Source organism: Butyrivibrio sp. AE2032, from assembly GCF_000702965.1.
Genome location: NZ_JNLF01000004.1, coordinates 519,042 through 576,712 on the forward strand (window position 1 = coordinate 519,042; position 57,671 = coordinate 576,712).

The following is a 57,671-nucleotide window of genomic DNA, read 5'->3' on the forward strand; positions in this document are numbered from 1 at the left end:
AGATGCGAGCATTCCGATATTCGGCAGGATCGGCGCATCGTTCTCGCCGTGGCAGTCGCAGTTCGGAGAGACATCCGTTATCAGACTGATGTGGAAATTCGGTCTGCCGCTGATTACGGCTGCCGTATATTCCGCCATCTTGCACCCGAGGAGCGAAGCCGCATTCCAGTTGTCGTTCTCTATGGCATCGAAAGCACAGGCTCCGATACAGCGTCCGCAGCCCTTGCACTTATCAGGATCTATCCACGCCTTGCCGTCATCATAACTGATGGCTGCAGAACCGCATTCCTTAGCGCATCTCCTGCAGCCTCTGCACATATCCGTAATGACATGGGGATGTCCGCTCTGGTGCTGCTGCATCTTTCCGGCACGGCTGCCGCATCCCATGCCGATGTTCTTGATCGTGCCTCCGAATCCGGCCTGCTCATGTCCTTTGAAATGTGTGAGTGAGATGAAGATATCCGCATCCATTACGGCACGTCCGATATATGCTTCCTTGCAGTATTCACCGTTTGGCACGGGAACTATGATGTCATCCGTTCCCCTGAGTCCGTCGCCGATGATTATCTGACATCCTGTTGTGACCGTATTAAAGCCATTGATGTTCGCGCAGTCCATATGCTCGAGCGCATGCTTGCGGCTGCCGGGATACAGGGTATTGCAGTCGGTAAGAAAAGGCATGCCGCCCTTTTCCTTTATCACATCGGCAACTGCCTTTGCATAATTCGGTCTTAAGTAAGCGAGATTTCCGAGTTCGCCGAAATGCATCTTGATCGCAACAAACTTTCCGTCCATGTCTATGTCGCCTATTCCCGCGAGCTTTATCAGCTTCTGCAGTTTCATAGTAAGCGGAACACCCAGGCCGGTCCTGAAATCCGTAAAGTATACCTTTGATCTCTCCATAAAGTTTCTCCTTTATTTGCCGCTTCCGACGAACAGCGATCTGTATTCGCCGGGAGCCATTCCCTTCTCCTCACGGAAAACTCTGTTGAAGCTCGGTATGCTCTGGAATCCGGACAGCATCGCGACCTCGGTCAGTGTCCTTCCCTCCTCTGCAAGAAGCGCTGTTGCCTTTTCGAGCCTTATCATGTTCAGCCACTTGCTGTAGTTCATTCCGGTAACGTTCTTAAATATCCTGGAAAAATATTCGCGGCTGATCCCGGCCATCTGTGCCATTGCGGTCTGAGACAGATCATCTGCCGTCAGATTGTTCTTGATGTAATCGGTTACCATCAGCATGCGCTTCATTACGTCATTGCCGAAACTCTGCGTATCCTCTTCGCTGAGTTCCGGAGTAAGTTCTTTTCTGTATTCATACAGTGTCAGCATAAACTCCATTAGGAGCATACAGCATCTGATCTCACGGTCAGATCTTTCAGCCACAAAGATATCCCTCATCTGGAAAATAATATCCTTCAGCTTCGCCGCAAGCTCCGGATGAGACTTGACGCATACAGTATGGAAATTGCGGTACATGTGCATGATGCGCCTTAAGTCAAAGAGCGAATTGATGAACGCATTGGAGAACTGAATGACCAGAGAATCTTCCCGGTTCGCGTCAACGGTCGAATGCATCTCCATCGGCCATACGATGACGATATCATCCGTATCAAGTTCATAAGTATTCTTTCCGACGCAATAGATGTTCGTCTCGCTCGGTGCGACCAGCAGGATCTCACCGTAAGAATGCCAATGTGCCTGATAGCTTCTCTCTTTGAAGCCGGTGGACATATTGAACGCGCTTACATGATCAAAATCGTATATCTCGTAATTGCTGTAATCCATATGATATTACCTGCCTTACGGATATTATAACATCCGGCCGCCGGCCGGACTTTCAAGTTTGTGTCAATTAATGTCCGTATCTTGTTGATATATCCTGACAAAAAATGATAACCCGGATGTCTATTAGTGAGAGGGCTGATCAGACAGTCAATACTATAATCTCATCGTTCCGAAAATAAGCACGGGAGTTGAATGCATGAAGAGCAATATCACAGACATGACTCAGGGAAGCCCGACCCGGCATATCTTGATGTTCGCGCTGCCGACACTGATCGGCAACGTCTTCCAGCAGATCTATAACCTCGCCGACTCGATGATCGTTGGTAATGTTCTCGGTTCGGAGGCATTCGCCGCTGTAGGTGCTACATCTTCTATAACCTTTCTCTTTTTTGCACTCTGCAACGGCATAGGAAGCGGCGGAGGAGTTGTCGTATCGCAGTATTACGGAGCTCACGATGACAGCAATGTCAGAAAGTGCATCGTTAATACAGGCCTTATCATGCCGATCACTCCCGTGCTGTTCGGATTAACCGTTTTTTTCTTAAGCCCGCTTCTTCTGAAGCTGCTCGCCACACCTGACAACATAATGACCGATGCGGTTCTTTATACGCGCTTCATGTGCGTCGGACTCCTGTTCGTTTCTCTGTATAATTATCTTTCATCAATGCTCAAGGCACTCGGAGACTCAAAGAGTCCTTTGTATTTCCTTATCGTTTCTACCATCATAAACGATGGTTTTCAAGGTCGTGCGTCTCGGTGCCCCGATGTCGTTGCAGTTCGGTCTCATCGCGGTATCGTCAATGGCTCTCCAGTTCGTGGTAAACGGCTTCGGCACTACTGCGATCACTGCATTTACGGCAACCAACAGGATCGAGCAGTTTTTCGGAAGCACCCTCATCAGTTTCTTCGTTTCGAAGGAAGATGATATCGCCCCCCAGGTCATCGAGCTCGGTGCAAAAGGTCTTAAGATCACGAGCCTGTTCTATCTTTCGCTCGGTCTCATCTATGTTGTACGCGGTGTGCTCACGGGTTTGGGCGACGCATTCTTCGCGTTGTTACCGAATGGATCAGATATAAGGCTTATTTCAGATCAAAAGTCTCACTTCCTTCAAGAGAGATCAAAATACACGTTCCCGCAAAACATAAGATACACAAGGGTTCATTCCGTTTACTTCCGCAGAAATTTCATCACTGATCCATTCACCACGGAACAAGAAAACAAAATATAAAAGTTCAGAACAAACGTGACTGGACCGCTTCTTTGTGCGACAATATGCATGGTGATTATTGTATATGAGGTGAAGCATGGCCGAGTTTCTTAACGGACTGAGCGTATGGAAGATCGCAGACATCGTCTGTTGCTATCTTTTTATTATCGTTCTTTTTATCTGGGGCGGAACAAACAAGTTCGGCAGAAAAGATGAATTCAACGAAGACTATACCAGTCTCGAAGTAATGAAATCCCTAAGAGGAATCGCAGCCATCGGAGTCATGCTCCATCATATCTCACAGGAATACATGCTGCAGGAGGAAGGCGTCCTTTCCGCATTCGTCAATGCAGGCGTTTACTTCGTTGCCATCTTTTTCTTTTGTTCAGGATACGGACTTATCAAGAGTTTCGATTCCAAGAAAAATTATCTTAAAGGTTTCATCAGCAAAAGGATAGTTAAGGCCCTTGTCGTTCCGTTCTATATAAACGCCTGGATCTACGGTCTTTTCTTCTTCATCACGAAAATGGGACTCGAGAAATTGCAGTGGGTCACTAACCTAACCGGACTTACGATGATGAACACCTACGCGTGGTTCCCGATAGTACTCGCGATCCTGTATCTTATGTTCTACCTCTGCTTCCGTTTTATCAAGAAACGTCCGGTATCCTTTGTCATCATATTCGTCTTCATGATAGCAATGGGAATCGGATTCTGCTTCAACGGACATTTCGCATGGTGGGCAGGACCCGAGAACTGGTGGACGACCGAAGAAGGACAGATGAACGCCGAGTGGTGGATGTACGACAACGTATTCTGGTTCAGCGGCGAGTGGTGGGTCAATGCGGCGCCCGCATTCCTGACGGGTCTCGTTTTCGCAACTTACGAAAAGAAGATAGCAGCATTCTTCAAAAAGGCATATGCACTCAAGCTCCATATTCTTCTCGTTATCACGGTCATCCTCTACGGGCTCTCTTCTTTCGGTCAGTCGGTGTTCGGTTACTGGACAGAGTTCAACGGCAACGGACCGGATATCGGAAACAAGATCGTATCCTACTTCTGCCAGATACCGCTTCTCACAGTGGTACCGCTGACGATATTCGTCTTCATGATGAAGTATCACGTAAAGAATCCGGTGCTTGCTTTCTTCGGCAAGTATTCACTCCATACATATCTCATGAACCTTGCCGTCATTACGTTTTTCAGGTTTATGACTTTCCCGGTTCTCTTCGATTACGGCAAAGGCAATTTCCTGCTCTTCGCAATTTGTGTCCTGGCCTTCTCCACCCTCTTCGGTGTCGGAGAACAGAAACTTACGGACCGTATCCAGAAACTGTTGTTCAGGGATAAGAAAAAAGACATTCCCGCGCCTGTCAAAAAGATCGAAGACAGCAGCGAAAAAGAACCTGACAAAGAAGAACAGGCTATTCTCCGTAAGGAAAAGCAATACAAAACGGAATCCTGATCAGACCTTCACTTCGAGCTTTCGTTTCTCTTCGCGGCGCTGTTTTCTGCGGAGTTTCTTAAGTTCCGCCTCATCCTTGTCTCTGAGCAGATAGAATGCAAATGCCGATACTACGCCATAGATGATCAGCAGCAGCACACTCATGGCAGACGCTCTGCCGTAGAATCCCCCGTCGAACGCCTGGTTACGGATAAACATCATTATCGTGGTATTGGCATTCTGCGCGTCGTGATCACCGCCGATCGCAGAAGAGATCTCCCACATTCCGAGACCGTCAAGGATAGACATGACTGCAATATAGAGCACGATCGGACGCATACAGGGAAGCGTTACGCGGAAGAATGTCTGGGTCCTGGTGGCGCCGTCTATCTCTGCGGCTTCGAACACCTCGGTAGGAACGCTTGTTATACCCGCATATGCATAAATAAACGTAAAACCGAAGTGCATATAAGTATTTACAAGAACGATCCAGAACGGTGAATTCCACAGGAACGACAGATCATCAGTTTCGATACCGAATCCGTCGAGCGCGATTATCGTGAACAATGTCTCCAGAAATTTCGGAAGCGTCAGTCCCATGACCGCCAGGAATGCAGTACCCATCGTCATCGCGGATATCAGTCTCGGCAGGAAATATACAGTCCTGAAAAGGAACTTGCCCTTGATATTAAACCTTCTGTCGGTCATTATCGCCGCAAGCCAAAATGCGAATATCCATTCGGGAACAGTCTCCGCTATCCAGAACACAAAGGTATTTACAAACGCCTTCTTGAACATCTTGGTCTGAAGGATACTCGTGAAATTCGCATACCACGGTTTGTCTATCGAAGGAAGAAAACGCCAGTCTGTATTACCCACGCCTCTGAGGTCTGTAAAAGCAAGTATTATCGTCTTCCCCAAAGGCCAGAAATGAAAAAATAAGAATGCAATGATGAACGGGATAACAAAGATGTAGCCCCATTTGGCATAACGCCTCTTAAGCATCTCCTTTTTCCTCATATTATCCCCTTACATCTGCATAGCATTCTTTCGGGAACTCCTTCATGAAGTTCCGCCACCTCATATAAGTATACCATTACTGCAGATATCAATCACTCGGTAATGAAGACAAGTTCTCCGTTTTCGATCCCGACCGTGCCGCTTACCACTGTCCCGCGTCCGCCCTGATAATCCTGTCTGACGACGGTAAGATCATCACCTTCCACGCCCCTTATCCTGTAATCGTATTCCGTGCGGTCATTAAGCATATATCCCTTTCCGTTTCGGACATCATACACGGCAATAAATGTTGTGACGATCCCGCTTCCGGTAGTAACCGTGGCACAAAGATCTTCATACCCGTCTTTGTTAACATCATATCTGACGGGATATTCAATGACCGTTCCCATAAGATTGATGTTTTCATAGACATAATCATACAATTGCCGTACATCATCCGGCATCTCCGTACCTGAAGTCTCCACTGAGTCTTCCGCGCTGCCGTTCCTTGCCATATCAGACAGTTCTATCCAGACGGCGGGACGTATTCCGCTCACACCGCATGCATTATCGATATCTTCCTCATCATCGAAATATTCCTGTGCCTCATTCTTGGTCAGTATGAAAACTTTTTCAGTTTTCACATCCGCGATCACCGAGCGCTCGAAATCGGTAAATGTCTCATCGGCATAAGTTCCGTTCAGCCATTCGCGTATCGCTCCGGTCTCCCATCCCGGGATGCTCCTGTTCAATTCTTTTCTGCTTATGACATCCTCGGAAATGATGAGCGCCTTGTTTCCTTTAACTTCCAAAACGAGCCAGTTGATACAGCCGTTATAATCGCCAAACTCTATTATCTCTCCTTCACTGACGCCTTCAGAACGGATAATACACGCATTGGCCTGTCTTCTCATTTCAATGCTGTCACCGTATCCGTTCAGAAGATCGAATCCGTCTCTTGCTGCCCTGTATTCACCTGCATAAAGGAGGTCCATCGCATCATTGTATCTGTCCTCATAATCCGTATTGTTGTACAGATACGTACGGTCTTCCTTTTCCGTACATGAACAGACCAGGAAAACACATAATGACAATACCGCTGCAACTGAAAGAAAACGTCTCATCGTGCAACTCCTCTTAACCCCGCTGATACCAAAAGAGTAACACGTGAAAAACAGACCGTTCAAGGGACAAACTCTTACAATAAGACCGCTAAAAAAGTGAAATTGGTATTTGTGCCGATAAAAAGAGCTGCCCCGCTTGAGACAGCTCCGTTCTATTGTTATCAATCTTTTTTCTTCTTTTTGTTCTTGTCTTTTTTCTTCTTTTTCTTGCCCTTTTTCAGTTTCGCGGCCTCATCAGGTGAAGGTTCTTTTTCCTTGACCCTCTTTTCGGGAACAGACTTAAGAGATGCGATTCCGGAAGATACAAGTTCTATAGTTTCATTGTTTACGGAATAGTAAGCAAATCTTCCTCTGCGTTCTACATTCACGAGTCCCGCCTCAGTCAGACAGGCCATGTGATGCGACAGTGTCGGCTGGGTGAAATCAAATTCCGAGAGGATATCCTTTGCGGTTATCTCACCCCTCGAAGCTATCAGAGACAGTATCCTGAACCTGACGTCTTCAGCAAGAACGCCCAATATCTCCAGGAACTTTTCATCTCCTTCTGCCATCTGCACTTCCTATCAGGCAATGAGCTGATCTTTGAGAGCCTCTTCGAATTCGCCGAGGTTAGCGCATGCGATGATCTCGGCATTGTCTTCGAGCAGGATCTCGTCTTCGCCTCTTACGAGCACCGTCATGGGCACGCCCATCTTACGGAGAAGGATCAGCTGGTATTCCTTTGAAGCCTCTGCGGAAAGATACTTGCAGAGAAGTCTTAATACCTGCTTTGCGTCCTCAAGATAAATGCCGGAGAGCTTCATGAGATGATCTACGACATACATAGCGAAAACATCATTGAAGTCGAGAAGGTCCTTCATCGGGAATACGGATGTGAAAGCGGTAATGGACATCCTTCCGACGATCTCAAGTCCCTTAAAATCCTGCATGGGGATCTTAAAACTCTCAACATTCGCGGAGAACAGTTCCTGCATCTGGTCAACGGACAATTCGTTCTTGAGACCCTTGATGCGGCTGATCCTTGCCGTGATCTTATCTTCAGGGAAGAATGTAGCCTGACCGATCTCGGTGGCCTTATGGATAAACCAACTCTCGGGGATAAGGCCCTGACGCTTCCAACGGTAAAGCGTTCCGTAAGAGATGCCTTCCTTTATCAAAAGATCCTTCTTGGATATAAGTCTTTCTTCCATGATCCTATTACCAACTTTCTTTTACTTAATACCACGATTGTAAATTAACAATGTTACAATCGTGAGGCATCAGGATAAAAAGAAGGCAACAAAAGAAAACGGGCTGTCCCCTGGTTCTTCACTTTGGGACAGCCCGTATGTTTCAGGATTGTTTCAAACTTAACTGAATGTGAAAGCTCCGCCGATCTTATCGAAAGAAAGAAGGACTGCATCCCTTACCGGCTGAGGCAGGCAAACACCGACAACGATAACTGCGATAAGGCAGATGATAAATGCGATGATGTAATATGCGAGGATCGCTCTCTCGAAATTCTTAACGTTCCTGTTGCGTCCGGCAATGGAAAGGAGCAGTGTTGCGATGAATCCGATGAAGGGGATCGCGCTCAGGAATGCGAGCCAGAAATACTTTGACGTTGATACCGGTCTGTACTGAGGCGGGCAGGCATCGATCAGAGCCTGCTGTGCAGCTTTCTTCTGTCTCTTCTTCTCGATCTTGGCTTCGGCCTTCTCTTTTGCCACCCTTGCCTTTTCTTCTTCTTTGGCACGTGCAGCTTCCTGCTTTGCAGCATCCTTGGCGGCCTGTTCTTCAGCCTTCTTTGCAGCCTTTGCAGCGGCTTCGGCTTCCTTTGTTGCCTTCTTGCTTGCTTCTGCTGAAGCTGCGGCTACGGCTGCAGTTGCAGCTGCAGGAGCTTCTGCGGCCTTTTCTGCCACTGCTGCGGCCTTCTCTTCTGCCGCTTCGACAACAGATGCCGATTCTTTTACAACGTCTTTTGCTTCCTCGGGAACATCAGTGATCTCAGGTTCCATCTTCTTATCCAAATCGTCTGCCATAAAAGAGCCCCCCTTGTCATAATAAATTGATTATAACACGCATTCGAATAACTTGCTTGCAAGGGTTATGAGAAAAGTGTTATATCCGGAGCGAAGGGTTATCTCACGTACCAGCGGTGTCTGACGTTATACGCCTTCATTACCCTGATAAGGCCGTCGGCGATTGCAAGAGATCCGACGATGATCATATATACGTTAAGCGTGTTTTCGGGAGCAAAAAGGATGTATATGCCGCTCACCGCCCATATGGCGCTCATTATTACGAGAAGGACAGCGAACTTTCTGTTGTGTGTTCTTTTCGCTCTTGCCATGCAGTTATATGAGCACGCGAACAGGAGTGCCGCAAAGATGCCGCTCGCCATGACGAAGAGCGCACCTTCTTTGACAAAAGTGATGACTGTCGTCGCAACGAGAGCCGAGGACACGGTCGCATCCACAAGATGCAGCTGGAAGTTCCAGTTGTCCTTCTTCATCTTCCTTACAGTCAGCGTAATGGATATTACCGTGGCAGCCAAAAGAAGTATGCCGACCAGGATAAACATGAATTCCTCTGGAATGAGGAATATCAGGAGTCCTGCGAGTATCATCGCAAGTCCCTTGGCCATGTCGGATCTTCTGAACTGCCTGTAAAGGCCTGTTTTCGTTACCTTCTTACCGGCTCCGTCCAGGAACAACTGGTCAGGAAGCGCTGCCGCAGCCTGCCTGAATCCCTCGTCATCGCCGAATACGACCTTGAATACTCTCTCCCATCCTTTCAGTCCGAGTGCGTTGAACTCTTCAAGAGTCTGTGTCCCGTCAGCACTGATGGAATCAAAGAAGGCATTTATGAATCTCTTACGGTCTTCAATGTCAACTGAAAAGATCCATTTGTCTATGCCGCTGTTTATCCTTGCCGCGAGAGGATCTATCCCTTCAGGCGCGATTAGAAGATCACCGTGGTCGATCCCCCAGGAACAGAGTTCATGCTGTTCGATCATCTGCTTGTCGCTCTTTATGACATAGCAGTCGTCGATCTCGGGCGCAAAAAGACTTCCCACAATGGTGAACTGGGGAACTATCCTCGTGGTCTTGGGATTTATCCTTTTTATAAGGTTCATATCCAGAACTTCGGAACAAAATCCCGGACCGTCATTCGTGTAAACATGCACTACCCTGTCGAACAGAACGTCAGGCAGGACCGCGACGGAGTACACCGCCAGGTTTCCGCCTTTCGAGTGGCCTCCGACCAGGATGCTGTCGAATACGTTCAGAGCCGAACGGACATAATCCTCAGCCATCTTTTGGGACGACGTGAGCATAAAGCTCGTCATGAAGTCTTCCTTCCAGCCTGCAATTGTGCAGTCCGTTCCCCTGAATGCGACAAAGGCCCATCCTTGGTTCTTTTCAGGCGAGAATGTCATGGCCGAGAACTGTATCGAATCTTCCTCGTTCAGGATATCCTTAAAAGCCGAGATATAAAGATCGCCGAATCTTTTCGAACTTGCGCAGGCTTTGACGAGCTGCGTGTACCGCTCGCTGTCATCGGGCGCCATCTTGCGTATAGATATGCCGAGATTTGTAAGACTGTTTACGCACTCCCTGAGCGTCAAAACGCCGTCTTCCTCATTGATCTCAGGAATGTCTCTTAAGTCCAGATAGCACAACTGACTGAGTACGATGTTATCGACTCTCGAAAAGGGCCTGCCTTCAAAGTCGGTTCCGCCTACCCAGCGGACATAGTCAGTTATGTTATCCATATCAGATCATTGCAATATCACTTATTCTCGATCGAATAATAAACAACACCGTTATCCAGGCCGCCGCGCTTTATGATGCCCATCTCCTCAACAGTTACGAGCTGGAAACCAGCTTCAACGAGTGACGGAACGATCTGCTGCGTGGCATCTGCCGTAGCCTGATAGAGATCGTGCATGAGAACGATGTCCCCGTCTTTTACCTTGCCTACTATCTGTCCGATTATCTTATCCTTGTTTCTGCTCTCCCAGTCACGCGAATCAATGCTCCAGAGAATTATCGGCAGTCCGCATGATTCTTTCAACGTATCGTTCCATTTGCCTTCGGGAGGTCTTAAGCACGTTGTGGGTTTTCCGCCGATGCGTACAAGTTCATCGTCAGTTCCCTTGAGGACTTCCTTCTGTCCTTCCGCATCGAACTTTGTAAGTCTGTCGTGGCTGTATGTATGGTTACCCTGCTCGAACCCGAGTTCGATCTCACGTCTTGCAGGATCCTCATTCCAGGAGATCCTGTCTCCGACAATAAAGAAAGTGCAGCGCTGGTTGTACTGAACAAACGCATCGAGTATCTGATCGGTATAGATCGAAGGACCGTCATCGTATGTCAGTGCGACCATCGGCTTGTTGCCGTCGATCTCGCGCCAGATCTTGCCCTCGTCATCGAAATAATAGAGATGCTTGTCTGCAATGGCTCTCTGGTTCCTAACGACCTTTCCGCCGATGAAACCGTATCTGTCGCCGTTGATCTCAATTATGCCGTCAGCACCTTCTCCGGAACCTTCGTTAAAGTAATACTTGTCGCCGTCCATCTCCATCCAGCCGGTCTGCATTATTCCGGTTTCCTTGTCGAAGTAATACTGCTTTCCTCCGATGACGGAAAGACCAAGCGCAACGTTTCCGGTATCAGGTGCAGCATAGTACTTTCCGGGCTTGATCCCGCCGGGGAGCTGCGATGCGTCTCCGTTGTCAGAGACTTCAAACCAACCGGTCATCAGAGTTCCGGTCTCGGGATTATAAAACCTCGTGCTGCCGTTATATTCCTGGAGACCCGTCAGCATAACGCCTTCGGCATCGAACAGATAACGGTTGCCGTCGATCTCCTTCTCACCCGTGACCATGATGTTCGTCTCCGGATCGAAATACCTGATGGTGCCGTCCGACATTTTCTTCATGCCTGAATAGGCCTTGCCGTTATCGTAATAGTATGTGCCGGCATCGGTCTTCACCCAGCCGCGCTTAACAAAAAGGGTCTGATAACCAATAAACCCGCCCACTGCGAGCAGGATAATGACAGCAAAAACTGCTATAGCCTTTATCTTACTGTTATTCATCTATTTCTCCTTGTGATACTCCTATTTTTCCCCGACTAAGTTTATCACGCACAACCCGCTATTTGTGGAACATTTATGTTACAGATGAGGCAAATCAGGCGTAAATCCGCCCGACGGAATTATCCCCTGACCTGCTTTAAAAGACTCTTGAGAAGAAGATATCTCTCATACTTTTCCTGCTTGGCGAAATGGACTTCGCGTTTTTGCGGATACCTGTCATCGAAAACAAGACTGTCAGCCTCATCCCCGAACTGTTCCACCGTAAGATCGTACTGTTTTCCGCCGATCACGTTATAGCAGTGAAAATTCCCGTCAGGTAACGGTACTCCGTAGACCTCGCCTCCGAATATATCCTGAACAAGAAACGCGGTGATGGAACACTGACCGTAAGTCTTATGCTTCGCCGGCCATTCATCTCTCATCCTGGGAGCGCATGTCTCAGCCCTCCAAATGCCGTCATATAAAACATCGAAAAGATCGAGCAGTGAATCCAGTCTGTATTCACAGTCTGCAGAAGGTTTTACCTCACCTGCCGTCTCGTGACCTTTAAATCCATATTCCATTTTTCATTCTCCGATCGAATGGACTTATCTGGTCATATATTACCCGTAAAACCCGGGAACGCAAAATGAACAGGGCTGCATTGCTGCAGCCCCGTAAGATTCAATTGTTTTTATGTATCAATATTCAGGTTCGAGCAGACCGTAGCCGCCGTCATATCTCTTATAAACAACGCAGACAGAATTTGTATCGCTGTCGAGGTATACGAAGAAGTCATGACCTAACATCTCGAGCTGAAGGATAGCATCCTCCGATGTCATGGGTCTCAATGCAAACTGCTTGCGCTTTGTGATCTTCTCTTCCTTCTCATCTACAAGATCGAAATCTGCTCCGCCGTCATCCTCAAGGTAATTAACGATCTCAGGATACTCCTTCTTCTTCTTGAGGAACTTGGTCTTCTGTCTTCTGATCTGAGATTCGAGCTTGTCGACTGTTCTGTCAACTGCTGTCAGGATATCCTCATCACTTGCCTCAGCCCTTAAGATCTTGCCGGCGAATTTCATCGTGATCTCGACTATCATCTCGGGACCTTCAGGTCTGATGCGTACGTTGAGTGAACCTTCATCGCCGAAGTACTTGTCGAACTTTGACATCTTGGCGGCAATCTTCTCCTCAAGCCTTGTGCCGATGCGAATTCCGTTGCCCTGTGTAGTGATCTTCATAAAATCACTCCCTTCCGTTTTGAAGTTTCAAAAGGCTTTGACCTTTGATTTTATTATAAAACATTGAGGGAGTTATTTTAGTTAAATTTTAATTAATTGTTCAGTCTTCGTGTTCGGTCCAGATATTCGTTCCGCCTCTGTCGAGCGCGACGATACCCGTTCTGCACATTTCGATTATCTCGAACTTCTTCATGTATTCGATGAACGCGTCGATCTTCTGGCTGTCGCCTGTCGCTTCAATGCTGATAGCTTCATCGGTAAAATCGATTATCTTCGTCCGGAAGATGTTCGTTGCTTCGACTATGTCGGAATGCGCTTCTGCGGTATTCTTAACCTTTATGAGAAGAAGTTCTCTCTTGATACAGTCTTCATTGGAGAGGACGATTACTTTCTTCACGTTATAAAGTTTTCTGAGCTGGGAGACCACCTGATCCTTGTCGTTCTTTTCGGCAGTCAGCGTGATCGTTATACGCGAATACTCAGGTGATTCGGTCTCACCTACCGTAAGCGAATCGATGTTGAATCCTCTTCTCGTAAACATTGCGGTAACGCGTGAGAGGACACCATACTGGTTATCAACGTAGATGGCAATGATTATCTTATCCTTCTTCATCGCTGATATCCTCCCTTCTCAAGATGAGATTGTTGAATGTTCCGCCCGGCTTGAGCATCGGAAGAACGAGGCTGTCAGTCTTTATCGTAAGATCGATTATGACAGGGCCGTTTTCCTTATATGCTTTCTTAAAGACTTTCTCGAAAGATTCCTTGTCTTCAGCTTTGTAACCCTTTGCTCCGAATGCCTGTGCGAGCTTTACAAAATCAGTCTTTCTGTCGAGCGTGGTATTGGAGTATCTTCCGTCGAAAAATACCTTCTGCCATTGTCTTACCATACCGAGCGCATGGTTGTTAAAGATAACGATGGTAACAGGAACGTTGTATGTAACTGCCGTTGCAAGTTCGTTAAGGCACATTCCGAAGCTTCCGTCTCCTGTGATGAGAACGCTTCTTGTATTGGTAGCGATGGAGCTTCCGATGGCGGCACCCAGACCGAATCCCATCGTGCCCAAGCCGCCTGATGTGATCCACGTGCGCTTATTTCTGAATTTAAAGAACTGTGCTGCCCAGCACTGATGCTGGCCGACATCAGTTACAAGTCTTGTGTCTGGCCTGATGTTATCCGAGATGATGTTGACCGCATCTCTCGGAAGGAACGGAAGCCCTTCGTAAGCATCGGATTCCCTCTTCCTGAGCTGGTCGACCTTCTTTATCCATTCGGTATTCTTCCGCTGCGGAGCAGCTTTCGTAAGGCGCTTCGTAAAGTCCCTGATGTCGCAGCAGATACCGAGATCTACGGGCACATTCTTGCCTATCTCGGCACGGTCGCAGTCGACATGGATCTTAGTTGCTGACAACGAAAACTTTTCGGTCTTTCCCGTCGCACGGTCAGAAAATCTCACACCGATGGCGATTATGAGATCGGCCTTCGCGAGCGCGACTGAAGAAGCATAGCGCCCGTGCATTCCCTGCATTCCGAGAAATCTCGGTGAATCCGTCGGGATCTCAGAAAGACCCATCATGGAACATCCGATGACGGCATCCAGTTTGTCCGCGAGCTTTACTATATCTTCGCCGAGTTCGGTCCTTACCGCACCGCCTCCGAAATAGATATAAGGCCGCTTGGATTCCTTTATGAGACTGACTGCTTTTTTGATGTCTTCATCGCTGCAGCAAGGTATCGGCTCAGGCTTTGCGACAGGCTGTTTCTTAAATTCGAAAACGGCTTCCTGGACATCCTTCGGGATATCGATGAGGACAGGTCCGGGACGTCCCGACTGCGCGAGTTCGAATGCTTTCCTTACCACATCCGCAAGCTTGGAAACCTTATGCACGAAGAAGTTGTGCTTGGTGATAGGAAGTGTGATGCCGGTGATGTCGATCTCCTGGAAAGAGTCTCTTCCGATCATGGAATTTCTTACGTTTCCGGTGATCGCGACCAGAGGGATCGAATCGAGATATGCCGTGGCGATTCCCGTAACGAGGTTGGTCGCGCCGGGACCGGATGTTGCTATTACAACACCCGTCTTCCCGGTTGCTCTTGCATAACCGTCGGCGCTGTGTACGGCGCCTTCCTCGTGTGCGGTCAGGATATGCTTTATCTTATCCTGCTTGTCGTAGAGCTTATCGTAGATGTCTACGACCATGCCGCCCGGAAAACCGAACACGGTGTCAACACCCTGTTCTATCAAGGTCTCGACTAATATCTGTGCTCCGGTCATCTTCATCTTTATCACCTCGTTAGCTGAATGTAACAGGTCCGCTTACTGAACGACCTGGCATGCGGAGATCATTATCCTGCCGCCGGAGGTGCTGTCATTTATCGCGATGATGTAATAGCCGGGTTTGATCTCTCCGTCATAATCAAAGTGATAATTGTATGCACCGTCCTCGGCAACGGCTTTTGCCGTGCCAGAGTGTATGGGTGTTGAGAGTTCTCTCTGTGAGAACATACTGTCACTGCTGTAGTAATAAGTATAAGTAAGTTCCTCATCTGAAGACTCGGTGATCGTCGTAACGAGAGAGATCTTGTCTACTCCCGAATAGTATATTGAATCGGACTTGAGATAGCCGTCGGGAGCGACCCAGTCTGCTTCAGCATCACCCAATACGCTGTCGGAATCGTAGATGACAACGAAACCGACCATCGTCGATGCATCAACAGTACCCTCATCGTAATCGCCGCCTGTAGAGTAATCACTGTTGCCTCTCTCGGCATCGATCTCATAAGCAGGCTTACCGGGTCTTAACTTGAGATAGAAATCATTGTTGTAAACATCGTAGAGATCGAATCCGATATAGCAGTTAACATCACCGTAGTTTACGGACGAATATCTGTAGAGACTTTCGGCCTTGTCATAGGAAACGGAGTCTCCGAGTTCCTTGTACTGCATCGAGCTCGTGTTGATGTCATAGTATTCTTCAACGAAAATGATCGAATCATCCTCGTTGAACTGATAGCCCTGATTTGCATCAAAAGTATCGTTGATGATGTCGGCATAATAGAAACCGATTATCTTGCCGTTCGGATCGTCGGAACTGAATGCAATTACCACATATGCGGTCTGTCCGTTTATGAGCGCCTCGGCTCCGAGATACTTGTACCACTTTCCGTCTTCAGCGACCTCATACTTAAGGCACTCGCAGGTTACATAGCCGAAGTTGTTGAAGTATACCCACTTCGTCGGATTCTGGATGATGATGTATCCGTTGCTGTCGATCGTATACTGGTTGTCGGTTCCGAGATAGAAGATCTTGCTGTCGTCATCATCTTTCGTATAAGCAAGAGTTACCTTGACTTCACGTATGAGTTCCCAGTCTTCGTCAGTAAGCTGGATAGCCTCATAATCTCCCATGTCAACGAGGAGACCGAGTTCTTCAAGATCGTACTCGTTGCCTGACTGGATCTGACCTGCATCTGCAGGCTGTATATACCAGTCTCCGGCATAGCTTGTAGCCTTGAGGATGTAGAGTTCCTTACTTACGAACTTATCGTAGAACTGGATCGTCGTATCGCTGTAGCCCAAAGTAACGAAAGTGTTCCTGGCCTCATCGTAGCACTGGGGATAGAGGAACGGAGCGTATGTCGTCATACCGTGAGCATATGTATAAGAGTTGTTGCTCTCTGTAAATACACAGTTTCCGACTTCGTTGATAAGTGTGCTTGCCGCGGATTCGATCGTCTTGTCTCCGCAGTTGATGTACTTGCTCGCAAGTGTAGTAAGGTCAACAGAGTCGGTTGATTCAAAGCTTCCGCAGTCGTCTCTGAGCTGAACGTATTCGACATATCCGTTCTGTGTGAATACTCTCGAGTCAAGAGCGGCGATAAACTTCTCATATGCTTCAAATACTTCACCGACATTATCCGTGTCGATCGCGGACATGCATGTGTCGATACCGAAATAACCGGTATTCTGCTGTGTGCTCTCGATGGTGTCCATATAATCTCTTACGATGAACTCACCGTAATCCTTGGCATCACCGTCGAAATCATTTCCGATGAAGTTCAGGAAGTTTGTATAGTTAATACCGACATCATAATATGCGCTTCCCCATGTGGGGCTCTCTGCTGCGATTATGTACTCGGTATAAGGATCCAAAGCCTTTGCTACCTCAAGAGATCCCATGAGGCACGCATTGAAGATGACGGACTCGAATTCGATGTCGCACTTGCTGATGGCTGAAGCCATTTCGATCTCAGTAAGCGTACCGTCGTGGAGTTCATCCATGCCGAATCCGAGAGGAACTCCGCCGCCGTGATCCCACATGACAAGGATGTAATTCTCTGCCGGGAATTCGTTCTTTGCGAACCTGATGAAATCTTCAAGAGTTTCAGGCTCTACCATGCTGACATCTCCGAGATTATCGAGTTCCTTGATGCTTCCGTTGATGATGGAGAAACGCTGTGTCATTCCATCCTGCATATAGTTGTTCCTGAAGTCAGAGCACCCGCCGGTCTGGAGAACGATGTTGACGTTCTTGCCGGGAGTGGCAGCCATCATCTCTTTTACGTCAGCAGACAGAGTGGAACCCTGTGACTCGAGGTCTGTTCCGATGGCATATACCATGATGGTCCTGGTAGCCGTTTCAGGTTCTGTAACAGTCGTAGTCGTCTCTTCCGACTCCGTTGTTTTCTTGGTGTGCTCAGTAGGTTCCGGTGCATTGTTGATGAAAACAAAAACAGCAACAACGATACCGATCACGACAAGAAGTCCGGCTGAAAGACCGATGATAAGAGGGATCAGCCACTTCTTCTTTTTCTTCGGGGGCTCTGATGATCCTGCAGCCTGTGCTGCGGGAGTCTGAGGTGCCGCATTGACTTCGCCGAATGCGGACTGAACGGGCATCGGAGCAGGTGCGGGTGCAGGTGCCGCATATGTCTCTGCTGCAGGCATCGGAGCAGGCGCGGGAGCTGCCTGGGGTTCAGGTACAACAGGTGCAGCGGGAGCAGCAACAGAAGCTGCGATCGGAGCTGCAACAGGTGCTGCAACAGGCACTGTCTCTACCGGAGCAGGCTCTGCATATGAGGGAGCAGTCTGAACCGGTACGGGTTCGGGCAGTGTCGAGGGCTGTACCGGTTCAGGTACGGGCTCCGGCAATGGTGAAGGCTGTACCGGCTCGGGTACGGGCTCGGGCAGCGTTGAAGGCTTAACCGGTTCGGGTACGGGCTCCGGAAGAGGTGCCGAATGTACGGTTACCGGTTCGGGTTCCGGCAGAGGTGCTGCCTGGATAGGTGCTGCAGGCGTTGCCGGAGCAGCTTCCGCAGCAAATTCCTGCCAGAGCTCAGCAAGATTATATCCGCATCCGCCGCAGAATTTTTCTGATCCGCCTAGTTCTTTTCCACAATTTGGACAATGCATTTGTTTATCTCCTCGTATTCTTATAGATTCCTAATATCTTCCATTATGGCTTCGGCAAGCGCTTCGATATAGACTCTGGTGCCGCCGTCGCCTGCGGACTTGACCGTAACGGTCTGTCCTACGGTCCTGCAGTTCTTCATTCCTTCGATCACCGCGAGCAGTCCCTTGGCAGCTGACGGTGCCCACGTACCATTCTCTATAACAGAGAAAGCCCTTCCGGTCAACCCGTGAGCGCCAAGCTCCTTCACCGCTTGCTCGACCGGTGAATAGACATTGTTATTATATGTCGGAGAAGCAATGACTATATGACTGTATTTGAATGCCATCGCAATGATGTCGGAAATATCCGCTGTCGATGCGTCGAGGATAACTGACTCCACGCCTCTGCTGTCGAGTTCCGTCATGAGAACTTCCGCGCAGTTTGCGGTGTGTCCGTAGATCGATCCCTGAAGGATGAAAACACCCTTTGTCTCAGGCGTATAGGAAGCCCATGTCTTGTAGTATCCGATGATCTTTTCGAGATCTTTACGCCATACATAAGAATGCAGAGGGCAGATCATCTTTATGTCGAGTGCGGAGACCTTGTTGATGGCCGCGATCGTCTGCATTCCGTATTTGCCTACGATGTTCGTGTAGTAACGGCGTGCTTCATTGAGAAGATCCTTCTCGAGATTCTTTCCGTCAGCGAAGATCGAACCGTCTGTCGCGCCGTAGCTTCCGAAAGCATCCGCACTGAAGAGTGTTCCCTCCGTCTCGTCAAAGCTCATCATGACTTCAGGCCAATGGACCATCGGAGCAAAGACAAACTTGAACTTATGACTTCCGAGTTCCAGCTCATCACCGTCTTTTACCGTGACGGCTCTGGAAGAATAGTCCTTTCCCGGAAAGAACTGCGCGATAAACTGTAAAGTCTTTGCATTGACGATCATCTTCGCTTCGGCATTCCTGTCCAGGATCTCCGCGAGAGTGGCGGAATGATCAGGCTCCATGTGGTTGACCACGATGTAATCGAGCTTGCGGCCGGCAAGGCAGTATTCGAGATTCTCGAAGAACACTTCGGAAGCGTCCCTGCCGACGGTATCGAAAAGCACCGTAGCTCCGGCATCCAGGAAATATGAATTGTAGTTCATTCCCGAATTGAGCTTGTAGACATTCTCGAACTTGGTGATCTTGCGGTCCGAGCCGCCGATCCAAGTAAGGTCGTCTGTCAGTTTTCTTACGTTGTACATAACATCTCCATTTCTGTTTTATCTGTCTTCACGATAGTAGTTGCGTCCTATTGCCTGCGGTTCACCGCTCTTGTCCTTGGAAGTCATGGAACTGATGATGAGAACGAGAAGCGTGATGATGAACGGCAGAGCCGAGAAAAAGTGCGAAGGTATCTTGGTAAGCCAACCCAGAGTGTTCGGGAAGACATAGGCAAGCGCGGCATTCTGCACACGGAGCGTGTTGAAGAAGCCGAATACGAGCGTGCCGAGGAGAGCCTTTGCAGGGCTCCAGTTGGCAAAGATTACGAGAGCTATGGAGATCCAGCCGTAGCCGTTGATCCAGCAGTTCGAACCTTCGAACGTTCCGCCCATGTTAAGTCCCATGTAAAGACCGCCGATGCCCATGATGCCTGAGCCTATGATAATGTGCGTGTATTTATAGAGAGCGACATTGACTCCGAGAGAGTCTGCAGCCGCGGGGTTTTCGCCGATCGCCCTGAGCTTTAAGCCGGGAACGGTCTTCTTGAAATACAGCCACATGAGTATGGCTATTATGATGCCGAAATACACCAGGATACCGTGCGAAAAGAGTGCCTTTCCGACGACGGGGATATCGGATAATCCCGGGATGTGCAGAGCCTGTGACTGGGCATCAAGAGCTGTGCCGCTGAGCTTGGGCCAGCCTCCCTTGCTGTTGGAAAGCGCGTTGCCTATGAAGTAATAGAAAGCCACGCCGAATGTCGTAATGGTAAGTCCCGTTACATTCTGGTTTGCCTGAAGGGTGACCGTCAGAAATGAGAATAAAAGACCCACTAGTCCTGAAGCGATAAAGCTTACGAGGACCGCAACCAGGAGGCTGTCCGTTTTCGCGCCGACGAGGTAGCCCGCAACAGCGCCGATTGCCATCGTGCCTTCAACGCCGAGGTTCAAAGAGCCCGATTTCTCGATCATGATCTCGCCCGTCGTACCGTAAAGGAGCGGTATGTTATAAACGATTATGTTGAAGAGGAACAAGGTGAATACATCAAGCATGCTTTGCATCCTCCTTTCTTACGATCCTGAAGTTTGCTGCAAAATCAGCCACAAGGACCGAGAACAGGATTATTCCCTGAAGCAGGTCTGCGAAATTGACGTCGATCGCCGGGTACTGCGTGGCAGCAGCCTGGCATCCGTACTGCAGTACGGAGATGAGGATGGCCGTTACAAAGACAGCGGGAACGCTGAGTTTACTGAGCCATGCGACGATGATGCCGGTCCACCCCACATCATTTGTAATGGTATCTGAGATAGTGCCTGCGGAAGATACCGCAAGTGCGGCCGCAAGACCTATCAGCGCAGATGAAATAAACATGGTGCGCAGGACGATCTTTCCGACATTCATTCCGGCATATTTTGCCGTGGCACTGCTGTCGCCGACGACAGAGATCTCATATCCCTGTTTTGTGTATTTGAGATAAATGTAAATAACCGCTGTAAGGAGTATCGCGATGAGCACCGCCCACAGGAGCTTGAACTTGCCCAGCGGGATCCCGCCCATGACCGCGGACTCCGGGAATGAGCCGAAGATCGGTCTCTCTGAATCTTCTCTTAAGAAGAAATTCCAATCAGCTTTCGTATCACCGATATACCTTATCACGTACAGCATTATGTAATTGAGCATCAGAGTCATCAGTGTCTCGTTCGTGTTGAACCTGACCTTCAGCGCGGCTATGGCAACGCCTATTATTCCGCTCGAGATCATGGCAGCAAGGCACATAAGCACGACGGTTACGAAGTTCGGCATTCCGGAACTGTTGAACGCGACGATCGATGCGCAGATCGCGCCTATCAGGAATTCGCCCTCGCCTCCGATATTCCAGAAGCGCATCTTGAACGAAAGGCTGAGTGCGAGCGATGTTATGAGGAGCGGAACGAAGACCTTGAGCAGACCTTCGATGCTCTTATATCCGTACTTGTTTCCGACGAGTCCTATCGTGAACATCCTTCCGTAATACTGGAAAGGATTGATGCCGAGCGAGATCAGGAGAATGGCTCCTATGGTAAGCGATACGAGTATGCCTATCGCATAATAGATAAGCGTTCTCTTTAACTGTGAATCAGCTCTTCTTACAAGATGATATCTTCTCATCAGGCTTTGCCCTCCTCATCCGTAATGGCCGAATCCTTGGCGATGCCGTCGGTCTTTCCTTCCTTGTTTACGATGTTGAGAGTTCCCGTCATCATGAGACCGATTTCTTCCTTTGTGGTGTGGTCGCTGTTTACGACACCCTGAAGTTTTCCGTGGCAGATGACCATTATCTTGTCGCAGAGCGAGAGCATGACATCAAGATCCTCGCCGACAAATAAGATGCCGACGCCCTTTTTCTTTTCATCGTTCAGGATGTTGTAGATTGTGTAAGACGAGTTGATATCAAGACCTCTTACAGGATATGCGGTGATGAGTACGTTCGGGCCCGACTTTATCTCTCTTCCGAGCAGGACCTTCTGCACGTTACCGCCGGAAAGGCGTCTTACCGGAATGTCGACCGAAGGCGTTACGATCTCGAGTTTATCAACGACCTTTTGGGCCTCTTCGCGCGCTGTCTTGCGGTCGACGAAAATGCCTTTCGATTCGTTATAGTTCTTGAGGATCATGTTGTCCGTAATGGACATTGAAGGTGCAAGACCCATGCCCAGACGGTCTTCCGGAATGAAGCTCATCGAGATGCCGTGTTCCAGTATCTTTTTCGGGGACATTCCTACGATGCTCTCGCCCTCGTGGATCATCTGGCCTTCAACGATGGGCCTTAATCCGGCGATGGCTTCACAGAGTTCCTTTTGACCTGAACCTGCAATTCCCGCAACGCCCAGTATCTCTCCGCCTCTTATGTAGAAATTAATGTGATCGATAGCAGTCGCACCCTCATCGCTCTTTACGGTGAGATCCCTTATTTCGAGCAGCGGATGCGTCTTTTCGATGATGGGCCTGTCGATATTCAGAGTAATCTTACGCCCGACCATGAGTTCTGTAAGAGCCTTCTCATTGGTTTCTTTGGTAACAACGGTGTCGATATAATCACCGTGTCTTAAGACGGCGACTCTGTCCGATATTGCCATTACCTCATTGAGCTTGTGAGTGATGATGATGATCGAGTGACCATCTTCTTTCATCTTCCGCAGAACTGCGAAAAGCTTATCGATCTCCTGGACCGTAAGGACGGCCGTAGGTTCGTCGAGGATTATTATCTTCGCACCGTAGCAGAGCACCTTTAAGATCTCTAATGTCTGCTTCTCGGATACCGCCATGTTGGCGACTTTCTTGTCCAGATCTATGTCAAAGCCGAACTTTGCGGCTGTATCTTCTATCTTTTTGCGCACTTCAGGACCATGCATGAAGCGCCCTTCTCCCCTTATTCCGATACGGATATTCTCGAGCGCTGTAAACCGCTCGACCAGCTTGAAGTGCTGGTGTACCATTCCTATCCCGAGCTTGCCCGAATCTTCAGGCGAATTGATCTCGACCTTTTTCCCGTCGATAAAAATAGAACCGCTGTCGGGCATATAGATGCCCGACAGCATGTTCATAAGTGTAGTCTTACCTGAACCGTTCTCGCCTAAGAGAGCGAGGATCTCGCCCTTGGCAAGAGACAGGTCGATGTTTTTATTGGCCGCCACAGGCCCGAAGCTTTTTGATATACCTTTCAGCTCTATGGCATATTCCATAAAACACCTCTCTAGACAAATTATCAGTTAACCTGTGTAACGCCTTCTACGTAGTAGTTCATCGAACCCTGGATGACGCCGTCGTCAACGGAAGGTCCGCCTGCAACAACTATCTCTTTTCCGTCGTTTGCAATAAGAGCTGAATCAGTCTTTGCAACTGCTACAGAACCTGCAGCACCGGAGAATGAGAGCTTGACTCCGGAGAATACATCCCACTCGCCGGACTTCATGAGATTCTTGGCAAGATCGATGGCTTCCTTTGTCTCAGGCTCGCAGTTCTTGGAAAGAGCAGATACGTCGACCAGACCTGCATTCAGACCTTCATAGTAGTTGCCTACTGCCGTCATGAATGTTGAAGGATCAGTCATTGCAGCCTTCATGGCTGTTGCATAGTAAGCATCCCAGTTCCAGATAGGAGCCGTAAGGTGTGCATCAGGTGCCTCAGCTGTCATGTCGGAATTGTATCCGCAGCCGTAAACGCCCTTCTCGTTGGCAACAATCTGAGGCTGGGCCGAGTCACAGTGCTGTGCGATAACGCCGCATCCGTATGTGTCGATGAGTGTCTCTGCAGCCTGTCTCTCGAGTTCCTGGTCGCCCCATGTAAAGATCTCATAAACGCTGATCTTTGCATCAGGGTTAACTGACATAGCACCGAGAGCAAATCCGTTGATGCCGGAGCATGTCTCGGCATACTCGGTACCCCAAGCGGAAACGTAACCGATGTTGTTATTGCCTGTTGCGAGTGACTTATATCCTGCTGCGATACCTGCAAGATAACGTGCCTGATAGATCCTTCCGAAATAGTTGTTGAAGTTCTTGTCGTTGGAAAGATATCCGGTAGCGTGGGAGAAGATGATGTCAGGATATTCCTTGGCCTTCTCTTCCATTGCGTTGATATAACCGAAGCTGATGCCGAAGATGATGTCGCATCCGTTACCTGCGAGCTGATCGATGGCCTGCTTTACCTTCTCGTCGTCCTCAGGGACGTTGTCAACGATGTAAAGGTCCTTTGAAGGATCCAGACCGACCGTCTTCATTGCCTCCGTGATGCCGTGATGATGCGCATAGGTATAACCTGATGTGTCATTCTGGCTGTTGATGTAGATCGCACCTACCTTGAATTCAGAAGCTCCGCTTCCGCCCTGCGAAGCTGAACTGCAGCCTGCAAACGCGAAAAGTGAAGTAACTGCAAGAGCTGCCGTTACTACAAGTGAAAATAGTTTCTTCATAAAACTGCCTCCCGTACAAAAATATATGCAAATAAATGCATAACTGATTTAAAACGCTCAGGTCTCCTGCGGCCTGAACTCGAGTGAATCGTCCGTCATCTTCTCGATGATGGCGAGTGACTCGACCCTTATCCCCTTTTCGCGCAGACCGTCTCCGCCGCCCTGGAATCCCTTTTCGATCGCAATGGCACATCCGGCAAGTTTGGCATCCGCCTGGCGGACGATATCGATAAGTCCGTTAAGCGCGTTGCCCTTCGCCAGAAAATCGTCAACGATGAGAACGGTATCATCAGGCGTGATGTACTCACCCGATACCACGACGTCATAAGTCTGCTGATGTGTATAAGAGAAAACCTTGGCTGTGAGAAGGTCGCCCGAGACATTGCTCGTCGAATGCTTCTTGGCAAAGACAACGGGAACTCCCATTGAGAGTCCGGCCGCAAAAGCGATCGCTATACCCGAAGACTCGATAGTCAGGACCTTTGTTACATTGTCACCTGAATAGAGCCTTGCTATCTCATCACCCATATCCTTCAGAAGTTTCGGATCTATCTGCTGATTCAGGAAGCTTCCTACCTTGAGCACCTCTCCCGGAAGCACTTTGCCTTCGGAAAGGATCCTTTGTTCTAACTCGCGGATAAAAACCACCCCCTTAAGGATAAAAACACCTTTTAATATTATAATTATTACAATAAGGTGTCAAACCAAATCAGGAGTATTTTTCGAACTTTTCTTTACTCAGTTGACCGGCGTGTAGTCTTCCATGGCGACGGGAATAAAATCGGCTATGGCATCGGCTAGATCGTAACCGCCGGCTGTTACCGCCTCCTTGGGCAATATGTTCTCTTTATACCTCTTTCCAAGGCAATAATATAAAGAAGTACCCTGTCCTTTATGCGTTCTCTTGTAGGAAAGGACATTCCCCAAGACTTCCGACGCCCCATCACCCACAGCGATCACAGGCACACCATTCTTTGCCACGCTGTCCAGCAGCGCCGAAGCCCCGTTCTCGGTAATGACGGGACTTCCGCTTATGACAATGACCATGTTTTCGGGATATTCTATTGGGATATCCTCTGACACGAGCCTTCCGTCAGGAGTGTATTCGGTTGTATGAAACGAAGGCCCCTTAATGGGTAGATTTTCCTTCGAAGCCGAAGACGGCTCTATCACTTTTATTACGGGCGCAAGCGGCTCAAGTTCTTTCGGAGGCTCGCCGATCCAGTAGATCGTTATGTCAGACTCCGTTATGACCCCGAGCTTAGCGTCGAGTTCGGCTTTTCTGTCTATCGCATCCTGCCTTTTCGTGCTCGATCCGTATAGGATGGCAACAAAAAGAAAGAACATGGATGCAAGCCCGATAAGCACTAAAAGTCCTGTCTTACCTCTGTTCATTTTCAGTCATCATTCCTCGACGCAAAAGGCTTCACGCCCTTTATCACCTGAGCAGCGAATTCTTCCGTGCTCGAAACGACCATCGCATCCATGTTGTCCAGATAAGGAAGACAGTATTTCCTGAGGTTGTCGAGCGTGTACTTCAGAGGTTCACCCTCTCCTTCGGCATCAGCCACGATGAGCCAGATAAGCCTGTCCGTGCCGTTCTCGCGCATGAGCCTTACCCAAATATCAGACACCGTGGGTTCTATCAGGAGATAGTTATCCAGAGCCTTCTTGAGTTCAGGCGGATAACGGTCGGGCTCGCCGACCTTTGCTGTGCCGTCCCCGCCTATACCCATCTGGGCGGCGATCATCTTGAGCATATCCTTTCCGAAAAGGACTTCCTCCGAACCCGGATTAATGACAAAGCCAGACAGATCCATCTTGGGCGCCATTACGACATCAATAAGATCCGCAAAGCCTGCAAGGACACCGTTCTGAGGCTCTTTCTTATCCTCGAATGCGACCTCGAAGCTGTCCGTGTCACAGTATACGACCATATATTTCAGGCCTTTGGAATCGCTGACAGCGTGGAAACTGTAATTCCCCTCACTGCCGTCGACCGGAACGATGAACTTGGAAACTGCCGCTTCCTTGAGCACTGCGATCATGTTCTCCTCCGAGCTGTCCTCACGGATCCGTCCAAGGAGTTCCACCAGCTTCTCGTTCTCTATGCGTTCTATCTTGTTCTGTCCGTCACTCATATAACATACCTCTTGTCATCAGAATACCGCTTTTACCGCCCATACCCAGAACACCAGGGTTACAAGCATGAATATCATCGAAAGCGACACCGTCCGTGCGGAAAAAATGCGGTGCCACATCGTAGTTCTCCGAATACATTACATTCATCGACCCGCATGGCAGCGCGCACATCAGAACGACGACGCTCTTGGTCTCGGGAAGCATCGGGAAATAAAACGACACGCCCCAGACTGCAGCCAGCATCAAAGCCGGCAATATTATAAGCCTTAATGCGGATACGACATAAGCTTTCTTATCCGTCAGGAGTTTCTTTATCTTTACGCTTGCGAGCATGGAACCCATGACCATCATCGACATGGGAACCGTCATGTCGCCTATGAGCTTAAAAGTGTCGCTGATAAATCCGGGCATTCTCCACGGGATAATGAAAAGCACGATCGCGAGGATCGATGCGACAGACACAGGATTTTTGAAGATCTCAAGCACCCTGAATTTGGGTTTCCTTGAAAAAAGATAGACCGCATAGGTATAAAAGAAAAGGTTGTAGCAGAGATTGAACACCGCAGCCAGGAGCAGTCCGTAATTCCCGAACAGTGCCTCCATCAGCGGGAAACCCACAAATCCGGTGTTCGCAAAGACCGTGCAGGTTACCATTATCCGGCGTTCATCCTCGCCTATCTTTGTCTTCTTCAGTGATAGCCTCAGGACAACAAGCGACAGGATATAGTATCCGACGGCAAAAGCCGCACAGGTTATCATGCCGTTTACCGCTGCATCAGAATAAGTGTGCTGGCTCGAATTAAGTATCATGAACGGCAAAACGGCCGTCAGAAGGATCTTTGAAAGTGCTTTCTCCGCATTGAGGTCTATGACCTTGGTCTTGTTAAGCACAAAGCCGAGTGCCAGGAAAACGAAGATTTTGAAAAAAACTATGTAGACCTGGATCATCTGTCAGTCATTACCCGAAAGAAGTGCCGCCCTCACGGCCGAACGGTAACCGTCCATCTTCTCGGATACCTCAAACGCGGACATCTTCGGCTCGTAAGATGCTCCTGCTTTATAGAACCTGCCGGTCTGCTCCAAAGACTTGAAGATCCCTGCTTCGATGCCTGCGGCCAGTCCCGCACCCATGGCGGTCATCTCATCGCTCAGTGCCCTGGTTATCGTTACGCCCAGAAGATCAGACTGCAGCTGCATGAGGAACGAGCTTGCGCAGACTCCTCCGTCAACTTTCATCTGCCCTGCCTTTATGCCGGTATCGTCGGTCATGAGATTGACCAGTTCGGTTACCTGATAAGCGATCGATTCAACGCCGGCCCTTATTATCTGCGCTCTGCCGGTTCCTCTGGTAAGTCCGGTCAGAACACCTCTGGCATCGGGCTTCCAGTAAGGAGCGCCCAGACCCGTAAAAGCCGGAACAAGATATACGCCGCCGCAGTCTTCTATGGAGTTGCAGAAGTCGTCACACTCGGAAGGACTGTTTATGAATCCCAGTTCATCCTTAAGCCAGCTTATTACCGAACCCGCCTGGAAGATACTGCCTTCCAGAGCGTAATTCGTAACGCCGCCAATGGACCATGCACAGGAAGTGAGAAGTCCGTTCTTCGAAAATACCGGCTCTGTGCCGAGATTCATCAGCGTGAAACTTCCCGTTCCGTATGTGGTCTTTGAATCGCCTTTGTTTATTGCATTCTGGCCCAGAAGTGCCGCAGGCTGGTCGCCGAGCACACCCGTGATATGCACACCGTTGAGAGACAGAAGGGCTTCTGTCTCCGCACCATCAAAACCGTTGTTCCTAAGATACTCCTCATTGATCTCGACTGCACCGTAATCGGCACAGGATTCCATCGGCTTTGCAAGAACGTTTACCGGCACCCCGAAAAGATCGAGGAACTCGGCGTCATATGTCTTTTTCGCGATATCGAAGAGCATGGTCCTGCTGCAGTTGGAGTAATCGGACGCATAACTCTTTCCGCCTGTGAGTCTGAAGACCAGGAATCCGTCTATCGTCGAAAGATAACCTTCGCCCGATGCACAGCGCTCTCTTAAGCTGCGGACGTTTTCGAACAGCCAGAGCATCTTTGTCGCAGAGAAATACGGGTCGATCTTAAGACCCGTTATCTCGGTTATCCTTCTGCTCTGTTCCCTTATCTCCGGACGTCTGCAGATATCGGATGTCCTTCTGCACTGCCAGACAATTGCCTGGGTGAAAGGCTTTCCCGAAGGCGAGAACGCAACCGTCGTCTCACGCTGGTTCGTGATGCCCATGCAGGCGATGTTTCCTTTGGCTTCGGGATGCTCTTTGAGGACCATCGCCACAGCCTTAAGGACCGATACATATATCTCCTCTGCGTCGTGACTTACCCATCCGGGCTGGGAATAATGCTGTTTGAAAGGCACATGCGTACCCTGAGACAGATTCCCTTCCCCGTCAAGGAGGAAAGCTTTTGTTGAAGTGGTTCCCTGATCGACGCAAAGAATATATTTCATAATGCAAACTCCTTATCTGAAATAGATCCTGTTGAGGTTCTTATACCACTCATTATCTATCGCATCGAAATCTTCTTTTGTGAACCTGACGACCCAGTTGCCTGAAGGCGTTCCCGGGACATTCATTCTGGTGTCGCCGCCGTAACCGAGCATATCCTGGATGGGGATGATCGTGACGTCCGCATGGCTCATCCAAAGCGTTCTGATAATGGCCCTGCACGAACCGCTGTGCGTGCCGCCGTCGCCCCAGTTGTCGCCAGTAAAACCGCAATACTCAAGGCAGGTCTTTCTGACTTCCTCAGGACTGTCCCAAAGCCAGCCGAGAAGGGTGTTGTTATCGTGCGTTCCTGTATATGCGACGCAGTTATTGTCAAAGTTGTGAGGCAGGAATGAGCTGTTGTCTCCGGGATAGAATGCAAATTCCATAACGCGCATTCCGGGGATCCCGACCTTGCCCATGAATTCTGCCAGATCGGGCGTAACCTCACCGAGATCTTCCGCGATGAGACGAGATCTGTCCTTAAACTTCTTATCGTATTCGTCGAAGAAATCCAGTCCCGGACCGGGGATCCATTTCCCGTCCCTGGCAGTCTCTGCATTGGCATCGATCTCACAGTATGAAGAGAAAGCGCGGAAGTGATCGATCCTTAAGTAATCGAAGAGCTTGAAGTTGTCTTCAAGTCTGCTCATCCACCAGGCATAGTGATCTTCCTTCATCTTTTTCCAGTCGTAGATGGGATTGCCCCAGAGCTGACCGTCAGCACAGAAATAATCCGGCGGAACGCCTGCCACGCTCTCGAAAACAAGAGCTTCCGGCTTGGGTTTTCTGGGCTCTTTCAAAGGTTCGCCGTCCGCGTCCTTATCGCCTTTTTCCAATGCCTTTCTGTATTTATCCATCGCCTTCTCATAGTCTTTGAGGACCTTGTTGGTCTTGGCAGATGAAGCCATCTTGAAAAGATCTCTGCTCGCCCAGACATCTGCAGAATCTCCCGAAACATAGAACGGGATATCGCCTATTATCGAGATGCCGAGATCGTTGATCTCTTTCTTTATCTGAGACCACTCGTCGAAAAAGAGATACTGGACAAAACCGTGATATCTGTAGTTCGGATTGTTCTTGAGTTCTGCCACTGCAGCCTTGTCGTAATTCTTGAGCCTTGCGTCAGACCATTCCCACCAGGGCTTTCCGAAGTCCGCATCCTTTACCGTCTGGTATGCGGCCACATCCTGAGCCCACTTGTTGTCCTTTAAGAACTTGTCCGCTTTTGAAAGAAGCTCTTTATCAGCGCGCTCAAAAGCCTTTCTTAAGAGCTCATCCCTGTTAGTCCTCAGGAAATCGTAGTCGATCCTCCATTTATTCTGGGTATATTCGGCCTGTTGCACTTCTGCAGGTGTGAGAAGTCCTCTGCTCTCAAGTCTCCTCGGATCGATAAAGAGCCAGTTGCCGGCAAATGCCGAGAAGCTCTGATATGGGGAATTGCCCATTCCCGGATACGAGAAAGGCAGTACCTGCCAGTATTTCATTCCCTGAGAAGCGAGCTGCTTAGCAAAGTCTACCGCCTCCTGTCCCATCACGCCCGTACCGAACGGTCCCGGGAGTGAGCTGATGTGCATCAAAACGCCTCCGCCACGTCTCATTATTTGTAATTCCTCTTTTTCTTATATATAATTACTTGTCTCCTGAACGGAGACTATTACGTTATTATACATTTATTGAGGTCAAAATGAATTACTCGACTGTTGATGAGATAAAAAGACGCCGCACATTCGCGATAATATCGCACCCGGACGCCGGTAAGACCACGATCACGGAGAAACTTCTCCTCTACGGAGGAGCTATCCACCAGGCAGGCTCGGTAAAGGCGCGCAAGGCTGCACGTCATGCCACTTCTGACTGGATGGAGATCGAGAAAAAGCGTGGTATCTCCGTAACGTCATCAGTAATGCAGTTTGAATACGACGGCTGCCACATCAACATCCTCGATACCCCCGGTCACCAGGACTTCTCGGAAGACACATACAGAACGCTCTGTGCTGCAGACTCCGCGGTAATGGTGCTCGACGGCGCGAAAGGTGTCGAGGCCCAGACCATCAAGCTTTTCCAGGTATGCCGCAGACGCGGTATCCCGATCTTCACGTTTATAAATAAGATGGACCGTGCAGCCAAGAATCCTTTCGACCTCATGGACGAGCTAGAGAAGGTATTGGGCATCAGATCAGTCCCAATAAACTGGCCTATCGGCACGGACGGTGACTTTGAAGGCGTATACGAGAGAGAGACACGCAACGTCCTTCTCTTCGACCGTGAGAACAACGATCACGGTGCATCGATGGTAACCCAGAGCGTATCGGGCATCGACGATCCCAAACTCGATGAGATGCTTATGCCGGGTCACCTTGAAACATTAAGAAATGACATTGAACTTCTTGATATGGCAGGAGACGAGCTCGATATGGACAAGGTCCTCAAAGGTGAGCTCACACCCGTATTCTTCGGTTCCGCCATCACAAACTTCGGTGTTGAACCGTTCCTTCAGCACTTCCTCAAGATGAGCCCGGGACCTGCTCCCCACCACACGACAGACGGCACGGTAGAGCCCGAGGATACGATGTTCTCAGGCTTCGTGTTCAAGATCCAGGCAAACATGGATCCTTCACACAGAGACCGTATGGCATTCATCCGCATCTGCTCAGGCCAGTATGAGAAGAACATGACAGTCAATCTCATGCGCACCGGCAAAAAGATCACGCTTGCCCAGCCCCAGCAGTTCATGGCACAGGACAGGGCCATCACCGAAGAGGCTTATGCAGGCGACATCATCGGCATCTTCGATCCCGGTAACTTCAGGATCGGCGATACGATCATTTCCACAAACCGTAAATTCGAGTTTGATCCGATCCCTGTTTTCGCACCCGAGAATTTTGCACGTGTCGAACCCAAGGATTCAATGAAGAGAAAACAATTCCTCAAGGGCATCGAACAGCTCTCGCAGGAAGGTGCCGTCCAGCTCTACAAGCAGCCGAACATCGGTACTGAGACATACGTTATGGGCGTGGTAGGCATCCTTCAGTTCGACGTGCTGGAATACAGACTCAAATCAGAATATAACGTCGACATCGTAAGGACTGCGCTTCCCTATCGCCTCGCGCGCTGGGCAAAGTCGGAAGTCGAGGGATTCGATCCCAAGGAACTTACACTTACCTCGACTTCGCTTCTCGTTCTCGACAGGGACGATGCACCCGTGGTTCTTTTTGAATCCGAATGGGCTGTCGACTGGGCTGTCGAACACAATGAGAAGATGAAACTTTCATTCGAGAATATCAATTCTAAGTAACCCGTTCTCCGATATAATCGGAAACAAACACTATTTCCAACAAAAGTTAAGGGGCTGACTCATCGCTTTGAGTCAGCCCCCTATTAATTCAACATTCAGCGCTCAGCGCGCTAAGTCTATTATACGGAATAACGGTTCTTGCAAACGCCGTTTGTACCGAAATCGTAGACCCTGCCGTTGTCCTTATAAAGACCTGTTACCATGTAATAAGCGCCTACTAAAATAGCATTGTTATTATTATTGTTGCTCTTATAAGCGAAATAATAATCCTTGCCGTCGATCCTTCTCCAGCCTGAACTGGTAACGAGCGAACCGGTCTTCTTATCAGCATAAAGGTATCCGTATTCAGTCTTTATCCAACCGAACTGCTGAACTCCGTTATTTCCGAAATAATACTCAGCTCCGTCAATATAGCTCATACCTGTGTACATACTAGGCGCACCGTAATTGCCGAGGCCAAAGTAATACCATTTGCCTTCGATCTGCTGCCAGCCGGTAACAAGTCTGCCGGCACTGTTGCTGTAGTACCAGGTTGAAGTGGAAGGTCCTCCGTAATAGCTGTAAGAGGAGCTGTTCTTGACTTCTATCCAGCCGTTGCTGACCATGGCACAGGTTTCCATATCAAAGTAATAATAGTCGCCCTTGATATTGCATGTACCACGTATTGCGCGGGGGTCATAGTCTTCATTCTCATTAAAGTAATAATACTTTCCTTTGATCTTCTGCCAGCCTCTGACAGCCTTTCCTGTACTGTCAAAATAGTACCAATCGCCGACATCATATGTCTTGCCTTCATAAACATACTGTTCATCATTATACCAGCCGGTGATCATTGCACCCTTTTCATCGAAGGCATAGTATTTACCTGCGATCTCCTGAAGACCGTAAACCATTCTCGGAGTATAGTACATCGCATAATAGGAGTCTTCCGGGACATAGAAAAAGTAATACTTTCCGCCGTCCTTGAACCAGCCCGTAACCGCTCTTCCGTTGCTGTCAAAATAGTACCAGTAGTTATCTACATCCTGCCATCCTGTCCTCATAATGCCGTTGTTTCCGAAATAGAACCAGTGATTATTCAAATACTGGAAACCTGTATACATATAAGGGTTGCCGCTTTCACGGAAATAATACCAGGCACCTTCGATCTTCTGCCAGCCGCTTACCGACTTGCCCTTCGAATTGAAGTAATACCAGTCATCGTTGTATTCGATCCAGCCGGTCTTCATCTTGCCGTTATGATCAAAGAAGAAATAGCAGCCATACTTGCTGTCTTTATAGAGTCCGACAGTCATCGCGCCGGTGTTGGTGTCAAAGTAATACCACTCTTTTCCGATCTCCTGCCAGCCTGTGAGTTTTACGTCATTCTTGTAGTAATACCATACACTGCCGTTCGGTACCCACCCGTTCTTTGCATTGGATGCTACATCAGTAACGGCATCCTCTTCGATCTCGAATGAAACGATCTCATCTGTGACCTCGGCAGAAATATCTTCTTCATCTTCTGCAACAGTGACTTCAGCTTCTGCATCTTCATCAATTGATGCCGTTTCTTCAATAACAGCATCTTCTACGGTTACAGCATCAGCTTCTGCTTCCGCATCCTCGATGATTTCTTCATCCTCTTCGGTTGCGGCAGTCTCGCTGGTCACATCAGCATCGATGTCCTGAACTTCAGCATCTTCCTCAGACACTGCAATATCTTCAACAGCATCGGTCAGTTCAACGTCCGCGTCGGCCGCCTGCACCTCATCGGCCAGAGCAGCACATCCGAGGGTGAACACTGTGGCACAAGCTACCGTGACACATACCAGATGCTTTATATCTGTTTGTTTTTTCATGGAGTACCTCCTGTTTGATTATGATGGAAACACCGGACCGTCAACCCTTGGGTGCATTACGGCAAACACCGTCTGTACCGAAGTAATACATTGTCCCGTTGATCGTCTTGTAGCCGGTTGTCATATAGTAATAATCGAAATAATAGTCTTTTCCGCCTATCGTCTGCCAACCTCTGGCAAGTTCGCCCTTGCTGTTGGCATACATATATGTACCGGAAATCTTTATCCAGCCGGTCTTCATTACGCCATCGTCACCAAGGTAATATCCTTTTTCTGTTTCAGAGTCTGTAAATATTCCGGTCTTCATATAAGGATAATCATTTGAGTAATTACCTTTATAGAAATAATACCATTTCCCGCTGATCTTCTGCCAACCGGTATATGCTGCACCGTTCTTTTTGAAATAAGCCCATTGCGGCGTATCACCATAATAATATGAAACCTGCTTCCAACCGCCGTTGAACATGGCACATGTTTCAGTATCAAAGAAATACCACTTGCCATCTATCTTCCTTAATCCTCTTGAAGCACGTGAACTGGAATTAATATCGAAGTAATACCACTCTCCGCCAATCTGCTGCCAATCCGTAAATGCCTTTCCGTCTTTACCGAAATAGTACCAGTCGCCTCCATAGACAGTCTTACCCTCGTACTCATATGTGTATGTGTTATACCAGCTGCTGGTAATCATCGCGCCGTCTGAACCAAGTCCGTAATATGCATTCGTCTCATTGTCATAAATGACGCCGGTCCTCATTGGATGCTGTCCCGATGTGTCGAAATAGTAGTATTTTCCGTCTATCTTCTGCCATCCGGAAGCAGCTTTTCCGTTATTCTTGAAGTAATAATAATATGTAGAGCCATAACTCTGCGTCTTATACCAAGCCTTCGCCAATGAAGCACCGTTCTTGCCGAAACAATAGTACTCACCGTCTATGTTGCAGATTCCGGTATACATATAAGGCTCGCCATTAGGATTGAAATAATACCACTTTCCGTCGATTTGAGTCCAATCCGTTGCAGCTTTTCCGGAATTGTAGAAGTAATACCACCTGTTGTTGTACTCCTGCCAGCCCTTCTGGATATCACCTTTGGGTCCGAAAAGGAAATATGCATCATATTCGGAATCTTTCTGAAGGCCTAACATCATTCTTCCGCTGTTATTGCTATCGAAGCAATACCATTTTCCGCCTATCTCCAGCCATCCGTACTGACGGGAGCCGTCCACATAGTAATACCAATAATTGTTGTAATCCTGATACCAGCCGTTTTCGGGTATATCAGCATCCGTAACCACATCTGTAACTGTTTCTTCAACATCCTCAACGATGACTGCTGTTTCGTTCTGCTGGGCGGCATCTTCGCCGTCGCCGTCGACTTCATCAGCCATTGCGAGACAGCCGAGTGAGAACACCGTAGCAGCCGTAACCGCAACACATACCAGATGCTTAATATCTGTTTGTTTTTTCATGGTCAACCTCCTGAATAATTTTGACCCATATATTATACTTTAAAATAATAGTGCTTACCATCAGAACAGGGGACATTTCCTTGCACGAAAAAGAGGTTGCCCTCTTGTTAAAGTAGGACAACCTCTGATATTTCAATATGATTTTCTTATCAATCGGAAGGACCGGGATCATTCGAATCGTCGGGATCAGCAGGGCCCGGTGCGGGTGCAGGTCCGGGAGCGGGTGCAGGAGCAGCAGGAGCAGATCCGTCTCCGAAGACTACGGGAGTTTCAGACATAAGCCTTGAATAAGCGTCATCACTCTGTGCGCCGGCATCAGTTCCGCCGGAATAGCCTTCGCCCGGATAGACGGCACCAAGGTTGCCTTCCGCCACATAGATCTTCTCAAAATCAGGTCCGTCTACGGTAAGCTTGTCTATAAGTCTTTTCGCAAGACCTTCGACCGTATTGCGCTTCTCGATAAGGATCCTCTTCGTCTCCTCATAGCATGTGTCGATAATGGACTTGATCTCCTCATCGATCGCTGCTGCAGTCTGGTCGGAATAACTCTGTACCTGACCCATGGAGTATCCGAGGAATACTTCCTCATTCTCATCGCCGAATACCATGTTGCGGAATTTCTTGGAAAGACCGTAGCGCTTTATCATATTCTTTGCGATATTGTTGCACTGCTGAAGATCGGAAGCAGCACCCGTCGATACTTCTCCGAGGAAGACCTCTTCTGCGGCACGTCCGCCCAAGGTCATCTTGATGGTATCAAGGAGCATCTTCTCAGTATAGAAATCAGTGTCTTCGATAGGCTTATAAGCAGTAAAGCCACCTGCGCTTCCGGCAGGAACGATCGTAACACGGTCGACCTTCTCAAACTCGGAAGTTGCACGGAGAACGACTGCATGTCCCGCCTCGTGATATGCAGTAAGGCGCTTAACCTTGTCGCTGAGCTTCTTGGAGTTCTTCTGGGGACCCATCTGAACTCTGAACATGGCATCGGTGATCTCCTGCATCGTAATCTCTTTTTTATTGTGGCGGGCAGTCATGAGAGCCGCTTCGTTGAGCAGGTTCTCAAGATCAGCACCCGTGAATCCGACAGTCGAAAGCGCTACCTCGTGAAGGCTTACATCCTTTGCAAGAGGCTTCTTGCGCGCATGTATCTTCAGGATGGCCTCACGCGCATCGGCATCAGGCATATTTATCATGATACGTCTGTCAAAACGGCCCGGACGAAGGAGAGCGGGGTCGAGTACATCGACACGGTTTGTGGCTGCCATGACGATAACATTGGAATTGACATCAAATCCGTCCATCTCGACAAGGATCTGGTTCAGCGTCTGCTCACGCTCATCCTGACCGCCGCCGAGGCCTGCGCCTCTCTTACGGCCGACAGCATCGATCTCATCGATGAATACAACTGAGGGAGCTTCCTTCTTAGCGTCGGAAAAGAGCGATCTTACACGTGAAGCACCGACACCGACGAGCATCTCGACGAAGTCGGAACCGGAGATGTAGAAGAACTTAACTCCCGCCTCACCTGCAACGGCTCTGGCGAGCAATGTCTTACCTGTACCGGGCGCACCGTAAAGCAGAACACCCTTCGGGATCTTTGCACCGAGTTCCTGATACTTCTTCGGGTTCTTGAGAAAATCAACGATCTCCTGAAGTTCCTCTTTCTCTTCGATGGAACCTGCGACATCAGTGAATTTTACCTTGTCCTTGTTCGGATCAGAGACTCTCGCACGGTTGTTGCCGAAGCTGAAAACGCTGTTGCCGTCCCTGCTCTGTCTCGTAATGCTGAGGAACAGGACAATGACAATAATGAGCGAAGCCGCGAACATAACGATATTTACAACCAGCGACCAGTCAAATGGTTCGGAATAGTTATAACCGTCGATCTTTCCTGCAGCCTTTGCACTATCGAGCTTCAGGACCAGATCGTCAACGAACTCATAAGGGACATCCTGGGTTACCTCAACGTCAAGTCCCTCGGGATTTTTATAGATAACGGAAACCACCGTTCCCTTGATCTCGACCAGGCTGACCTTGTTGCTGTCATCTTCGATAATAGCCATTACATCAGACAGCTTTGACTTTTCCTTCTGACCGTAATTGCCTCCGAAAACGATAGTCGAGAAAGCTATCAATATGACTATCATCAGCACGTAGAAGAATAATCCTCCCCCTATCGGTCTGAAGTTTCTCTCGTTCTTATCTGACACTTCTCTTATTCCTTTCTAACGATTCTCACGTCATCAAAATCTCTATATTCGCCGTCAAGATCAAGACCGTATCCGACTATGAACTCGTCGGGGATCGTGATCCCGTTATAATCCGGCACCAGATCATTCACTCTTCTGCTGGGCTTGTCGAAAGCCGTACAGATCTTGAGGGACTTGGGCTGTCTTTCAAGGAGTTTTTCCTTAAGGAGCGCCAGTGTCCTTCCGGTATCGATAATGTCTTCGACGATCAGGACGTTTCGGTCCTTTATATCGTATGACAGATCCTTCTTTATCTTGAGTTCTCCCGTGGAAAACTCTCCGACATAAGAAGATACCTGCATAAAATCAACGATAACGGGCATCTCAAGACGTCTTACAAGGTCAGCCGTAAATATGAAAGCTCCCGTAAGGATACCGACGACGACCAGCGGTTCGCCTTTGTAATCGCTGTTGAGCTCGCTGCTCAAACGCTCGAGCATCTGCTCGATCTCAGCATGGGATACTAATACTTCATCAGTATTGATCTTCATCTTACTGCTTCCTCTCTATCGCAAACCTGACCAGCCTGCCGGGCTCTGCACCCTCATCAGCTCTGCCTGCAATGTATCTCTCGCGGCTTACGGAGTTGGTAAAACCGACACCGTGTCCGAAGCCGGGCAACCACAAAACTTCCCCGCCGTCCCTGATAAAAAGGACCTGTCCTCTTGCAGAGCCGGGGATCTTAAGATCGGTCATCAGGCGTTTAAGATCTTTGCCGCCTGCAGAACCGGCCTTTCTGATGTGAAGTCCGGATGCGGATCCGCTGCAGTTACCCAATGTGAGTCTGCCTTCATGAAATGCTTCAACAGGACAAAACCACGACGAATTATTATACTCTAAATCGCCCTTATTCTCAATTATCCGCACCCTGAGTTTTAAGGCAGAATTGGGGATATCGGCACTAAAACCCTCATCAGCCTCAATGTCTTCAAGGCTGATATCAAGATCCACGGGGCCGCACGACACGAAAAAACCCTGTGCTTCCGCGATCTTCCCCGCAAGCTCACCCATACCGCCGGCAGTTACAAAAGCAAAGATATCACCATATCTGTATGCCTTCCTGCCGAACGGCATATCGATCGTAACCTCTCCATTAACATCGCGGCCTGCAAGAAAACTGCTGTCACTTAAGTGTGTTTCCTCAAAATCTATGAGATCACCGAAAGTCTCCTGCCAAAGAAGCCTCAAGGCACGCGACTTTATCGCGGGATGAAGATCCCTTATGCCTGAAACTCTGAGAGCCGGATGATCCGATATGGTCATACGGTTAGATATATAAGCCTCTCCGGAATATGAGCTGATGAAATCAAGATCATCACTTAAGAGTTTGTAGGTCCTGGCAAGCGGTACTGCGGGATCTTCGTTATAAAACTCTCCGATCCTCGGAAGAAAGTCATTGCGCCATGTATTACGGGTTCCGTCAGTTGTCAGATTGGTCATATCAGTGGCATAAGCAATGCCGCGGCTTTCCAGGAAAGCGACAAGTTCGCTCTTCTTAACGCAAAGGAGCGGTCTGATAAGCCTTCCGGACCTGCTCTTTGGATTGACCAGACCTTCCAGACCGGAGCCTCTGAAAAGATTCATCATCATGGTCTCAGCCACATCATCCTTATGATGAGCTGTGGCAACAAAGACCTTCTGCCCGGTTTCTTTTTCAATGGATAAGGCATATTGCTCAAAAGCCTCATACCTGAGGACTCTTCCTGCGGTCTCATCTGAAATTCGGTTCATCTTTGCAAAACCGGCACAGTCAAAATCGATGACCTTAAGACCTACACCGAGTTTTCCGCACAACTGTCTTACCTGCTCTGCTTCCTCATCGCAGACACCGGGTCTCAGATGGTGATTGCAGTGAAATGCGAGGATCTCCGCTTTGAGATTCCCACGGGCCTTCAATTCCTTAAGAATGGTCAGAAGTGCAACCGAATCGGGTCCCCCGGACAATCCGACAATGATGGTTCCGCAATCAAAAAGTCCCCTGCCCTCTGAAAACTCAAGGACTCTGTCTAAGATCTGATCTGTCGCGGACTTTGCCTTATCGTCGTTCAAATTCCAAACCCGTCCGGGTAATCCTCACTTGCCTGCGCAAAGAATCCGCCGTCACCGTCTTCGGGCGGATAATATTCGGTGTCAGGCATATCAGGCTCCGCAATCGGCGCCTCATCCCTGGTTACGCTGTCAAAATCATAATTTTGAGCCGCTGCGTCTCCGGAAACCGTTCTTGTATAAGGACTGCTGTCCTCATCACGCGGATCGTCCTTCTTCAGTTCGATGAAGGTTGTCTTATTCGGGATCCAGCATACGGTGTCCCTTCCGGTCTTGCCGTGACGGTTCTTTGACAGATATATATATGCAGTTTTCGGATCGTTCTTATCCGAAACGACCGGCTGCTGCTTATTTTCATTATCAGATGTGTTTTCTTCGTCGTCTTTTTTCTTATAGTAGTCGGGTCTGTCGATAAACATTACCGTATCGGCGTCCTGCTCGATGGCACCCGAATCTCTCAGGTCGGAGAGCTGCGGCGTATGGTCGTCTCTCTGTGCGGCACCTCTTGAAAGCTGTGAAAGTGCGATGATCGGAATGCCGAAATCCTTCGCAAGGATCTTCAGAGATCTCGAGATGGCGGTGATCTCCTCATTACGGGATCTTCCGCCCGAACCCGGCATCGTCATTAGCTGGAGATAGTCGACGATAACAAGTCTCGGCTTCGTCTTTTCATTTGCATTGAGCTGTGTAAGTTTTGACTTCATCGAGACCGGATTCGTATCGGAATTGTCATCGATATAGATCGGGAATTCCGACAGTTTAGCGAGGGCATTCGATATCTGCTGCTTGTCATTCTCATCCATCTTCCTTGAATATATGATCTCGTTTACCGATTTGTTCATGGAAGAGGACATAAGTCTCTGCGCGATCTCCTGCTTGCTCATCTCCAAAGAGAATATGGCAACGGGATTCTGGTTTGCAGCAACATTTGCAGCCATGTTGATGGCTAATGCGGTCTTACCCATGGCAGGGCGCGCTGCAAGGATATTGAGTGAGCCCGGCCTTAATCCGCCGAGCATCTTGTCGAGTCTGTCAAAACCGAGCTTTACCTTTCCTCCGCCTTCTTCGTCGCGGAGTTCGTTGGTTATCTCGGTAACAGTATATTTAAGTATCTCGGAAAGACCTTCGAAGCCTTTTGTCTCACCCGGACCCTTAAGTCTGGATATCTCATTGACTGCGTAATCAACGGCTTCATTCGCACGGAGCTGACCGGTAAGAGTCTTTGCCTTTATGTCATCGACAGCCTTAAGGAGTTTTGCCCTGTCGCTCCTCTCCCTTATCGCCTCGATATAACTCATAAGCGCAGACTGAACGGCGGTCTTATCGCCTACGCGGTAGAAATATCTCTGACCGCCGGCTTTCTCGGCAAGACCCCTTCTCTCAAGTTCAGAAAAAACGGTGATCCTGTCTATCTGGGCATTATCAAGGAACATGTCGATGATGACGCCGTATATCACTCTGTTGCGTGAATCCGTAAAATCAGCCTCGGTGAGCTTGTTCTCGACAGTCTTGATGACCACCTCATTGTTACGCATGCAAAGCGCGAGGAGAGCCATCTCGACTTCCACTTCACCATTGGCGTCTGCTGCCTGGTCGATCAGATTATTAAGATAATCGAGCTCGTCAGCCATATGACGTATCAGGCCTTCCCGGCGTCCGTAACGACTTCAACATTGATATCTGCGGATACCTGCGGATGGAGCTTGATCCTGGTCTTAAACAGACCGGTATTCTTGATAGGTGTTGAGATAACGACCTTTTTCTTGTCAACATCAAAGCCTTCCTTCTTGAGGCTGTCGGAAATATCCTGAGCCGTTACCGCACCGTAGAGCCTGCCGTCTGCACCGCCTCTTGCGGTAACCCTGAAGATCTTGCCGTCGAGGATCTTTTTTGTTTCCTGTGCGGCTATAAGTGCCCTTCTCTCGTGCTCGGCCTTTGCGCCTGTCTGGAGCTTAACTTCGTTGAGATTGGCGGAAGTAGCTTCCTTCGCGAGACCCTTCTTAAAGAGGAAATTCCTCGCATAACCGTCGCTGACATTAACGACCTCATTGGCCTTGCCGACATTCTTGACATCCGAAAGAAGTATGACCTTCATAAAAACCTCCGCATATACCCTATATCTTTTACTAAAACAATCGGGCAATCTCCGTAAGACATATTATACGTCCCGGGGAGAGCCCGACTGATATTAAACTTTATTAATTATAGCGTAGCTTCTGTGATTTTTGTCAAATCACGGCCGCTATTGTCCCAAAAACAGTTTACTGAACCGTATAGGGCAAGATAGCAACCTGACGTGCACGCTTGATAGCTGTAGTAAGCTCACGCTGATGGATAGCGCATGTGCCTGTCATTCTCTTGGGAAGGATCTTGCCGTTCTCGGTAATATACTTCTTGAGTGTGACATCATCCATAAAATCAATGGACTCAACCTTGTTGGCACAGAAGGTGCAAACCTTCCTGCGTGTTCTTCTCTGCTTCATTCCGCCGGCAAAATCTCTGCCACCGGCTCTGGGTGCTCTGTTCTCTGCCATTTGAGTGATCTCCTTCACAAATTAAATCTCAAAGGGAAGCTCACCGGACTGACCTTCTTCAAAACCGCCGGAAACAGGTGCATCGATCTGCATATTGGGAGCAGTTGGAGCACTTGCAGCAACGGAATCTGCTGAAGGCGGATTGAAAGACTGTGTAGGTACGGGAGAAGCGGGCTCGGGACGGTATACGTCACCGGCAGGTGCTCCTGCGGATTCTACAAACTCGGCCTCATCGATAACAACTTCAGTAATAAACTTCTTCTGTCCACTCTGATCGTCGTAACTTCTGGTCTGAATGCTTCCGACCAGACCGATGCGGTTGCCTTTACGGAAATACTTCTGAATGAAGACTGCTGTCTGACGCCATGCAACACAGTTGATGAAATCAGCCTGTCTCTGACCGTTCTGGTCCTTGAAGCGTCTGTCCACCGCAACTGTGAAGTTGCAGAACTGTGTCTGATTGGTAGTCAGCTTGATTTCCGGGTCCTTTGTGAGTCTTCCGACTAATTCTACTTTGTTCATTTACTGTTACCTTCCTGTCTAAAGTGATTACTCACCGACACGAACAATGAGATAACGGATAACGCCATCGGTAATCTTGAGAACACGCTCAAGTTCCTTGGGGAAATCGCTATCGGCAGTAAATACTGTCTGAACATAGTAGCCGTTCTTCTGACCTTCAATCTCGTAAGCGAGCTCACGTGTGCCGATCGTATCGAATGCATCAATGGTAGCAGCTGATTCGATCTTAGCCTTGATTGTGTCAGTAAGAGAAGCAATACCCTCTTCACCAGCAGCGGTGCTGAGGATTGTGATCAAACGATATTGGTTTGCCATGTTTTTCACCTCCTTCTGGACTTTACGGTCCGGCATCAAAACCGGACAAGGATACCGCCCTAAATATAAGCGGCAACGTGAAGAATAACACAGCACGAGAGCCAAAGTCAAGCATTTACTTAAGCCGCGGGCTGTTCTCACCGTTCATGTCCTGCCTGAATCTTACAAGGGAGATTCTAGCAACCCCAAAATCAAAATTCTACCCTTTCAGAGCAGATTGAGACTATTTAGGGGGGTGTGAGACCAGTCTCAATTTTATTTTGTCCCAAAAAGTCAGATCCTCGATGCTCCGAGTTCCTTTAATACGTAAGGGAACAGCAATTCGAGCCAGGCATTAAGAGCTTTGGCCGTGTGAAGAAAAGTTTCGTAATTTTCACCGGAAGGGTCCGGAACGGATATCGACATTATCCTTCCGGAGGAATCTTTCATGACAAGACCGTTCGCTGCAGCGAATGTCGAGAGCGAGAAAACCTTGTCCTTTATCTCCGGAAATGCCTTGATGATGCTGAATGCCTGTTCATCCCTTACGGTCAGTATAAGATCGTTGTCGTCATAGACCGAAGGATTTGCCCTTCTTGACTCAACGGAACCAAGGCCGAAGCCCGTGAGTTCCTTTACTGCCTTGTCCATAAGAGCATCAGGTTCCATTCCCGACATAGCCGTCAGACCGGCGGATTCACAATAGATCTCGAAGCCTGTATCGGCGGCTCTGCTTGATATATAAGGTTCATTTTTCTCTATCAGACGCCTCATCAGCGATTCACAGCATGCAGAAAGTGAAGTATTGTTGTCATCTATGAAAAGTACGGATGCCGTGACCGTGTCCTTAAAGGCATCGATCGCCAAAGGAAGCCTCCCGGGTCTTGCCGGAGCAGGCATTCCGGGTGTCAGTTCCTCTTTCTTGCCGGCTGCCTTACCAAGCCTGTTCATATATGCAACAGACAGGCCTTCGCCATCAAAGCCCTGGGCAAGTATGACATCCACCTCCTGAACATCAAGGAACCTCAGACCCTCGAAGAGCCCGTGCGAAGCATATGAAACATCAACGGCGGGCCCGTAAACACAGAACTCCGTATGTGCGGATAAGATCCTGTCATCGAGCTTTTCGTAAACAGCCCTGATCTCCTTACCGCAGTACAGGCCTATCCTCGCAAACGGGTTTTTGGAGAGGATCTCCCTTGATCTCAGGATAAAAGGCGAAGCGATATTGACCAGTTCTTTTGCCTCTTCATCGGTCAGTTTCTTAAGATCCGCAACGGTAAAGACCGAATTCCCGATCTTTCCGTCTGTTCCCTGGGCATCGTCACCAAGGATCTTCGTTCCTTCAGGAAGACTCATTATCTCAACCTGTGCGAAGGGAGCGTAATGGCGGTATTTCATACCCGGTGATCTCGGTTTTTCCGCATCCCCGGAAGCCTTGCAAACAGAGGCTGTCTCAATTTTCAAGGCCTTTTCTATATCATTTTTTGTAACTGCTCCGGGTCTGAGTATTACAGGCAAAGTTCCGGTACAGTCGACTACCGTGGATTCCAGGCCGAATTCCGAATCGCCGCCGTCTATTACCGCATATATATAACCGTCCATGTCCTCAAGGACGGATCTGGCGTTTGTGGGTGAAGGTCTTCCGGACAGATTAGCCGATGGAGCCGCAACAGGCACACCCGCATATTTGAGGAACTTATTTGCTGTGGGATCTGAAGGCATCCTGACTCCGACCGTATCAAGTCCGGCCGTGGTCTGGTCCGATATGATATCAGACTTCTTCATTACGAGCGTTATCGGCCCCGGCATGAATTCATCGATAAGCTTCTGAGCGAGCGGAGTTATCCCGGAAACGATCTCCTTTATCTGTTCTTTGTCTCCGACATGGCATATGAGCGGATTGTCGGCAGGACGGCCCTTTGCCTCGAACACTCTCTTCACGGCTTCGCCGTCCCTCGCGTCACAGCCGAGTCCGTATACGGTTTCCGTCGGGAAGCCTACAACCTCACCGTTCCTTATATGCTCGGCAGCCTCTTTTATCGCGCTGTCATCACCTGAACCGATCAGTAATGTTTTCTTATATCTTTTCGTGCGTTCCATATGACCCCCGCTAATCAATCTTCGCTGCTTCCGGCATTTTCCGCTGCCTGTGCCAGTGTCAGCGCGTCCACTATCTCGTCAAGATCACCTGCAAGGATCTGGTCGAGCTTATAGAGCGTCAGTCCGATTCTGTGATCCGTAACTCTTCCCTGATGGTAATTGTATGTTCTGATCCTTTCGGAACGGTCACCCGTACCGACCTGGGATTTTCTCTCATCATTATGCCTGTCGGCATCGGCCTGTTGTGCTATCGCCCACAGGCGCGACTGAAGGACTTCCAGTGCCTTCTCTTTGTTCTGGATCTGAGATCTCTCATCCTGACACGTAACTACCATGCCTGTCGGAAGATGTGTGATCCTGATCGCAGAGGACGTCTTGTTGATATGCTGACCGCCTGCGCCGGAAGACCTGAACCTGTCTATCTTAAGATCGGACGGATTGATCTCGACATCCGTCGGCTCCGCTTTCGGGAGCACCGCAACCGTGGCGGTCGAAGTGTGAACTCTTCCACCCGATTCCGTAACAGGCACTCTCTGCACCCTGTGGACACCGCTCTCGAATTTCATCCTCGAATATACTCTCGGTCCGTCGATCTCGGCTACTATTTCCTTGTAACCTCCAAGCTCCGTAGGACTTGCATCGACAATGCTTACATCAAAGCCTTTGATAGCAGCATACCCCTTATACATCTTCATAAGATCTGACGCAAAGAGTGCGGATTCCTCTCCTCCGGCACCTGCCCTTATCTCGAGTATTACCGATCTGGAATCTCTCGGATCCCCGGGAGTCAGATATATCATCAGTTCCTTTTCAAGCGAGTTCAGCCTGTCTTTTGCATCAGCCAGTTCTGCATTGGCGAGGCTGCGCATCTCATCGTCTCCTCCGAGATCACCATTCTCCAAAAGGTCCAGTATGCCCTGGATCTCTTTCTCACAGGCTTCATAGCTCCTGATTGCCTCTACCTGAGGATTAAGAGCAGCCAATTCCTTTGAATATTTAGTATATTCCTCCGGACGTGAAGCAACCGCCGGATCACTCAGGGTTCCGGTCAGTTCCTCATATTTAGCCTTGATCAGGTCTGTCTTACTCTTATCTATTGACATGGTCTTATATATTAAAACATTAAAATATTATTTTCCAATTAATCAGTACAAAGATTACGGGCTGCCTCTTGCTCTGAGACAGCCCGTCCTTCTAAACAGACTTTAATGCATTACGCCTGAGGTGTCTGCGGCGGCTGAGGTGCAACCGTTGCAGCCGGCGCAGCAGGTACTGCGGGAACAGCAGGCTGTGCGGGTGCGACATTTGTAAGCACCTCATACTCGAGCTTGTGCCTCAAAGGCTTCTGGCAGCGCGGGCAATAAACGAATCCGTGAGGATACCATGCCCTGTGACCGAGATCATAAGTATGGTAATCGAATTCATAATAGCAGTACTCGCATCTGCAGTGAAAAGTCGGATTGTATTCCGTGTATCCCGGAACAGGATACGGATTTACTACTCCGGAATTCTGGATCCACGGCCTTGCCTGTGTTCCGGGAACCGGCTGCTGAGCTGCAACCGGAGCGGCAACAGGAGCTGCTGCAGCTGCTGCAGGTGCTGCAGCGGGCGCGGATGCCGGTGTGCCTTCCTGCAGGGTGCGGAAATCAAAACCGCACTTCATGCAGAAATTCGCGTCATCTGCGACCTGTGTTCCGCATCTGGGGCAAAATTTACTCATTGATCATTCCTCCTCTTATTCCATATTCGAAGCAACTGAGTAATTATAAATCGTTTGTAATATAAAGGTCAAATTTGAGGAACCATCAATGCCTTATCTTCAGGTTACATCCCGAACCAATCGAGTAGGGGGAATTTAATCCCCCTCTCACACCACCGCACGTGCCGTTCGGCATACGGCGGTTCAACTTAACTTCAAAGCGTGGCGCTCATTGTAGTAATCAAGGCAACTGATAAGACCTGCCCTGCCAAGCACCTCTTTTGAGATTGCCCGTGATACGCAAGTCTTGGTCACGACCCATTGGTATCTGTCTCCACAATACGATGTCAGTCTTGCTAAGTCTTTGGATACTCCGAGTTTTTGGAGTCCCCATTGTCTCTTGCTCGGCACCTTCCATTGTTTCCAGATAATGGTTCTAATCCTTGTCCTTAAATGTGCGTCAATGTCAGATATTGTTGACTTCATATCTCCTAATGCAAAGTAGTTTATCCAACCTCTCGTTACTTGGTTAATCTTCTCAATTCTCAATCCTAATCTCATTGAATTCTTTCTTTGCGTCAAGGCTTTGAGTCTGCGTTTGAACTTGGCGACAGAGTCTTGGTGTGGTCTTGCTTTCCATTCAAGTGTCTTTGGGTCTTTGTAGAATCCAAACCCGAGGTATTTGACTTTCGTCGGTCTGACAATCTTAGTCTTTTCTGCGTTGACCTTGAGTCCGAGTTTCCTTTCTATCCAAGACGTGATGGAGTACATCACACGCTTTGCACTTGCTTCGCTCTTTACTGCGATTATGCAGTCGTCAGCATATCTTGCGAAGTGCAATCCTCTGTTTTCAAGTTCTTTGTCCAGTTCATTCAGCATTATATTGCTAAGTAATGGTGAGAGGTTGCCGCCCTGCGGTGTTCCCATTTCTGTTTGCTCGTATCCTTCCGGGGTCATTACACCTGCCTTGAGATATTTGCGTATCAGAGATTCCGTGTCTCCATCGTTAATCAGTATGTGAACGTAGCTCATTAGTCTGTCTTGTGGTACGTTGTCGAAGAATTTCTCCAAGTCTATATCCACAATCCACGTGTAGTCCTCATTTAAGTATTCAAGGACTTTTCTTATTGCCATCTCACAGCTTCTGTTCGGGCGAAAGCCATAACTGAACTCCGAGAAATGCGGGTCACATATCGGTCCTATCACTTGTACTATTGCCTGCTGAATTACCCTGTCCATTGCAGTGGGAATTCCAAGTTTTCTCTTTCCTCCGTTAGGTTTGGGTATTTCTACCCGTCTGACTGGTTGGGGCTTGTATTCCCTCCGTAGTATCTGCCCTTTTATCGTAGGCCAATTAGCCTTGATATACTCACCAAGTTCCTCTGTACTGACACCGTCAACTCCGCCTGCGCCCTTGTTGGCACAGACCCGTTTGTAGGCTTCGTTCATATTGTCCTTATGTAAGATTTTGTCGAGCAGTTCTGACATTGCCTTGTGTGCTCTTCTCCTTTCCGCTCCCTCGGACTCAGCCTTATGTTGTGTGTTCAGATTTCATATACGTTTCATCCTACCACTGTCGGGCATATCCTCAGGACATACATTTGCGTCGCACGGTTAAATTGTTCCGCCCTTCCCGATTACTCGGTACTATGGCTTCTGCTGACTTCTCACAGTTCGTTGTTACTACGGATCGTGCTCCGTCTGTGAGACCTCACGGGATAAGCCCCGAACCTTTCCCCGTTTACTCGCCTGATTTACGCATTGAGGTTACGGTTGCCTTTAGGACTTTGATGTCTCAAGCCATCTCATCCGCTCAACACGCCTTAATATCAGGTTTCTGTCCGTCAAGCCACGGTTTCGCTATTGCTTCTTCTCGCCTGCACCTCACGGTACAAACCTTGCAAGTCGCTTTAAGGTTCGTCGGCAACTACGCCCCTCGGGACTTCCACCCGAGGTTCGGGACATGCCCGTCATACTCGAAAAAGCGTCCGGGCATATACCCGAACGCTCTGAAAATAATTATATTTATATAAAGATCAGCCGTTGAAAGAGATACCGGCTTTTACAAAATCCACGGTACCGTCATTATAAGCACTGTTGATCAGATTATCGGCAATGGCGGACGGAACGCTGATCCCGGAACTCCATTTTTTCTGACCTGAATAAATATAGATATGGGAATCCTTCTTATCATAGGTCACCATGTCTGCACCGAGCACACCTGTCTGCTCGCTTCCGGCAGCCGAAAAGTTGAATTTAACTTTGATCATCTTATGTCCTCCTGTTAAAGTGATAGTCTGATTATATAATAAAATCAAAAATAAATAACAACTCTTATAGATGTTATCTGTGAAGGTTATTTTGTGTTCCTTTTCATGATCAACGAAAAAGGCTGCCTCACATATCCGGAGACAGCCTTTGGTATGGTGGATGCTACAGGACTCGAACCTGTGACCCCCTGCACGTCAAGCAGGTACTCTAGCCAGCTGAGCTAAGCATCCGTATCGAACTTTGAAAGTATACCTTGTTTTATTCTTTTTGACAATCAGTTCTTACATTCATATTTCGAAACATTTATTAACAAAATGTAAACGCTTTTCGTGTTCACATTTCAAAAACCGTTTGTTACAAAACAAGTTTTTTTATCAAATACACGAACTGTTTTTACAATGTCAAAGGCTCAAAAAGCCGATAACCGTGCTGATTTGCTCACTTTAGCCACAACATGCACAAAAACTTGATACCTCTATTGTTTAATAGCACAAATCGGAAGAAAATGTGGAAAATATGAACACATTATGAACGAACTGTGATATATTTGTTTCATAAGATAACAATTCTAATTTGGGGAGGCGGCTTATGAGAAGGATTGGAAAAACACGTAAGGGTTTTACTCTCGTAGAAATGGTTCTTGTCATTGCAATCATCGTTATTCTTGCTGGTGTTATGGTCGTTGGCATCGGATCTTACCTCAATAAGGCTAAGATGGCTTCTTCTTCTATTTCTGCACATAACAGTTCTGTTGAATTCCTCAATGCTGAAGTTGACAGACAGCTCGGTGCGAACGCGAACGCAAACGGTGGCTGAATCATATAAGTTGATGTAGAGAATTGCATGCCTGTCTTAAGGGTGATCAGACATCAAAACCTCTTATCCATAAAGTGAAGCACGCAAAAAGCCTCCCTGATCTTCAGGCAATGTCATTAAGTTAAGACGACGTTGACTCAAAGAGATCACAAAAACAAATAAAAAAAGAGACTGGAGAAGTGAAATCTTCAGTCTCTTTTCATTTTTCAGGCAGCGCAAACAGACAGATTGAGTCTGCCTTTTGGTTTCTTTCGATTGTCTGCTGTGCTATGCTACGCGGTAGAAGAATCTTTGCAATACTTCACCAAGCACAAACCTGTTTCGTTTACGGTTAGGTCTTATTGGGATTAGACACTTGGCAATTGCGGATTCTACATAAGGCGGCGATGTTTGTCCGTGCAGGAACAGTCTACATACGTGCGTTGCAACTGAAAAGTTGCATTTGTAAGTGTACTTTCTTTGTTTCTTTGAAATGGCTACGTGCGAGGTAATCACTTCAACAAAGTTGTACAGAGTAAGCCGTGCGAAGATCTCTTGCCGGATACACGCCGTCTTTTTTGAATGGTATTTAAGAAGTCCTATTGTGTACTTAAGATCCCTGAAAGATGTTTCAATTCCCCATCTGGAAGCATACAGTTCCTTTAATTTTTCAGGAGGATACTTATCTCCAGGAAGATTTGTAATAACTGTTTCGTAAGTGTTTGAAGATATCTTAAATCTGACTATTCTGAATTTAAGTGTGTAGAAAACAAGCGGATCAGCCTTGCGGGAATATTGCGGGAGATAGTCAAAAGGACTGGAATTGGCAATGTATCTAAAGTGATTACGGTCTTTAATCAGTTGTTTAACTTCATTCGTTTGCTTTCTTGTTAAGTTCAAAACTATGCTTTGGTCAAAACAATCCTCATTGGGAAGATCAAATCCGTTCTTTATTCCATAATTACCGTCTTTTATACGGATAAGAAAGTACCAGCCTTTCTCCTGAATATGAGCAAGATTGTTGTAGGACTCATAGCCTCTATCTGCAATAACCAGTGCCAAATGTATATCTGAACGGTCTACTAACTGTTGCAGAGCTGAACACTCGTCTCTCTGAGCACCATTCTGGATGACCACGGCTCTGTAAAGATGCTGGTTTAGGTCGTATAACGCATTGATATGCAGACTGTTATAGGGATCTTGTGTTCTTGAACCCGGAAGATATGTCAACTTATCGTCAGGATTGGTTGGCAAACGAACATCAGAACCGTCTACCGCAAGCACCGGCATATCGCCAGAATTAACTGTAAGTCTGGCAGTAAACTTGTTGAACACTGCTTCGAAGGCTTCTGGCTTCAGTTTGTCCCGTTGCTGTACAAATGCTGAAACTGACGGTATATCCGAAGTTCCTTTAAACATATCGATCAGTTCGTTGGGCAAACTCTTGCATTCCATGTTGATTATTCCGGAAATAAGCTTTTGCAGAGAGATTTTCCGGGTTCTGGTAAAGTCGCGATCAGGGTTAACGCAATAGGCTTCGGGTGTACCGGCAACTTCGGCTACGGCTGATGAAAGCAGTCTCTTTACGTGTTTAGGTTTCATGTAGCACCTCCTTGAAATCAGGTTTTCCTAATTCCAAGGGCCTCTTTGAATCTTCCATATAAGGATTCAAAGAGGCCGCACACTTTGGTGTGCGTGTCAACCCTTTAGTAAAAAAATCCTCAAAAAAAAGACCCCCATACCTTTGCGGTATGAGGATCTTCGGGATTACTGTCTTAACTTAATGACATTGCTGATCTTCAGGGGGGCTTTTTGTTGGTATACTTTTTTCCGTTTCTTATTCCAAAGTGATATTAAGGACCTGCGGATTGTGATCGCTGTTTGCAAATCCGAGATCACGGATCTCATAAGAATCCACCCTGATATTGGGCGAGAGTATAAATCCGTCGATGACATAGTACTGCAGAGAATCCGGATCGTTTCCGGCAAGCGGCGCATATATCGATCTGCATGAAGGTATCGTCGGGTCCATGATAAACTGCCAGTCATCAGTATATTCGCCCACTTCCATAACTGCGGGCTGCCACTGCTCGGGGAACACCTTATATGGAACATTCACAGTTGAAAAGCTCTGGTTAAAGTCGCCTCCCGCGATCACATAATTGCCCTTCGCTGTCTCTTCATACAGGATATCCATGAGCATCTGAGCCTGAGCGGCTTTGCCTTCACCGTCGTCATAAGCCTCCAGGTGGAAATTAAGGAGCACTATCTCCTTTCCTCCTTCGACAGGGATCCTCGTAACAAGAAGACACCTTTTGAGATTGAAAGTCCTGACAGGCCATGAGAACGGACAAGGGAGCTGGATCCTCGTCGCCGACGTGACGGGATAGCTGCTGTAGGTTGCCACACCGGAATCGATCTTTCCCATGGGCGGGATCGGGAACGGTGCGAACTCAACCTTGAAATTGTATGCAAAAGATCTGTTGTTATATCCCAACGGATCAAAGTATGTTGTCTGGTCTATGTGATAGCTTCTGTCACTGTCGAGATCTATCTCCTGGAACAAAAGGATATCAGGATCTTCTGCCTTAACTTCCCTGACAAAAGCATCGAGGTTTTCCCTGACTCTCGCTTCATCCGCAGGATAGACCATCTTACCGCCGTCCATAAAGAAATCTGCGTTATCACCCAACGCTCCAAAGCCGAGATTCCACGATACGATCTTGAGAGAGTCTCCTTCCGCAAGCTGCTTCGCCTCACCGTCTAAAGCCTGAACTGCAACAACCTCGGTGTCCTCAGGTCTGTATTCGACCGCAGTAAGCCAGATCAGCAGAACCGCCAGAAGCACCACGATCACCAGAACTATTGCAAGCAATACTTTAAGGATCCCTTTTACAACCTTCATATGATCTCCTCTTGGGCCACCCATGCCCCTTTATTCATAAAGAAAATAATATAAAAGTACCAAATAAAATCAAGTATGATACGCTGATGAGGAAATCATCCCATGGTCCGGTGTCAGACAGCAAAAAAAGTCGGGAAAGCAGAATAACCGATGGAATACAATATGCTCACAAGGAGGTGAGCCGATGGATGAACAAAGAACAGCAGTACGCAAAATGCAGGATTATATAAATGAGCATATCACCGAAGACATTGATATGGCAGATCTTGCAAGGGCGGCTTCTTTTTCTCCATGGTACGCAAGAAAGCTCTTCATCAAGCATCTCAACATGACACCGGCTGTTTACATCAGGCGCCTTAAACTGTCGAAATCAGCTCTGAGACTGCGGGATGAGGATTGTCAGATCCTTGATCTGGCGTTGGATATGGGATTCGGAAGTGTCGACGGATATCAGCGCGCATTCAGACGTGAATTCGGCGTAAATCCGAAGGAGTACTCCACCAGTCCTGTCCCAATCTGGCTCTTCACACCTTCTTTCATCATCGATAAAGAAAGGAAGACAAACAATATGAGCGATATCAGAAACGTATTTATCCAGGTTGTCGAAAAGCCCGCACGAAAGGTCATAATCAAAAGAGGCATAAATGCCACAGAATACTGGAGCTACTGCAAGGAAGTCGGATGTGATGTATGGGGACTTCTGACCAGCATCAGATCCATAAGCGGTGAGCCTGTTTGCCTCTGGCTTCCGGAGCATCTCAGAAAACCCGTCACGAATGAATATGTTCAGGGCGTTGAGGTTGAGACCGGTTACACGGGTACAGTACCCGAGGGTTTTGAGATCATCGATCTTCCTGCCTCAACTTATCTTCTCTTCAGAGGAGAGCCGTTCAAAGAGGAAGATTATGAATCAGCCATAACGGAGATCTGGGATGCCGAGAAAAAATATGATCCCGCTTTCATCGGATACAGATGGGATGACAGCAATCCCAGGATCCAGCTCGAACCAGTCGGAGAAAGAGGTTATATCGAACTTGTTCCCGTAAAGAAGATCTGATCCGAAAATTCTTAACCGCATACAAAAAGGCTGCAAGGACTTCAAATGCCCTGCAGCCTTTATTTCTTTCATACCAAATGTTAAGCCTTACTTGCTTCTGTCTTCACAGTAACCGCAGTTCTGGCACATGCATATATTCTCGACTCTGTTAAAACTGACTGATTCAGAGTGGCATACCGGACACACATCGAACGGCTTTTCTGCCACTTCTTTTTGCTCAGACATATTATCGATAACTGCTTTCATCATCGCGCCTGTTCTCGACCCTTTTATGCGCACCGGAGTTGTCGGCAGCCTCGGGCTTAAGCCTCCCGTTACGTTGTCGAGCTGTTCATTATCAAGTTCGTTATTCTTATCTGTGTCATTCATATTCTCTTCCTCATTCACTATATGGTTGTTCAGGTTCCATATTTAGATTATACAATCAGTCCTTGTTTAAAATGCGTATTTCCTGTGAATACTTTTCGAACTTACACTTTCCATGCGCGGCAAAAACAAACCCCCGAAGCGGAAACTCCGGGGGGATCATTTCATATAACTTGATGATTAAACTACCACATCACTTCAGGGTACTCGATCACTCTTTGGACTGTGCCTATCTCAGACTTTACATCTGAATAACAGGATGCCACTACACCTTTGTCAGGAAGAACATGTACATAAGTGTTGTTGCCAACATAGATACCGCAATGCTCCATCACGCCGTCATGATCCTTATCGAAACAGATAATATCGCCGTCAAAGACATCATCAGGGTCGATTTCCATACCGCATTGAGCCAGTTCCGAGATATCGTGAGGAAGACCTAAAGAACAATCCTCCTTATAGATGTACACGATGAGTCCGGCATCATCAAAACCGGTTTCAAATTCACCGCCGGCTTCATACGGACAGCCGACAAGATTTTTAGCAAACCAGGAAATGAGGATAGAAGAATCAACCGTGTAAAGGTTTACATCGCTGCACAATCTTCCATTAACGTAATTGCCGGAATCTGTCTTATACCAACCGTTATCAGTTACGTCAACAACTACGATCGGAGTACCGCCCGGATAAGAATCTGCAGAAGGATAATCATCGCCGGGACCCGTTCTTGCACTGATCCAATCCGCATTTGCATATACAGTCACTGATTTGAGACCGTTTAAAGATTTCAGCATATACTTCTCAGCATATTCCATTTCAGTCACAGTTTTGATCGCTGCGTATTCATTCTCAGTCACACTTTTGATCGATCCTTGTTCTGTGGCTTCTGTTGCATCTCCTGCTTTATCTTTTGAATTCAGACTGCATGCGGCTCCGACAAATAACATTGCAGCTGTTATCATTACCGCTGTGATCTTATGCCCTTCTTTATAATGAATAATGTTTTTCACTCTCTTTGTAACCTCCACTTTGCTGAAGGAATTCCTACTGAATCCCAATGGTGTTACCAGATATCTTTTGGTGTTGCTCTTCCTGGCATATGCAACAATCGACATTGTGTATGCCTGCTTAACATCAGCATCCATATTTGCAACAACGCTTTCATCGCAGCTCATCTCTATATCCTGCTCGAAAAGAACATACGCCAGCCACACAAGAGGATTGAACCAATGAACTGCAACCACAGCCATACCTATGATCTTACTGATCCAGTCGCCATGTTTTATATGTGTTCTCTCATGCTTAAGGATATATTCTCTCTCATTGTTATTGAGAACGTCAGGCAAATAAATCCCGGGCACAAACAAGCCAAACACAAAAGGCGCCGTAACCTTATCAGATTCATATATGTTCTTTCCGATCTTTTTGGCATCCTTAAGTCTTCTCTTAAGATCGATATAACGAACCGAACAGTAACCTGTTATTACTGCGGTTCCGGTCAGCCAGACGATTGCAAGCACCGTCCCAATATCCGGTAGTTTTCCTGCATTTGCATAAGCTACGGCCGGTATCTCCGTTCCGGTATTTTTAACCGGTTCGACGATCTTGATACCGTCTTGTGAAACAGCGTCCGTTGTTGCCTTCCCGGCATCAACGTTGTCAGGCAGCGCTGCTTCAGAAACCTCTGCAGTTGCAGTATCGGTTTGAGTCATTTCCGGAAGATAATTGAAAATGCTTATACCTGATTCGATGTTTATCGGAAGCAATAACCGTATCGCCACCACAGCCCAAAGGATCATGATGAATCTCTTGGAACGTTTGCGCAGAAGAAATCTGAAAAGAATGGTAATGAGGATCACCACGCTTCCCATGAGGGACATCTCAACTATTTTCTGGAAAAGATCTCCCATCATTGTCCTCCCTTAAGATTATCATTGATGAGCTTCATCAGAGCATCCGCATCTTCATCGCTCAATGTCCGGTTATTGCCCAGGAAAGCAGCCACAAACTTCGGCAATGATCCGGAAAAACTCTCATTAACGATCTGATTGCTCTCCGATATCAATACTTTTTCCTTGGGAATAAGTACACTGACGACAGAATCTTCGTTCTTGACGAAACCTTTTGCGATAAGCTTACGAAGAACAGTATATGTAGTTGATTTATTCCAATTGATCTTATCACCAGCAAGCTTCACCAATCTGCCTGACTCAACAGGTGCTTCCTGCCAGATAATCTCCATCAGTCTTTTTTCAGCTTCAAACAATATCAGTTCTTCCATGTAACTTACCTCGAACAAATTAGGTTTATCACATTAAACCCGCGGTTAGTTTATCACGATAAACCAGTACTGTCAAGAAAACACAAAGGCATATTCAAAGCAAATAGCGTTAACCAAACGTTGACCAATGTTACCCAAGTGTTACCAAAAACGGGGATATAAACGGGACAGGAACCTTTTTCGGGCAAAAGAAAAACCCTCGAAAACGCGGTGTTTTCAAGGGTTTAATCTTTGGAGCCATTTGTGGGACTCGAACTAATAAAGCATTATTCTATTAAATTGTAAATAACTCTAAAACGCAGTATTTTATTGGCTTTCATGGCATATCATAGTTAATTTTCTATCACATTGTTTTAATATCCCCATGTCATCAACTTCCATTCACCACTATCAGTACGTGCAAGCCACCATTGCCAACCGATATATTCATAATCGGAATTCCATGCACCTCCACCATCTTTTGGAGAATGAAAATCACTGGTGAACATGATACATTGTGTAAAAGTTTCGCTTGCGTCATTAGCCTCCTCCAGTTCATTCATCCATGATATATTGTCAGCATTACATTCATCGTCTGAACTATAAGTGATACTATGAAGTTCACAGCCATCCCAAGAATTAAATTCCGCTTTTATCAGCTGAATTGCTGAATCCATATCATCTTTTGAATAGATTTCAGAGTATCCGTAGTCTATTGTCACTTCAGTAGCAGTTTTTCCAGCACATCCTGTTAACTGAAATATACAAATCAAGGTGACAATTAGTATTAATATCTTTTTCATATGCAACTTCAGATTCGGCCATTCCTTTGGATATTATATTTCACCGGTTTGTGAAAAAAACGGG

Annotated in this window: 51 protein-coding genes and 1 tRNA gene (1 of these 52 only partly in view); 5 read left to right on the plus strand and 47 right to left on the minus strand. The window is 47.9% G+C overall.

What is annotated here, in order from left to right; translation table 11 throughout:
* A protein-coding gene (locus tag BO18_RS16365; protein ID WP_034448045.1) for a DUF362 domain-containing protein crosses the window boundary here: on the minus strand, window positions 1-903 show its 5' portion. The gene continues 222 nt to the left of window position 1, outside the view; only the first 903 of its 1,125 coding nucleotides appear in the window; the start codon lies at window positions 901-903; its stop codon lies beyond the left edge, outside the window.
* A gap of 12 nt (window positions 904-915) precedes the next feature.
* On the minus strand, window positions 916-1,785 hold the full coding sequence (locus tag BO18_RS16370) for a helix-turn-helix domain-containing protein (RefSeq protein ID WP_034448047.1): 870 nt from the start codon (window positions 1,783-1,785) through the stop codon (window positions 916-918).
* Window positions 1,786-1,981: 196 nt separating this feature from the next.
* On the opposite strand from BO18_RS16370, the gene BO18_RS16375 reads away from it, so the two are divergent.
* Window positions 1,982-2,710: an MATE family efflux transporter gene (locus BO18_RS16375; RefSeq protein WP_051688848.1), complete on the plus strand. Its 729-nt coding sequence runs from the start codon at window positions 1,982-1,984 to the stop codon at window positions 2,708-2,710.
* 380 nt (window positions 2,711-3,090) lie between these two features.
* Window positions 3,091-4,458: an acyltransferase family protein gene (locus BO18_RS16380; RefSeq protein WP_034448050.1), complete on the plus strand. Its 1,368-nt coding sequence runs from the start codon at window positions 3,091-3,093 to the stop codon at window positions 4,456-4,458.
* Here the strand turns inward: BO18_RS16380 and BO18_RS16385 are convergent, their stop codons facing one another.
* From BO18_RS16385 to BO18_RS16495, 23 genes are all read right to left on the minus strand, one after another.
* Entirely contained in the window at window positions 4,459-5,457 is a 999-nt protein-coding gene (locus BO18_RS16385; RefSeq protein ID WP_034448052.1) for a carbohydrate ABC transporter permease, read from the minus strand.
* 92 nt (window positions 5,458-5,549) lie between these two features.
* Complete coding sequence (locus BO18_RS16390) at window positions 5,550-6,560, minus strand: hypothetical protein (protein ID WP_034448055.1); 1,011 nt, start codon at window positions 6,558-6,560, stop codon at window positions 5,550-5,552.
* A gap of 161 nt (window positions 6,561-6,721) precedes the next feature.
* Entirely contained in the window at window positions 6,722-7,111 is a 390-nt protein-coding gene (locus BO18_RS16395; protein ID WP_051688849.1) for an ArsR/SmtB family transcription factor, read from the minus strand.
* 12 nt (window positions 7,112-7,123) lie between these two features.
* Entirely contained in the window at window positions 7,124-7,750 is a 627-nt protein-coding gene (locus BO18_RS16400; RefSeq protein WP_034448058.1) for a DUF4004 family protein, read from the minus strand.
* 159 nt (window positions 7,751-7,909) lie between these two features.
* The gene (locus tag BO18_RS32965) at window positions 7,910-8,581 is read right to left on the minus strand and encodes a CvpA family protein (RefSeq protein WP_051688850.1); all 672 of its coding nucleotides are present in this window, start codon (window positions 8,579-8,581) and stop codon (window positions 7,910-7,912) included.
* Window positions 8,582-8,679: 98 nt separating this feature from the next.
* A complete protein-coding gene (locus BO18_RS16410; RefSeq protein WP_034448059.1) occupies window positions 8,680-10,317 on the minus strand; it encodes an Mbeg1-like protein in 1,638 nt (545 codons plus the stop codon).
* A gap of 17 nt (window positions 10,318-10,334) precedes the next feature.
* Window positions 10,335-11,645, minus strand: a complete 1,311-nt coding sequence (locus BO18_RS32970) for a polysaccharide deacetylase family protein (RefSeq protein WP_051688851.1) — start codon at window positions 11,643-11,645, stop codon at window positions 10,335-10,337.
* Window positions 11,646-11,764: 119 nt separating this feature from the next.
* Window positions 11,765-12,208, minus strand: coding sequence for a YunG family protein (locus BO18_RS16420; protein WP_034448062.1), 444 nt, complete (start codon window positions 12,206-12,208; stop codon window positions 11,765-11,767).
* A 117-nt stretch (window positions 12,209-12,325) separates the two neighbouring features.
* Window positions 12,326-12,868 carry a ribosome hibernation-promoting factor, HPF/YfiA family gene (gene hpf, locus BO18_RS16425; protein WP_034448065.1) on the minus strand — a complete coding sequence of 181 codons (543 nt, stop codon included), beginning with the start codon at window positions 12,866-12,868 and terminating at the stop codon, window positions 12,326-12,328.
* Window positions 12,869-12,968: 100 nt separating this feature from the next.
* Window positions 12,969-13,481 carry an acetolactate synthase small subunit gene (gene ilvN, locus BO18_RS16430; protein ID WP_034448066.1) on the minus strand — a complete coding sequence of 171 codons (513 nt, stop codon included), beginning with the start codon at window positions 13,479-13,481 and terminating at the stop codon, window positions 12,969-12,971.
* On the minus strand, window positions 13,468-15,150 hold the full coding sequence (gene ilvB / locus BO18_RS16435) for a biosynthetic-type acetolactate synthase large subunit (RefSeq protein WP_034448067.1): 1,683 nt from the start codon (window positions 15,148-15,150) through the stop codon (window positions 13,468-13,470). Before ilvB ends, ilvN begins: the two co-directional genes overlap by 14 nt.
* Window positions 15,151-15,186: 36 nt before the next feature.
* Window positions 15,187-18,282: a clostripain-related cysteine peptidase gene (locus tag BO18_RS16440; RefSeq protein WP_034448068.1), complete on the minus strand. Its 3,096-nt coding sequence runs from the start codon at window positions 18,280-18,282 to the stop codon at window positions 15,187-15,189.
* A gap of 20 nt (window positions 18,283-18,302) precedes the next feature.
* Complete coding sequence (locus BO18_RS16445) at window positions 18,303-19,511, minus strand: FprA family A-type flavoprotein (RefSeq protein ID WP_034448073.1); 1,209 nt, start codon at window positions 19,509-19,511, stop codon at window positions 18,303-18,305.
* 18 nt (window positions 19,512-19,529) lie between these two features.
* Window positions 19,530-20,522, minus strand: a complete 993-nt coding sequence (locus tag BO18_RS16450; RefSeq protein WP_034448076.1) for an ABC transporter permease — start codon at window positions 20,520-20,522, stop codon at window positions 19,530-19,532.
* Entirely contained in the window at window positions 20,515-21,618 is a 1,104-nt protein-coding gene (locus BO18_RS16455; RefSeq protein ID WP_051688852.1) for an ABC transporter permease, read from the minus strand. Before BO18_RS16455 ends, BO18_RS16450 begins: the two co-directional genes overlap by 8 nt.
* On the minus strand, window positions 21,618-23,192 hold the full coding sequence (locus BO18_RS16460) for an ABC transporter ATP-binding protein (RefSeq protein ID WP_034448080.1): 1,575 nt from the start codon (window positions 23,190-23,192) through the stop codon (window positions 21,618-21,620). Before BO18_RS16460 ends, BO18_RS16455 begins: the two co-directional genes overlap by 1 nt.
* A 23-nt stretch (window positions 23,193-23,215) precedes the next feature.
* Window positions 23,216-24,421, minus strand: a complete 1,206-nt coding sequence (locus BO18_RS16465; protein WP_034448082.1) for a BMP family ABC transporter substrate-binding protein — start codon at window positions 24,419-24,421, stop codon at window positions 23,216-23,218.
* Between the two features lie 57 nt (window positions 24,422-24,478).
* On the minus strand, window positions 24,479-25,081 hold the full coding sequence (locus BO18_RS16470; protein ID WP_442856570.1) for a xanthine phosphoribosyltransferase: 603 nt from the start codon (window positions 25,079-25,081) through the stop codon (window positions 24,479-24,481).
* Window positions 25,082-25,159: 78 nt separating this feature from the next.
* A complete protein-coding gene (locus BO18_RS16475; RefSeq protein WP_034448083.1) occupies window positions 25,160-25,816 on the minus strand; it encodes a hypothetical protein in 657 nt (218 codons plus the stop codon).
* A 2-nt stretch (window positions 25,817-25,818) separates the two neighbouring features.
* Window positions 25,819-26,562: an enhanced serine sensitivity protein SseB C-terminal domain-containing protein gene (locus tag BO18_RS16480; RefSeq protein ID WP_034448085.1), complete on the minus strand. Its 744-nt coding sequence runs from the start codon at window positions 26,560-26,562 to the stop codon at window positions 25,819-25,821.
* Window positions 26,555-27,511: an AEC family transporter gene (locus BO18_RS16485; protein ID WP_034448087.1), complete on the minus strand. Its 957-nt coding sequence runs from the start codon at window positions 27,509-27,511 to the stop codon at window positions 26,555-26,557. Before BO18_RS16485 ends, BO18_RS16480 begins: the two co-directional genes overlap by 8 nt.
* 3 nt (window positions 27,512-27,514) lie before the next feature.
* Window positions 27,515-29,053, minus strand: a complete 1,539-nt coding sequence (locus tag BO18_RS16490; RefSeq protein ID WP_051688853.1) for an FGGY family carbohydrate kinase — start codon at window positions 29,051-29,053, stop codon at window positions 27,515-27,517.
* Between the two features lie 12 nt (window positions 29,054-29,065).
* Entirely contained in the window at window positions 29,066-30,691 is a 1,626-nt protein-coding gene (locus BO18_RS16495) for a 4-alpha-glucanotransferase (RefSeq protein WP_081861100.1), read from the minus strand.
* A gap of 86 nt (window positions 30,692-30,777) precedes the next feature.
* On the opposite strand from BO18_RS16495, the gene BO18_RS16500 reads away from it, so the two are divergent.
* The gene (locus BO18_RS16500) at window positions 30,778-32,388 is read left to right on the plus strand and encodes a peptide chain release factor 3 (protein ID WP_034448092.1); all 1,611 of its coding nucleotides are present in this window, start codon (window positions 30,778-30,780) and stop codon (window positions 32,386-32,388) included.
* A 119-nt stretch (window positions 32,389-32,507) separates the two neighbouring features.
* Here BO18_RS16500 and BO18_RS16505 read toward each other — a convergent pair whose 3' ends face one another.
* The 16 genes from BO18_RS16505 to BO18_RS16580 all read right to left on the minus strand — a co-directional run bounded on the left by BO18_RS16505 (window position 32,508) and on the right by BO18_RS16580 (window position 49,651).
* A complete protein-coding gene (locus tag BO18_RS16505; protein WP_034448094.1) occupies window positions 32,508-34,229 on the minus strand; it encodes a hypothetical protein in 1,722 nt (573 codons plus the stop codon).
* A gap of 40 nt (window positions 34,230-34,269) precedes the next feature.
* A complete protein-coding gene (locus BO18_RS16510; protein ID WP_034448097.1) occupies window positions 34,270-35,700 on the minus strand; it encodes an N-acetylmuramoyl-L-alanine amidase family protein in 1,431 nt (476 codons plus the stop codon).
* A 149-nt stretch (window positions 35,701-35,849) separates the two neighbouring features.
* Complete coding sequence (gene ftsH / locus BO18_RS16515) at window positions 35,850-37,913, minus strand: ATP-dependent zinc metalloprotease FtsH (RefSeq protein ID WP_066738354.1); 2,064 nt, start codon at window positions 37,911-37,913, stop codon at window positions 35,850-35,852.
* A gap of 5 nt (window positions 37,914-37,918) precedes the next feature.
* On the minus strand, window positions 37,919-38,443 hold the full coding sequence (gene hpt, locus BO18_RS16520; protein WP_034448100.1) for a hypoxanthine phosphoribosyltransferase: 525 nt from the start codon (window positions 38,441-38,443) through the stop codon (window positions 37,919-37,921).
* Window position 38,444: 1 nt separating this feature from the next.
* Window positions 38,445-40,001: a tRNA lysidine(34) synthetase TilS gene (gene tilS / locus BO18_RS16525; protein ID WP_034448102.1), complete on the minus strand. Its 1,557-nt coding sequence runs from the start codon at window positions 39,999-40,001 to the stop codon at window positions 38,445-38,447.
* Window positions 39,998-41,629, minus strand: coding sequence for a replicative DNA helicase (gene dnaB / locus BO18_RS16530; RefSeq protein WP_051688855.1), 1,632 nt, complete (start codon window positions 41,627-41,629; stop codon window positions 39,998-40,000). The genes tilS and dnaB overlap by 4 nt, the downstream gene beginning before the upstream one ends.
* 8 nt (window positions 41,630-41,637) lie before the next feature.
* Window positions 41,638-42,093 (minus strand): 50S ribosomal protein L9, encoded by a 456-nt coding sequence (rplI, locus tag BO18_RS16535; RefSeq protein WP_034448104.1) that lies wholly within the window; start codon window positions 42,091-42,093, stop codon window positions 41,638-41,640.
* A gap of 166 nt (window positions 42,094-42,259) precedes the next feature.
* Window positions 42,260-42,532: a 30S ribosomal protein S18 gene (gene rpsR, locus BO18_RS16540; protein ID WP_034448107.1), complete on the minus strand. Its 273-nt coding sequence runs from the start codon at window positions 42,530-42,532 to the stop codon at window positions 42,260-42,262.
* Window positions 42,533-42,553: 21 nt separating this feature from the next.
* Window positions 42,554-43,054 (minus strand): single-stranded DNA-binding protein, encoded by a 501-nt coding sequence (locus tag BO18_RS16545; RefSeq protein WP_034448113.1) that lies wholly within the window; start codon window positions 43,052-43,054, stop codon window positions 42,554-42,556.
* Between the two features lie 27 nt (window positions 43,055-43,081).
* Window positions 43,082-43,369, minus strand: a complete 288-nt coding sequence (gene rpsF / locus BO18_RS16550) for a 30S ribosomal protein S6 (RefSeq protein ID WP_034448115.1) — start codon at window positions 43,367-43,369, stop codon at window positions 43,082-43,084.
* A 273-nt stretch (window positions 43,370-43,642) separates the two neighbouring features.
* Window positions 43,643-45,451, minus strand: a complete 1,809-nt coding sequence (locus BO18_RS32975) for an L-threonylcarbamoyladenylate synthase (protein WP_051688856.1) — start codon at window positions 45,449-45,451, stop codon at window positions 43,643-43,645.
* Between the two features lie 14 nt (window positions 45,452-45,465).
* Entirely contained in the window at window positions 45,466-46,554 is a 1,089-nt protein-coding gene (prfA, locus tag BO18_RS16560) for a peptide chain release factor 1 (protein ID WP_034448117.1), read from the minus strand.
* A 110-nt stretch (window positions 46,555-46,664) separates the two neighbouring features.
* On the minus strand, window positions 46,665-47,171 hold the full coding sequence (locus BO18_RS16565) for a zinc-ribbon domain-containing protein (protein WP_034448118.1): 507 nt from the start codon (window positions 47,169-47,171) through the stop codon (window positions 46,665-46,667).
* A 183-nt stretch (window positions 47,172-47,354) separates the two neighbouring features.
* Complete coding sequence (gene ltrA, locus BO18_RS16570) at window positions 47,355-48,638, minus strand: group II intron reverse transcriptase/maturase (RefSeq protein ID WP_034448120.1); 1,284 nt, start codon at window positions 48,636-48,638, stop codon at window positions 47,355-47,357.
* Window positions 48,639-49,186: 548 nt separating this feature from the next.
* A complete protein-coding gene (locus BO18_RS16575; protein WP_034448124.1) occupies window positions 49,187-49,420 on the minus strand; it encodes a hypothetical protein in 234 nt (77 codons plus the stop codon).
* A 154-nt stretch (window positions 49,421-49,574) separates the two neighbouring features.
* A tRNA-Val gene (locus BO18_RS16580) sits at window positions 49,575-49,651 on the minus strand.
* A gap of 358 nt (window positions 49,652-50,009) precedes the next feature.
* Between BO18_RS16580 and BO18_RS16585 the strand changes: the two genes are divergently transcribed.
* The gene (locus tag BO18_RS16585; RefSeq protein ID WP_034448126.1) at window positions 50,010-50,237 is read left to right on the plus strand and encodes a type IV pilin protein; all 228 of its coding nucleotides are present in this window, start codon (window positions 50,010-50,012) and stop codon (window positions 50,235-50,237) included.
* Window positions 50,238-50,504: 267 nt separating this feature from the next.
* On the opposite strand, the gene BO18_RS16590 is transcribed toward BO18_RS16585, so the two are convergent.
* Together BO18_RS16590 and BO18_RS16595 are read right to left on the minus strand one after the other, a co-directional pair.
* A complete protein-coding gene (locus tag BO18_RS16590) occupies window positions 50,505-51,818 on the minus strand; it encodes an IS4 family transposase (RefSeq protein WP_034442651.1) in 1,314 nt (437 codons plus the stop codon).
* 235 nt (window positions 51,819-52,053) lie between these two features.
* Complete coding sequence (locus BO18_RS16595; protein WP_034448128.1) at window positions 52,054-53,121, minus strand: endonuclease/exonuclease/phosphatase family protein; 1,068 nt, start codon at window positions 53,119-53,121, stop codon at window positions 52,054-52,056.
* A gap of 184 nt (window positions 53,122-53,305) precedes the next feature.
* Between BO18_RS16595 and BO18_RS16600 the strand changes: the two genes are divergently transcribed.
* Window positions 53,306-54,178 carry a helix-turn-helix domain-containing protein gene (locus tag BO18_RS16600; RefSeq protein ID WP_034448129.1) on the plus strand — a complete coding sequence of 291 codons (873 nt, stop codon included), beginning with the start codon at window positions 53,306-53,308 and terminating at the stop codon, window positions 54,176-54,178.
* An 87-nt stretch (window positions 54,179-54,265) separates the two neighbouring features.
* Here BO18_RS16600 and BO18_RS16605 read toward each other — a convergent pair whose 3' ends face one another.
* The 4 genes from BO18_RS16605 to BO18_RS16620 all read right to left on the minus strand — a co-directional run bounded on the left by BO18_RS16605 (window position 54,266) and on the right by BO18_RS16620 (window position 57,607).
* Entirely contained in the window at window positions 54,266-54,547 is a 282-nt protein-coding gene (locus tag BO18_RS16605) for a hypothetical protein (RefSeq protein ID WP_034448132.1), read from the minus strand.
* A 182-nt stretch (window positions 54,548-54,729) separates the two neighbouring features.
* Complete coding sequence (locus tag BO18_RS16610) at window positions 54,730-56,454, minus strand: M56 family metallopeptidase (protein WP_034448134.1); 1,725 nt, start codon at window positions 56,452-56,454, stop codon at window positions 54,730-54,732.
* Window positions 56,454-56,825, minus strand: a complete 372-nt coding sequence (locus tag BO18_RS16615; protein ID WP_034448136.1) for a BlaI/MecI/CopY family transcriptional regulator — start codon at window positions 56,823-56,825, stop codon at window positions 56,454-56,456. The genes BO18_RS16610 and BO18_RS16615 overlap by 1 nt, the downstream gene beginning before the upstream one ends.
* A gap of 353 nt (window positions 56,826-57,178) precedes the next feature.
* Window positions 57,179-57,607, minus strand: coding sequence for a hypothetical protein (locus tag BO18_RS16620; protein ID WP_034448138.1), 429 nt, complete (start codon window positions 57,605-57,607; stop codon window positions 57,179-57,181).
* Window positions 57,608-57,671: the final 64 nt, after the last annotated feature.

Excerpts from the sequence above, each read along its gene's own strand:
- BO18_RS16370 (WP_034448047.1), bottom strand. The coding sequence starts at position 1,785 with ATGGATTACAGCAATTACGAGATATACGATTTTGATCATGTAAGCGCG.
- BO18_RS16375 (WP_051688848.1), top strand. The coding sequence starts at position 1,982 with ATGAAGAGCAATATCACAGACATGACTCAGGGAAGCCCGACCCGGCAT.
- BO18_RS16380 (WP_034448050.1), top strand. The coding sequence starts at position 3,091 with ATGGCCGAGTTTCTTAACGGACTGAGCGTATGGAAGATCGCAGACATC.
- BO18_RS16385 (WP_034448052.1), bottom strand. The coding sequence starts at position 5,457 with ATGAGGAAAAAGGAGATGCTTAAGAGGCGTTATGCCAAATGGGGCTAC.
- BO18_RS16390 (WP_034448055.1), bottom strand. The coding sequence starts at position 6,560 with ATGAGACGTTTTCTTTCAGTTGCAGCGGTATTGTCATTATGTGTTTTC.
- BO18_RS16395 (WP_051688849.1), bottom strand. The coding sequence starts at position 7,111 with ATGGCAGAAGGAGATGAAAAGTTCCTGGAGATATTGGGCGTTCTTGCT.
- BO18_RS16400 (WP_034448058.1), bottom strand. The coding sequence starts at position 7,750 with ATGGAAGAAAGACTTATATCCAAGAAGGATCTTTTGATAAAGGAAGGC.
- BO18_RS32965 (WP_051688850.1), bottom strand. The coding sequence starts at position 8,581 with ATGGCAGACGATTTGGATAAGAAGATGGAACCTGAGATCACTGATGTT.
- BO18_RS16410 (WP_034448059.1), bottom strand. The coding sequence starts at position 10,317 with ATGGATAACATAACTGACTATGTCCGCTGGGTAGGCGGAACCGACTTT.
- BO18_RS32970 (WP_051688851.1), bottom strand. The coding sequence starts at position 11,645 with ATGAATAACAGTAAGATAAAGGCTATAGCAGTTTTTGCTGTCATTATC.
- BO18_RS16420 (WP_034448062.1), bottom strand. The coding sequence starts at position 12,208 with ATGGAATATGGATTTAAAGGTCACGAGACGGCAGGTGAGGTAAAACCT.
- hpf (WP_034448065.1), bottom strand. The coding sequence starts at position 12,868 with ATGAAGATCACTACACAGGGCAACGGAATTCGCATCGGCACAAGGCTT.
- ilvN (WP_034448066.1), bottom strand. The coding sequence starts at position 13,481 with ATGAAGAAGGATAAGATAATCATTGCCATCTACGTTGATAACCAGTAT.
- ilvB (WP_034448067.1), bottom strand. The coding sequence starts at position 15,150 with ATGAAGATGACCGGAGCACAGATATTAGTCGAGACCTTGATAGAACAG.
- BO18_RS16440 (WP_034448068.1), bottom strand. The coding sequence starts at position 18,282 with ATGCATTGTCCAAATTGTGGAAAAGAACTAGGCGGATCAGAAAAATTC.
- BO18_RS16445 (WP_034448073.1), bottom strand. The coding sequence starts at position 19,511 with ATGTACAACGTAAGAAAACTGACAGACGACCTTACTTGGATCGGCGGC.
- BO18_RS16450 (WP_034448076.1), bottom strand. The coding sequence starts at position 20,522 with ATGCTTGATGTATTCACCTTGTTCCTCTTCAACATAATCGTTTATAAC.
- BO18_RS16455 (WP_051688852.1), bottom strand. The coding sequence starts at position 21,618 with ATGAGAAGATATCATCTTGTAAGAAGAGCTGATTCACAGTTAAAGAGA.
- BO18_RS16460 (WP_034448080.1), bottom strand. The coding sequence starts at position 23,192 with ATGGAATATGCCATAGAGCTGAAAGGTATATCAAAAAGCTTCGGGCCT.
- BO18_RS16465 (WP_034448082.1), bottom strand. The coding sequence starts at position 24,421 with ATGAAGAAACTATTTTCACTTGTAGTAACGGCAGCTCTTGCAGTTACT.
- BO18_RS16475 (WP_034448083.1), bottom strand. The coding sequence starts at position 25,816 with ATGAACAGAGGTAAGACAGGACTTTTAGTGCTTATCGGGCTTGCATCC.
- BO18_RS16480 (WP_034448085.1), bottom strand. The coding sequence starts at position 26,562 with ATGAGTGACGGACAGAACAAGATAGAACGCATAGAGAACGAGAAGCTG.
- BO18_RS16485 (WP_034448087.1), bottom strand. The coding sequence starts at position 27,511 with ATGATCCAGGTCTACATAGTTTTTTTCAAAATCTTCGTTTTCCTGGCA.
- BO18_RS16490 (WP_051688853.1), bottom strand. The coding sequence starts at position 29,053 with ATGAAATATATTCTTTGCGTCGATCAGGGAACCACTTCAACAAAAGCT.
- BO18_RS16495 (WP_081861100.1), bottom strand. The coding sequence starts at position 30,691 with ATGAGACGTGGCGGAGGCGTTTTGATGCACATCAGCTCACTCCCGGGA.
- BO18_RS16500 (WP_034448092.1), top strand. The coding sequence starts at position 30,778 with ATGAATTACTCGACTGTTGATGAGATAAAAAGACGCCGCACATTCGCG.
- BO18_RS16505 (WP_034448094.1), bottom strand. The coding sequence starts at position 34,229 with ATGAAAAAACAAACAGATATAAAGCATCTGGTATGTGTCACGGTAGCT.
- BO18_RS16510 (WP_034448097.1), bottom strand. The coding sequence starts at position 35,700 with ATGAAAAAACAAACAGATATTAAGCATCTGGTATGTGTTGCGGTTACG.
- hpt (WP_034448100.1), bottom strand. The coding sequence starts at position 38,443 with ATGAAGATCAATACTGATGAAGTATTAGTATCCCATGCTGAGATCGAG.
- dnaB (WP_051688855.1), bottom strand. The coding sequence starts at position 41,629 with ATGGCTGACGAGCTCGATTATCTTAATAATCTGATCGACCAGGCAGCA.
- rplI (WP_034448104.1), bottom strand. The coding sequence starts at position 42,093 with ATGAAGGTCATACTTCTTTCGGATGTCAAGAATGTCGGCAAGGCCAAT.
- rpsR (WP_034448107.1), bottom strand. The coding sequence starts at position 42,532 with ATGGCAGAGAACAGAGCACCCAGAGCCGGTGGCAGAGATTTTGCCGGC.
- BO18_RS16545 (WP_034448113.1), bottom strand. The coding sequence starts at position 43,054 with ATGAACAAAGTAGAATTAGTCGGAAGACTCACAAAGGACCCGGAAATC.
- rpsF (WP_034448115.1), bottom strand. The coding sequence starts at position 43,369 with ATGGCAAACCAATATCGTTTGATCACAATCCTCAGCACCGCTGCTGGT.
- BO18_RS32975 (WP_051688856.1), bottom strand. The coding sequence starts at position 45,451 with ATGGAACGCACGAAAAGATATAAGAAAACATTACTGATCGGTTCAGGT.
- prfA (WP_034448117.1), bottom strand. The coding sequence starts at position 46,554 with ATGTCAATAGATAAGAGTAAGACAGACCTGATCAAGGCTAAATATGAG.
- BO18_RS16565 (WP_034448118.1), bottom strand. The coding sequence starts at position 47,171 with ATGAGTAAATTTTGCCCCAGATGCGGAACACAGGTCGCAGATGACGCG.
- ltrA (WP_034448120.1), bottom strand. The coding sequence starts at position 48,638 with ATGTCAGAACTGCTCGACAAAATCTTACATAAGGACAATATGAACGAA.
- BO18_RS16575 (WP_034448124.1), bottom strand. The coding sequence starts at position 49,420 with ATGATCAAAGTTAAATTCAACTTTTCGGCTGCCGGAAGCGAGCAGACA.
- BO18_RS16585 (WP_034448126.1), top strand. The coding sequence starts at position 50,010 with ATGAGAAGGATTGGAAAAACACGTAAGGGTTTTACTCTCGTAGAAATG.
- BO18_RS16590 (WP_034442651.1), bottom strand. The coding sequence starts at position 51,818 with ATGAAACCTAAACACGTAAAGAGACTGCTTTCATCAGCCGTAGCCGAA.
- BO18_RS16595 (WP_034448128.1), bottom strand. The coding sequence starts at position 53,121 with ATGAAGGTTGTAAAAGGGATCCTTAAAGTATTGCTTGCAATAGTTCTG.
- BO18_RS16600 (WP_034448129.1), top strand. The coding sequence starts at position 53,306 with ATGGATGAACAAAGAACAGCAGTACGCAAAATGCAGGATTATATAAAT.
- BO18_RS16605 (WP_034448132.1), bottom strand. The coding sequence starts at position 54,547 with ATGAATGACACAGATAAGAATAACGAACTTGATAATGAACAGCTCGAC.
- BO18_RS16610 (WP_034448134.1), bottom strand. The coding sequence starts at position 56,454 with ATGGGAGATCTTTTCCAGAAAATAGTTGAGATGTCCCTCATGGGAAGC.
- BO18_RS16615 (WP_034448136.1), bottom strand. The coding sequence starts at position 56,825 with ATGGAAGAACTGATATTGTTTGAAGCTGAAAAAAGACTGATGGAGATT.
- BO18_RS16620 (WP_034448138.1), bottom strand. The coding sequence starts at position 57,607 with ATGAAAAAGATATTAATACTAATTGTCACCTTGATTTGTATATTTCAG.